37 protein-coding genes are annotated in these 50,692 nt (G+C 49.0%); 18 read left to right on the top strand and 19 right to left on the bottom strand.

Features of this window, described 5'->3' with window-relative positions:
• The first annotated feature begins 174 nt into the window (after positions 1-174).
• From modA to ACYQ2M_RS19880, 3 genes are read left to right on the top strand one after another with little or no spacing between them, the layout of a single operon-like run.
• Complete coding sequence (gene modA, locus ACYQ2M_RS19890; protein ID WP_459918127.1) at positions 175-945, top strand: molybdate ABC transporter substrate-binding protein; 771 nt, start codon at positions 175-177, stop codon at positions 943-945.
• A gap of 43 nt (positions 946-988) precedes the next feature.
• The gene (locus ACYQ2M_RS19885; RefSeq protein WP_459918126.1) at positions 989-1,783 is read left to right on the top strand and encodes an ABC transporter permease; all 795 of its coding nucleotides are present in this window, start codon (positions 989-991) and stop codon (positions 1,781-1,783) included.
• Positions 1,784-1,808: 25 nt separating this feature from the next.
• Positions 1,809-2,474, top strand: a complete 666-nt coding sequence (locus ACYQ2M_RS19880) for an ABC transporter ATP-binding protein (protein WP_459918128.1) — start codon at positions 1,809-1,811, stop codon at positions 2,472-2,474.
• Between the two features lie 234 nt (positions 2,475-2,708).
• On the opposite strand, the gene acnA is transcribed toward ACYQ2M_RS19880, so the two are convergent.
• Positions 2,709-5,447, bottom strand: a complete 2,739-nt coding sequence (gene acnA, locus ACYQ2M_RS19875; RefSeq protein ID WP_459918125.1) for an aconitate hydratase AcnA — start codon at positions 5,445-5,447, stop codon at positions 2,709-2,711.
• A gap of 373 nt (positions 5,448-5,820) precedes the next feature.
• Here acnA and ACYQ2M_RS19870 point away from each other — a divergent pair, with 373 nt between their 5' ends.
• Both ACYQ2M_RS19870 and ACYQ2M_RS19865 read left to right on the top strand, forming a co-directional pair.
• Complete coding sequence (locus ACYQ2M_RS19870; protein WP_459918124.1) at positions 5,821-7,461, top strand: ABC transporter substrate-binding protein; 1,641 nt, start codon at positions 5,821-5,823, stop codon at positions 7,459-7,461.
• 348 nt (positions 7,462-7,809) lie between these two features.
• Entirely contained in the window at positions 7,810-8,136 is a 327-nt protein-coding gene (locus ACYQ2M_RS19865; protein WP_459918123.1) for a phage holin family protein, read from the top strand.
• 50 nt (positions 8,137-8,186) lie between these two features.
• On the opposite strand, the gene ACYQ2M_RS19860 is transcribed toward ACYQ2M_RS19865, so the two are convergent.
• The 10 genes from ACYQ2M_RS19860 to ACYQ2M_RS19815 all read right to left on the bottom strand — a co-directional run bounded on the left by ACYQ2M_RS19860 (position 8,187) and on the right by ACYQ2M_RS19815 (position 24,432).
• Positions 8,187-8,918 carry a hypothetical protein gene (locus tag ACYQ2M_RS19860; RefSeq protein WP_459918122.1) on the bottom strand — a complete coding sequence of 244 codons (732 nt, stop codon included), beginning with the start codon at positions 8,916-8,918 and terminating at the stop codon, positions 8,187-8,189.
• A gap of 214 nt (positions 8,919-9,132) precedes the next feature.
• A complete protein-coding gene (locus tag ACYQ2M_RS19855) occupies positions 9,133-10,554 on the bottom strand; it encodes a trimethylamine methyltransferase family protein (protein ID WP_459918121.1) in 1,422 nt (473 codons plus the stop codon).
• A 152-nt stretch (positions 10,555-10,706) separates the two neighbouring features.
• A complete protein-coding gene (locus ACYQ2M_RS19850; RefSeq protein ID WP_459918120.1) occupies positions 10,707-12,209 on the bottom strand; it encodes a BCCT family transporter in 1,503 nt (500 codons plus the stop codon).
• A gap of 406 nt (positions 12,210-12,615) precedes the next feature.
• A complete protein-coding gene (locus ACYQ2M_RS19845; protein WP_459918119.1) occupies positions 12,616-14,217 on the bottom strand; it encodes a sigma-54 interaction domain-containing protein in 1,602 nt (533 codons plus the stop codon).
• Between the two features lie 391 nt (positions 14,218-14,608).
• A complete protein-coding gene (locus tag ACYQ2M_RS19840) occupies positions 14,609-15,811 on the bottom strand; it encodes an NAD(P)-binding protein (RefSeq protein WP_459918118.1) in 1,203 nt (400 codons plus the stop codon).
• A gap of 232 nt (positions 15,812-16,043) precedes the next feature.
• On the bottom strand, positions 16,044-17,714 hold the full coding sequence (locus ACYQ2M_RS19835) for a response regulator (RefSeq protein ID WP_459918117.1): 1,671 nt from the start codon (positions 17,712-17,714) through the stop codon (positions 16,044-16,046).
• 301 nt (positions 17,715-18,015) lie between these two features.
• On the bottom strand, positions 18,016-18,585 hold the full coding sequence (locus ACYQ2M_RS19830; protein WP_459918116.1) for a chemotaxis protein CheB: 570 nt from the start codon (positions 18,583-18,585) through the stop codon (positions 18,016-18,018).
• An 11-nt stretch (positions 18,586-18,596) separates the two neighbouring features.
• Positions 18,597-19,424, bottom strand: coding sequence for a CheR family methyltransferase (locus ACYQ2M_RS19825; protein WP_459918115.1), 828 nt, complete (start codon positions 19,422-19,424; stop codon positions 18,597-18,599).
• A 26-nt stretch (positions 19,425-19,450) separates the two neighbouring features.
• Positions 19,451-23,365: a response regulator gene (locus tag ACYQ2M_RS19820; protein ID WP_459918114.1), complete on the bottom strand. Its 3,915-nt coding sequence runs from the start codon at positions 23,363-23,365 to the stop codon at positions 19,451-19,453.
• A gap of 17 nt (positions 23,366-23,382) precedes the next feature.
• A complete protein-coding gene (locus ACYQ2M_RS19815; protein WP_459918113.1) occupies positions 23,383-24,432 on the bottom strand; it encodes an ABC transporter substrate-binding protein in 1,050 nt (349 codons plus the stop codon).
• Positions 24,433-24,679: 247 nt separating this feature from the next.
• Between ACYQ2M_RS19815 and ACYQ2M_RS19810 the strand changes: the two genes are divergently transcribed.
• From ACYQ2M_RS19810 to ACYQ2M_RS19795, 4 genes are all read left to right on the top strand, one after another.
• Positions 24,680-25,747: an oxidoreductase gene (locus ACYQ2M_RS19810; protein ID WP_459918112.1), complete on the top strand. Its 1,068-nt coding sequence runs from the start codon at positions 24,680-24,682 to the stop codon at positions 25,745-25,747.
• A 61-nt stretch (positions 25,748-25,808) separates the two neighbouring features.
• Positions 25,809-26,972 (top strand): amidohydrolase family protein, encoded by a 1,164-nt coding sequence (locus ACYQ2M_RS19805; protein WP_459918111.1) that lies wholly within the window; start codon positions 25,809-25,811, stop codon positions 26,970-26,972.
• Positions 26,973-27,159: 187 nt separating this feature from the next.
• Positions 27,160-27,663 carry a ferritin-like domain-containing protein gene (locus tag ACYQ2M_RS19800; RefSeq protein WP_459918110.1) on the top strand — a complete coding sequence of 168 codons (504 nt, stop codon included), beginning with the start codon at positions 27,160-27,162 and terminating at the stop codon, positions 27,661-27,663.
• A gap of 100 nt (positions 27,664-27,763) precedes the next feature.
• Positions 27,764-28,621, top strand: coding sequence for a DUF2156 domain-containing protein (locus ACYQ2M_RS19795; protein ID WP_459918109.1), 858 nt, complete (start codon positions 27,764-27,766; stop codon positions 28,619-28,621).
• A gap of 91 nt (positions 28,622-28,712) precedes the next feature.
• Here the strand turns inward: ACYQ2M_RS19795 and ACYQ2M_RS19790 are convergent, their stop codons facing one another.
• From ACYQ2M_RS19790 to ACYQ2M_RS19780, 3 genes are all read right to left on the bottom strand, one after another.
• Complete coding sequence (locus ACYQ2M_RS19790; RefSeq protein WP_459918108.1) at positions 28,713-30,005, bottom strand: competence/damage-inducible protein A; 1,293 nt, start codon at positions 30,003-30,005, stop codon at positions 28,713-28,715.
• A gap of 297 nt (positions 30,006-30,302) precedes the next feature.
• A complete protein-coding gene (locus ACYQ2M_RS19785) occupies positions 30,303-30,944 on the bottom strand; it encodes a DUF4126 domain-containing protein (protein WP_459918107.1) in 642 nt (213 codons plus the stop codon).
• Between the two features lie 7 nt (positions 30,945-30,951).
• Complete coding sequence (locus ACYQ2M_RS19780) at positions 30,952-33,012, bottom strand: AsmA family protein (RefSeq protein ID WP_459918106.1); 2,061 nt, start codon at positions 33,010-33,012, stop codon at positions 30,952-30,954.
• A gap of 280 nt (positions 33,013-33,292) precedes the next feature.
• On the opposite strand from ACYQ2M_RS19780, the gene argC reads away from it, so the two are divergent.
• From argC to aat, 6 genes are all read left to right on the top strand, one after another.
• Positions 33,293-34,330: an N-acetyl-gamma-glutamyl-phosphate reductase gene (gene argC / locus ACYQ2M_RS19775; RefSeq protein ID WP_459918105.1), complete on the top strand. Its 1,038-nt coding sequence runs from the start codon at positions 33,293-33,295 to the stop codon at positions 34,328-34,330.
• A gap of 284 nt (positions 34,331-34,614) precedes the next feature.
• Positions 34,615-35,718 (top strand): peptidoglycan DD-metalloendopeptidase family protein, encoded by a 1,104-nt coding sequence (locus tag ACYQ2M_RS19770; RefSeq protein WP_459918104.1) that lies wholly within the window; start codon positions 34,615-34,617, stop codon positions 35,716-35,718.
• A gap of 106 nt (positions 35,719-35,824) precedes the next feature.
• Positions 35,825-38,347, top strand: coding sequence for a preprotein translocase subunit SecA (gene secA / locus ACYQ2M_RS19765; RefSeq protein ID WP_459918103.1), 2,523 nt, complete (start codon positions 35,825-35,827; stop codon positions 38,345-38,347).
• Positions 38,348-38,354: 7 nt separating this feature from the next.
• Positions 38,355-38,669: an ATP-dependent Clp protease adapter ClpS gene (gene clpS / locus ACYQ2M_RS19760; protein ID WP_459918102.1), complete on the top strand. Its 315-nt coding sequence runs from the start codon at positions 38,355-38,357 to the stop codon at positions 38,667-38,669.
• Positions 38,670-38,671: 2 nt separating this feature from the next.
• On the top strand, positions 38,672-40,921 hold the full coding sequence (gene clpA / locus ACYQ2M_RS19755) for an ATP-dependent Clp protease ATP-binding subunit ClpA (protein WP_459918101.1): 2,250 nt from the start codon (positions 38,672-38,674) through the stop codon (positions 40,919-40,921).
• Complete coding sequence (aat, locus tag ACYQ2M_RS19750) at positions 40,922-41,614, top strand: leucyl/phenylalanyl-tRNA--protein transferase (RefSeq protein WP_459918100.1); 693 nt, start codon at positions 40,922-40,924, stop codon at positions 41,612-41,614.
• 31 nt (positions 41,615-41,645) lie between these two features.
• On the opposite strand, the gene ACYQ2M_RS19745 is transcribed toward aat, so the two are convergent.
• The 3 genes from ACYQ2M_RS19745 to ACYQ2M_RS19735 form a co-directional block, all read right to left on the bottom strand.
• The gene (locus ACYQ2M_RS19745; protein WP_459918099.1) at positions 41,646-42,173 is read right to left on the bottom strand and encodes a universal stress protein; all 528 of its coding nucleotides are present in this window, start codon (positions 42,171-42,173) and stop codon (positions 41,646-41,648) included.
• A 143-nt stretch (positions 42,174-42,316) separates the two neighbouring features.
• Positions 42,317-44,047, bottom strand: a complete 1,731-nt coding sequence (locus ACYQ2M_RS19740; RefSeq protein ID WP_459918098.1) for a TRAP transporter permease — start codon at positions 44,045-44,047, stop codon at positions 42,317-42,319.
• A gap of 124 nt (positions 44,048-44,171) precedes the next feature.
• Positions 44,172-45,146, bottom strand: a complete 975-nt coding sequence (locus ACYQ2M_RS19735) for a TAXI family TRAP transporter solute-binding subunit (RefSeq protein WP_459918097.1) — start codon at positions 45,144-45,146, stop codon at positions 44,172-44,174.
• Positions 45,147-45,468: 322 nt separating this feature from the next.
• Between ACYQ2M_RS19735 and ACYQ2M_RS19730 the strand changes: the two genes are divergently transcribed.
• Positions 45,469-46,476: a DctP family TRAP transporter solute-binding subunit gene (locus ACYQ2M_RS19730; RefSeq protein ID WP_459918096.1), complete on the top strand. Its 1,008-nt coding sequence runs from the start codon at positions 45,469-45,471 to the stop codon at positions 46,474-46,476.
• A 106-nt stretch (positions 46,477-46,582) separates the two neighbouring features.
• Here ACYQ2M_RS19730 and ACYQ2M_RS19725 read toward each other — a convergent pair whose 3' ends face one another.
• Both ACYQ2M_RS19725 and ACYQ2M_RS19720 read right to left on the bottom strand, forming a co-directional pair.
• Complete coding sequence (locus ACYQ2M_RS19725) at positions 46,583-47,197, bottom strand: hypothetical protein (protein ID WP_459918095.1); 615 nt, start codon at positions 47,195-47,197, stop codon at positions 46,583-46,585.
• Positions 47,146-47,568, bottom strand: a complete 423-nt coding sequence (locus tag ACYQ2M_RS19720; protein ID WP_459918094.1) for a hypothetical protein — start codon at positions 47,566-47,568, stop codon at positions 47,146-47,148. The genes ACYQ2M_RS19725 and ACYQ2M_RS19720 overlap by 52 nt, the downstream gene beginning before the upstream one ends.
• Before the next feature lie 403 nt (positions 47,569-47,971).
• Here ACYQ2M_RS19720 and pstC point away from each other — a divergent pair, with 403 nt between their 5' ends.
• Together pstC and pstA are read left to right on the top strand one after the other, a co-directional pair.
• A complete protein-coding gene (gene pstC / locus ACYQ2M_RS19715; protein WP_459918093.1) occupies positions 47,972-49,360 on the top strand; it encodes a phosphate ABC transporter permease subunit PstC in 1,389 nt (462 codons plus the stop codon).
• Positions 49,353-50,692 (top strand): phosphate ABC transporter permease PstA (gene pstA / locus ACYQ2M_RS19710; RefSeq protein ID WP_459918092.1); only part of this gene is annotated, 1,340 nt, incomplete at its 3' end. The genes pstC and pstA, both read left to right, overlap by 8 nt.

The following is a 50,692-nucleotide window of genomic DNA, read 5'->3' as shown; positions in this document are numbered from 1 at the left end:
CTGTATAAAAACGCAGACGTTGAAGTGAAGTCCGAAAGTTGAGATATTAATGATAAAATTGTTTGCAACATGCAAAAAGGTATGCAATATATAACATGTACCTTTAAAATAACATTTGACGCTTTCAAACGCGTTATGTAATATGCTCGGGCTTGCCTAAAAAAGGATGAATCTATGAAGCGCATGACTGGAAAATTGTTGGGGTGTCTGTTTTTTTGTATTTACGCTTTCTGTTTCTGCCCCGCAGCTTTATCAACTGAACTGTATCTTCTTGCAGGAGCAGGACTGAGGGGCCCCACAGATGTTGTTATCAGCCGCTTTGAAAAAAAGACCGGTATTACTGTACTGGTCGAATATGGCGGTTCAGGAAAACTTCTGGCTCGTTATAATGTTTCAGGCAAAGGGGATATGTTTATGCCGGGTGATTATTATGAGATTAACCGGCTGAAAAAAAAGAATAAAATATCAGCTGACAGGCCATTTCTTTTTCATACACCGGTAATCGCCGTGAACAGAGCAAAAAATATCAGGATTACCTCTGTTCAGGATCTGGCAAGACCGGGATTACGCCTGGCTCTGGGAGATCCCAAGGCCATGGCCATGGGCCGCACAGCTGATGAAATTTTAAAAAACTCAGCCCTTGAAAAAAAAATATTGAAAAACCTTGCGGTTTACGGCGCAACCGTGAAACAGCTGGCCATGTACGTGGCCCAAGGAAGTGTGGACGTCGCCATTATTGCCCGGGCAGATGCGTTTCAGATGAAAGAAAAGATTATTCAAGTGGGCATAGATGAATCCCTTTACACACCGTCAACCATCGGTATTGCTGTGCTTTCCACAGCACTGAACATTAAAGAGAGTATCTTGTTCTTAAACTATATCACTCAACCTGAAAGCGTAAAAGTCTTTAAGGATATGGGTTTTCTGCCTTTTAAAGAAAAATGATTCACGGCATTTGATGAAAATCTAAAATCATACAGGGGGGATATTGCGTCTCTTTTATATTCCATTCATATGTTTCTTTCTGCTGGTGGCAGGTGTGCTGTTTGCCCTTGCCACCCAGACCACTCCTGGCGACATGGTAACTGCCCTTCTATCCCCGGAAACCCTTTTTGCCCTCCGGCTGAGCCTTGTGGTTTCCCTGACGGCCGTAGCCCTGTCACTTATCATTGGGTTACCCACTGCCTACCTTTTGGCCCAATCCCGGTTTCCCGGCAAATTTTTCATTGAGATCTTTCTGGACCTACCCCTGGTGATGACACCCCTTGTGGCAGGTATGGGGCTGCTTTTTTTGTTTGGACCTGAACTTTTAGGGGATGCTGCGGTTTCGGCAGGACTTGATATCCTCTTTTCTCCATCAGGGGCGGTGGCAGCCCAGACCTTTATTGCCACCCCTATTATTATCCGAAATTGCAAAACCGCCTTTGAGGAACAGGATTACCATTATGCCTGGGCCGGGCAAAACATCGGCCTTAGCCCTTTCCAGATATTTGTATATATCACCCTTCCCATGATTGGGCATGAAATCACATCTTCTGCCATCCTTGCGTGGACAAGAGCAATGGGTGAATTTGGTGCCACGCTCATGGTGGCCGGTGCCACCCGGTTTAAAACGGAAACCCTTCCCGTGGCCGTTTATCTCAACATTACCAGTGGAGAGACAGGCATTGCCGTTGCCTGCGCCTGGCTGTTGATCCTCATGGGATTCTTTCTGCTGCTCCTGTTAAAGGCGCTTCAAAAAGCCTCACCCCGAAAAAACAACCTTAATTTACAGGAGTTTTGATTTGTGCCGGATCGGTTTACATCATGTGTCAAACAGGGTGCTAAAGGCCATCAACCTTGAGATTAAGAACAGGGAGTTAATGGTGATGATCGGTCCTTCAGGTGCCGGAAAATCAACACTTCTCAACGTTATCGCAGGATTTATTCCCTGCACCGGAAAGATTTTCATGGGAAAGCGGTGCGTGAATATGCTGCCTCCCCATCAACGAAGGGTGGGCTATGTACTGCAGGATCTTTATCTTTTCCCCCATCTGACTGTGGAAAAAAACATTTTACTGGCCATGAAAAACCTGCCCTGCTCTGAAACAGAAAAAAAGGAGAAACGCGCCACCGTGCTTCAGTGTTTCCAACTTGAGAAACTGGCGGCAAGAAAACCGGCTAAACTCAGTGGCGGAGAAAAACAGAGGGCAGCCATGGCCAGAAGCATTGCCGCTGAGCCTTCGGTGCTTCTGCTTGATGAACCTTTTTCCCACCTTGATTGCACCACCGCCGATCACATGAGAGCAGCATTTCGCCGGATACAGCAGAACCTTGGCATCACCACCCTTTTTGTCACCCATAATCTGAGCGAGGCAAAGGCGCTGGCAGATCGCATTGTCCTCATGAAAAACGGAAAAATCTGCCTGTTGCCCCTGGAGAGCCGGGGATCAACTATCAAGGATTTTGCAATTCCCGAGGGCCTTACCGCATAACACTACAGCGACACTATCATGATCCACTATGTCTTTTGGGGGGTCTAAGGTGTATTTCACTGCTCTTGGTGCTTAATTTTTAACGAAATAAACAAAGTGTCGCTATAATGTTAAAAACAAATTGATCATCAAATGAAAAAATCCCAGGTATTTGCAAATATTCGGCTTGGGAATATAATTATTTGGCCAGGAGGGACTGGGGACAGACCACAGGTTATGGTCTGTCCCCATCCTTTACTTAATCAACTTTCTTAACACATATGGCAGAATACCGCCATTTTCAAGGTATCTGACATCAATGTCGGTGTTCAGCCGGGCCAGCACCTCAAAGGTGGTGGTCTTGTCCCCCTTTACGGCAGTCACGCTGAGCATCTTCTGGGGCTCCAGGTGTGAAATCCCCGTTATGGAAAAGGTTTCAGACCCGTCAAGGCCAAGACTTTCCCAGGAATCACCCTCTTTAAATTGCAGGGGAAGCACTCCCATACCCACCAGGTTACTTCTGTGGATGCGTTCATAGGATCTTGCAATGACGGCCTTGACTCCCAAAAGATTGCTGCCCTTGGCTGCCCAGTCCCGGGAGGAACCGGTGCCGTATTCTTTACCCCCCAGCACCACAAGTGGTGTCTTTTCCTGGGCATACCGGGATGCGGCATCAAACACGTACAGCTTTTCGTTTTCAGGAAACTTAAGGGTAAAACTGCCCTCCTCCGGTGCCACCAGATGATTTTTGATGCGGATATTGCCGAAGGTCCCCCGCATCATCACCTCGTGGTTTCCCCGGCGGGAACCATAGGAGTTGAAATCTGCCTTGGCCACCTTGCGATCCACCAGATATTGACCGGCGGGATACTTTTCCGGGATGGCCCCGGCCGGTGAAATATGATCTGTGGTCACCGAATCCCCCATGACCAGAAGTGCCCTTGCATTGTCAATATTTTCCGGAATGGACAAATCAACGGAGAAATCATCAAAATAAGGCGGATTTTTGATATAGGTGGAATTTGGATTCCAATCAAAGGTAAGGCTTTCCCCCACCTCAAGTTCCTTCCAGAAGATATCGCCATCAAAGATGGTGGCGTACTGGGTGGCGTACTGCTGGGCATTCACATGTTTCTTAACAAGGGCATCAATTTCCTCCTGTTTGGGCCAGATGTCTTCAAGAAACACGGGATTACCATTGGGATCCATGGCAATGGGACGTTTGAGCAGATCCACATCAATGCGGCCAGCCATGGCAAAGGCCACCACCAGCATGGGGGAAGCCAGGAAATTGCCCTTGATACTCTGATGAATGCGGGCCTCAAAATTGCGATTACCGGACAGCACCGATGCAACGGTGAGATCATTGTCCTGGATGGCATGCTCAATGGCCGGTGCCAGGGGACCGCTATTGCCGATGCAGGTGGTACACCCGAACCCGGCCACATGGAAACCCAGGGCCTCAAAATATGGCATCAACCCGGCGGACTCAAGGTAATCCAGCACCACCTTGGACCCCGGTGCAAGAGATGTTTTCACATGAAAAGGGGTTTTCAATCCCCTTTTTACGGCATTGCGGGCCAGAAGCCCCGCCCCGATAAGGCCATAGGGGTTGGAGGTGTTGGTGCACGACGTAATAGCAGCAATGACAATACTGCCATCCCCCAGTTTTACTTCCCGGCCGTTCATATTCAGCGTTACCAGGCGTTTCCCTGAAGGTTCGCAGGTATTTTCCCGTTTAGTGATAGATCCGGACTCGTCCAGAAACTGGGACATATGAGTCATGTGGATGTCTCTTTCATGGGTGCATCCCAAAAGCGCATTAAAGGCATCGTCCAGCTCATTGATGACAATGCGGTCCTGGGGACGGGAGGGGCCGGCCAGGCAGGGAACCACCCTTGCCAGATCCACCTCCACCACATCCGAGTACGCAATGGTTTCTTCCCCGGTGTAAAACAATGCGTTGGCCCGGGCACAGGCCTCGGTGACAACAGCCTGTTCTTTTCTGTTGGTCATGTTCAGGTATTCAATGGTTTTTTCATCCACCGGGAAAAACCCCATGGTGGCCCCATATTCCGGCCCCATATTGGCAATGGTGGCACGATCCGTGGCCCCCAGTGCCTTCATGCCCGGACCAAAAAACTCCACAAACTTTTCCACCACATTGAGTTCCCGCAGTTTCTGGGTAATGGTTAACACCAGATCCGTGGCCGTAATGCCCGGCCTTAAGGCATTGACAAGTTTTACACCAATGACTTCGGGAATGGACATAACATAGGGCTGACCCAGCATCACGGCTTCAGCCTCAATGCCCCCCACCCCCCATCCCATGACGCCGATACCGTTGATCATGGTGGTGTGGGAGTCCGTACCCACCAGGGAATCAGGATATAAAAGGGTGCCCTCTTCTCCCTCCTCCTGGATCATCACCCGGGCAAGGTATTCCAGATTCACCTGGTGACAGATACCCGAATTGGGAGGTACCACCTTGAAATTATCAAAACTCTTCTGGGCCCATTTTAATAACTGATACCGCTCAATGTTTCTCTCATACTCTTTGGCCACATTCTGGGTCAAGGCATTGTCCGTTCCATAATAATCCAGCTGCACGGAATGATCCACCACCAGCTCCACGGGAATCAAAGGATTAATGGCAGAGGGATTCCCCCCTGCTTTTTTCACCGCATCCCGCATGGCGGCTAAATCCACCACCGCTGGAACCCCGGTGAAATCCTGCATGAGTACCCGGGCCGGATGATGGGGAATCTCCACGGGTTCGGCATAGCTGGGCTGCCAATTGCAGATGTTTAACAGATCTTTTTCCTTAACCACATCCCCATCCATCTTGCGCAATAAATTTTCCACCAGAATACGGATGGAAAAAGGAAGCTTTGACACGGCAGCAATACCCTGTGATTCCAGGCGGGTAATATCATAGTATTGAAAAGGTTTTCCCTGAATTTCAATTGTCTTTAAAAATTCCGATCGATTCATTCTGTACCTCCAGATGGTCAAGGCAGCAACTTCCGAAGCCACCGCCCCCCGCGTAACCGGGTTATCTTAAAATTATAAGCTTAATCTGTATTCATACTCTACCAGGTCTAAACAATCAATGGAAGAAGACAACAAAAGCCCTGATAGGGTGAATCATCACAGATAGAAATATCAAGAAAGCCAGTTAATACATCATTCGGCCTTGTTTTTTTCCCTGAAATGGTGTTAAAAAATGAGAAGTATTGTCTCGGATATGATCATAATTTACGGTTTACGCAAATTTAATTTTCAAACATAATGTCCAAAGAAGTTTTTGATCTGTACCCGTTCATTATTCACCCCATATCCCTTCACCCCTGAAAAAGGAGAAAAGATGAAAATCCATCCCGCAGTAGAAAACTTGAAAAAAGATTTTGAAAAAGGAAAAATGAACCGCCGTGAATTCATTCGATTCACCACCCTTCTGGGGTTGTCCGCCACCGCAGCCGGGCAAATGGCAGGCCTTGCTTTCCCCCAGAAAGCCGCGGCAAGTACCATTAAGAGAGGTGGATCACTTCGGGTTGCGGCACCGGTTCACAAGGTGACCCATCCGGCTCAGTTTTCATGGATATGCCCCACCAACCAGCTGCGCCAAGTGGCGGAATATCTCACCTACACCGACGGCGACAACGTCACCCACCCCTATCTGCTGGAAAACTGGGAGGCCAGTGCCGATCTGAAAACCTGGACCTTGAACCTTAGGAAAGGCATTAAATTCAACAACGGGGATGAGTTCACCGCCGATGATGTGGTCTTTACCATGAATCAATGGCTCAACAAGGATGTGGGCTCCTCCATGATGGGCATGATCGGCCCCTATCTGGACAATACCGGCATTGAAAAAACCTCCAAATACCAGGTAAAACTCCACCTGAAAACCGCTGAAATTGCCGTTCCTGAACATCTATTCCACTATCCGGCCATGATTCTTAACAGCCGGACCTTCCAGGGTGATTTCATCAAGGCCCCCCACGGCACCGGTCCCTACGTCATTGACCAATATGTTGAAGGGGAGCGCTGCCTTTTAAAACGCCGGAACGACTACTGGAAAAAGGCCGAAGACGGTGATCTGCTTCCCTACCTGGATCAGATTGAATTTGTGGACATGGGCACAGAAATGGCCCCCATGATTGCCGCCATTCAGTCCGGCGACATCGACATGATTGATTTCAGTGATTTAAGTGGTCCCGAAGCCTACCAGGCCCTTAAAAACGACGACCGGGTCAATATCTACCCCTCCACCACCAACCAGACCCGGGTCATGCGCATGCGCGTTGACATGAAACCCTGGTCCGATAACCGGGTACGTCAGGCCCTGAAGCTGTGCCAGAACCGCGAAAAAATCCTTGCCCTTGCCTATTTCGGCCAGGGAATGCTGGGTCAGGACATGCATGTCAGCCCCAAACATCCCGAATACTGTCCCATTGACACCCCTAAATATGATCCGGCCAGGGCAAAACAACTGCTGGCGGAAGCGGGTTATCCCAACGGTCTGGATGTGAACCTTGCCGTGGGCAGCGGCTGGAAAGAGATTGTGCGATACGCTGAAATTGTTAAACAGGATGCATTGCCCGCCGGATTCCGCATCAATATCCAGGTCATGCCCAACAGTCAGTACTGGGAGAAATGGACGGAGGTGGATCTTGGCATCACCACCTGGGCCCATCGCCCTGTGGGGACCATGGTGCTCAACCTTGGATATGTGGCAGACAAGGACGGCAAGCCTGCCCCCTGGAATGAGAGCCGCTGGGTGGACCAGGAATTTTCTGACCTGCTCACCAAGGCCAACGGCACCCTGGACATTGAAGAACGACGCAAGATTTTCTGCAAGCTTGAAAAAATCCAGCAGGAAAGAGGCTCCATTGCCAATGCCTTTTGGATCAATGTGTGGACCATTGCAGGCAAACGGGTGGAAAATGTTAAAGCCCATCCCAGCCTCTACCTGAAGCTGGATGAAACCTGGGTCAATGCCTGATTACCCCGGGGGCTTTAGCACAAAATCCTTTGCGGTTGTATGAAAAATGCTCCTGGCCCACCCAGTGTGAGGATCGGGGGCATATCAATTTAAGGGCTTGGTCATACGGGCTACTCATCATCGTTGGCGGGCCGACGGGGTCAGGCTTATTGTATTATAGTCTGGCTTTTTTAACAGGCTCTTTGCTTTTGATAATTATCTGGGTTGCAAGGCTGATTTCAATAAAAACATCAATAACGCAAGCCTAACCCCATCCCCATGTTGTTACCAAGCCCCAATTTAATGCACACGTTTTTTTAAGACCTGTTTTTGTCAGTAGCAGGAACTAACACCCCAGGAGGCAATATCATGATCTGGAATCTTCTTATACTCAGTGCGGCAGTGTTTATTGTTGCAAGCATTCTTCCCGGTATTTATATTAAAAATTTTTTCACTGCCATTGTGGTGGCCATTGTTTATTCCATTGTCAGCTTTTTGATGGGGTGGCTTCTGGTTTTTCTGACACTTCCTTTCATCATCATCACCTTCGGGCTTTTCAAGTTTGTGATCAACGCCTTTTTATTGTACATCACGGACAAGTTCATTGATGACTTCAAACTGAAGGACTTCATGACCACTCTGGTGGCGGCCCTGCTGATTACCCTGGTGGATGCAGGGCTTCATCTTATTTTTTAAGTGTTTTTTCAGCATAGCCTTTAACGGTCACAATTGGCGACCCCAATGGGTCAGAACGCGGCCTTGCCAGTGGAACGCACCTGTTTTTCTGCGCCTTCTCCTTTTTCTTTCTGCTCCTCCCTTTCAAGAAGCGTATGCAACCGTCTGGTGAAGTAAATGGACACCTGATACTCGGGAACCCCAAACTGATTGGGAACAAAGGAGTAAAATAAAACATCTCCGTTTTTTTCCCAGCAAAGCGACTTCCCGTTCTGCGCTTTCCAGGCGAATTCTTTGGGAGCGCCATATTTTTCTTTCAAGGAAGAAAGTACATTGAGTTGATCCTGATCAAAGAAAACTCGTATCACCATGGGCATACCGGAAAACTTTGAAAAGAGGAGTTCCACGTAGTCAAAGGGAAGTCCTTTTTTCATGGAATAACGATAGGTAAGCTTTGTGGTATCATGCTCCACCCGTTCTCCTAAAGGCGTATTAAAAGCAATGCTAAGCTCATTAAGAGCGGGAAAATGATCTGCCAGAAAACCATCGGTGTTGATCTGCAAGTCAATGGTGTTGCGGGAAGAGATGGCGTCATCGCCTAAAACCTCCTGGAGTGAATTTCTCAGGTTCCGGGAATAAGACGTGTTCACTCCCACATCAAAAAAGCTGAAGCTTGGGGGAAGTTGGGCATCAACAAAGCCGCCGGTTTTTTCATCTCCACTGCCGCAGGCACAAAACAGAACAACAATTGCGACAAACAAGGACCCATAAAGGAAAACAAAGCTGTGTGATAAAGGTTTCATACTTTTTTTTACACCAGTGTTTTCTTTTATGCAAGCGGGGGATAATCTTTTTTCGATCCGATTCCGGGGGGTGGGCATGGAATGATAAGAGAAGGGGAAACTAAAAGAGGCACCCGGAACCCGGATACCTCTTTGTGAAGATTGTTGATCACAACCTCGCCCTCACAGAAATGTGCCAGCAGAATTGGATCAACCTTTTTTTCTTCTTAAAAAATTATGCTTTTTTTCGATTTTCCACGTACTGAGTCAGCTTCTTTTCAATCTCAGGATCAATTTCGGGTTTCTCATAGGATGCCAGTCGCTGGGTCACTTTATCTTCTGCCACTTGGTCAATGCGTTTTTTCCCTTGTTTGAGCCATGCATCTGCATTCATGCGGCTCATTAGACCCGGCATATAAAATTCAGAACGACACAGCTTAAAGGTTTTGGGATGGGTGAGATATTGTCCGCCGATGCCCACCTGTTTAATGATGTCAAGATCAATGGACTCATCGGTCAATGCCAGGGGTTTGATCATGTTCTGCACCATACCGCAGATCTCTTCATCCACCATGAATTTTTCAAAACTCATGGCAATGTAAGATCCCAAAATACCACAGGAATGCAGCATGAAATTAATGCCGCTTCGCACAGAGGTGTAAAGGGCCAGGGCCGATTCCGCACCGGCCTGGGCATCGGTGAACAGGGCATCGGTCAAACCGCCGCCGGACCGGCTGGGAAGCCCGTAATACCGTGCAATTTGGGCCACACAATGAATGTTTTTAGAAAGCTCAGGGGCACCGATGGAAAGCGCACCTGTTTTCATATCCATGGCGGATGAGGTGGATCCGTACACCACAGGCGCTCCGGGACGTACCAGCTGGGCCAGGGTGATCCCGGCCAGAATTTCAGCATTCTGAAGGGCAAGCACACCGTCAAGGGTAACAGGTCCTGATCCACCGGCCATGATCAGAGACGCCACCACGCAGGCCTGGCCATGCCGTGCAAGTTCAATGAGTGCGCCTGCCATTTCATCGGAAAACTGCAGGGGAGAAAGGGAATTGATAAGGGAAACAGACACGGTTTTATCCATGATATTTTCCTTGCCTCCCCAGAGGATACCGGCCATTTCAATGCCGTCCAGGGCACCCTGGCGGGACACGGGGCTTCCCATGAAGGGCTTGTCGCAAAGGAGCATGTTGGACAGGTTCAGATCCAGGTGCACGGTTTCATGGGGCATGTCCGCCGGTTCAACCATCATCCATCCATTCATGTTAATAACCTTTGATGTCTGGACCAGCTTACAAAAATTATCATAATCCTCCATACTGGCCTGGCGTTGATCCCCCTTGGCGTCAATGACGAAAGGTGCGCCATATCCCGGCAGAAAGACAAAATCATCCTCGCCAATTTCAACATTTTTTTCAGGATTCCGGGCATGCACGGTGAAACGTTTCGGGGCAGTTTCAAGGGCCTTTTTAATGTCGGATTCCTCAAAAAATACGGTGGTTCCCTCCACCTTGTGCCCATTTTTTTTAAAGATGTCCAGCGCTTCGTCATCGTTAAATGCAACACCGGTATTTTTTAAAATATCCATGGATGCGGCGTGGATTTTCTCACAATTTTTAACATCAAGTTCCTGCATTCTATCGTACATTTTTCATTTCTCCTCGGGGTTTTTTCATACACACCCCCATATTTAATTTCACAAATTTAAGTCTTTATCTCAAGACCCATTAGCTCTCATAAAATGCTTAAAATTCCAGGCATGGATCCCCTCAGTTACGGCGAACACCCCTGCTGTACAGATTACATATTATTATCTTTTTTATACCTGGCAAGCCCTCTGAAGGTACCGAAAATCACCAGCAGAAGAAGAAACATCAAAGGAAAAGCCGTGGCAATGGAAGCGGTCTGAATGGCCTTTAAACTGCCGGTACCAGCCAGCACTGCGGCCACAGCACCAAGCGCAATACCCCAGAAGGCACGAAGATTTTTCCCGGGATTTTCATGCCCTGACACAAACATGGCAAGGGAAATGGCTGCGGAATTGGCACTGGTGAGAAAAAAAGTACCGATGAGAAAAATCAGGGCTATGGACAAAATGCCGGTCATGGGAAGATGCTGGGCAATGGCAAAGATGGCACTTTCAACCCCGTGTTCCTTCAGGGTGGCGGTGACATCAAAACTGATACCCGCACCGCCGATAACCCCATACCACAGAAAATTTCCCAGGGTGGGCAAAATCAAGGTGGCGGCAACGGTTTCCCGAATACTTCTTCCCCGGGAAATTCTGGCGATAAACACTGCCACAAAGGGTGCCCAACTCATCCACCAGGCCCAGTAAAACACGGTCCAGCTACCGATCCAGTTACCCTCGTAACCCGGGGCGGTGAACAGGCTCATGGGAATAAAGTGAAGCAGGTATTGTCCAATGGCGTTGGTGGTAAGATTAATCAGAAAAATCGTGGGGCCAAAGATAAGAACGAAAAACCACACGGACACAAACACCCACATGTTGACATCGCCAATAATTTTCACCCCTTTTTCAAGCCCTGTGTAAACCGAAAAGGTAAAAATAGCCGTGAGCACGCCGATGATAATGTAAGTACTGCCAGGTCCCAGGGTCAGGCCGTATTGATATTTAAGACCACTTGAAAGTTGAAGCGCCACAAGACCCGTGGTGGTGGCAAGACCACCCAATGTGGCAAACACAGCAAAAATATCAAGCACTTTACCCCAGGTACCGTGGATTTTATCCCCGATGACATAATAAAAGGCACTGGAAAATTTCAGCGGAAGATTTTTAGTGAAACAGGCATGACCAAGGGCAATGGTAAGCATGGCATAGATGGACCAAGCACTTAAGCCCCAGTGAAAAAACGAATAGGTCATGGCGTTGGCCCCGGTTGACGGAGTAAGTGCCTCACCACCAAAGTAGGGGGGCGGAGTCATGTAATGGTACGCCGGTTCTGCCGGTCCCCAGAAAACAATGCCTGCGGCAATGGCAGATCCGAACAGCATGGCAAACCAGGAAAAATTTGAAAATTCGGGTTTATCGTGTTCAAGACCCAGCTTGAGATGGCCATAACCTGGCCCCATCAGTACAAAGCAGCCAATGACCAGCAAAAATGCCGTTAACAGATAAAGCCATGCCCAGTTGCTGGTGGTCCAGCTGAACACGGCGTTGATGGTTGTGCCCATATTTTCCGGAAAAACGATGGCCCATAGAACAAAAAGTACAGTTAAAGATGCGGAGACCCAGAATACCATGGGGTCAAACGCTTTGGTGGGGGCTGTGGGTTGTGACACGAGAAACTCCTTTATGTTAGAATCATTAAGTGAAGTCACCCCCTGGGCACCTTCCTGAACATCGGGAAAATGGGTTTAGCCCGGCATCATGATCGCCTAGGGGATTTTTGACGGAACCTCTTCCAGGCCCCGTGCATTTGACTTTAAACAAATCAATTGATTCTTTTAATTATAGCAGATTCCGTGCCACTGTAATCCGGCACATAAAAAACAAGAATAATAATGGCCCTCCCCACAGGCTGGGAGGGCCATTATCTATGATCAATCACCTGTTTTTTTAAATACAAATCAAACAAAATCAGGCCATGGAGAAAGCCTAAAAAAAGAAAATTATTTTTCCTGTGAAAACAAATTTCTATGAAATTTTTTCTAATGAAAAATATTTTTCAGATTGATTAATAACACCTCAACGACGCATGAAATCAATGCGGCTTAAGGCATGCTTCTTGATTTTATAGTGCAGCAACTGTCGGGAAATGCCCAGGATGGAAGCTGCTCGGGTGACATTGCCTCCGGAGGCGGTGAGTGCATTTTCCAGGGCCTGTTTCTCCTGTTCCGCCTGATTTTTGGCCAGGGGAATCTTTACATCCGCCGCCGGTGAACCCGGCCATTGAACAAGGTCAGAAACGGTAGCCGATGGAGAAAAATCCCGCGAAACATCCCCCTTTCCCGGGGATAGTAACAATTCATCTCTTTTCTCAATCCCATTGGAAGACAAGGGGGCATGAGGGTCTGATTTTTTCATAAATCCGTCGTCGATGTCCATGCCAAGGGCGCCTGTTTCAACGCTGTCCCAATATCCGGTACCCGAAGAAAAATGCTGAATCTTCAGCACATCCTCATGGCCAACCATATTCATGGCACCTTCAATAAGATGCTCCAGTTCCCGGATATTACCCGGCCACCGATAGGCCATAAAAAGATCCATCACCCCCGGAGAAATGGACTTCACATGGGTACCAAGGAAGACATTGAGTTTTTCAATAAAATGAAAAACCAGCTCATTCATGCCCTCTCTTCGCTTCCTTAACGGGGGCAGTTTTATCAGGACAACCCCCAGGCGATAGAAAAGGTCCATTCTAAGCAGATCGTTGTTCACCGCCATGCGGGGGTCTTCACTGACTGAACTGATAATTTTAATATCCACGGGGGTCTCTGTTGATGCCCCCAGCCTGCGCACTGTTTTTTCCTGAATGACCCGAAGCAGTTTGGCCTGAAGTACAAGGGGCATGGCAAGCAGTTCATCCAGAAAAAGGGTTCCACCAGTGGCGCTTTCAAACAGACCCGGTTTATCCAGGGCACCGGTGAAGGCACCTTTGGTGGTACCAAACAGCAGTCCCTCCAGGAGATCATGGGGAATGGCAGCGCAATTTACCCCCACAAATTTCTTCTGTTTCCGAAAACTATGATTATGGATGGATTGGGCAAATAATTCTTTACCGGTACCGGTCTCTCCCTGGATCATGATGGGGGAAGACGAGCTGGAGGCCTTCCTGGCAGCACTGACCACCCGCTGGAAATCAGAGCAGTTACCGATAAGATCGGCAAAAGTATAGCGAGTACCATTGCCCAGATCAGAACGACAATGGGCAATGGATGTTATGGGGGTTGATTTCTGAAGCAGTTCATAATCTTTAACAAAACAGATGGCACCATTGACTTCAGTACCGCATAAAAGCGGATACACACTGGTGATGGTGTTGGCCACCTTACCAGAACAGCTACGATAAAAAAACGTTTTGTTCTTAATGGGGGTACGACGGCGAATGCATTGCATGATCATGCTGGTCTGTTTGTTCAGGTCATAGATATCTGTGACCTTCAGGCCCACCACATCCCGGGCATTCAGATCATCAATTTTAGACTGGGTATAATTGTAAAACAAGATATTGCCCTGACAGTCAGCAATAATAACACCATCATCCAGGCCATCCAATATAGACAGGAAATCAATGCGGCCCATCTCCAGCGGAGAAGAAACAGCTTTATCATGGGGCGGACGGGCCATTTCTTAATCCTTTATCCGTATGCAAAATTACCAACACCCCAAAGCGTGATTACACCACCTGACACCATGGCTAGCTTACTAGCATGGGAAGGGAAGAAGGTGGATACATAGAATCAACGTGCCAGCCAACAGGACTTTCGTCGCTCAAGGAATGTTGAGTTAAAAAAAGGAATTATAAAAAAAACAGTCATAAAAGTCAATGATCAATCTAACTGGTATGTGGATTTTTTAATGAAAAATGCGACATCAGAGCACCCAACTGTCACCCGGTCCGGAAACGAATCGGGTGTAGGGTTGGCTCAGCAATTGTGACCGGTGGCCCATGGTGTGACCAAACCTTTTTGGGGGCTTGATCATACGATCGGCCATCTTGGGGAGAGTTCAGAGAGGGTTAGACATAGTCGGTGTTAAGATCATGCTTATTTTTTGCGTGGTGTTCATATCCACAGCCATAGCATCTTGCAGCCTCTGCAAGTGCCGAAGGAAGATCAAAGGTCTCTTCCACCATTTCCATGGCATTGTCAGATCCGGTACGCATTGATTGCGGGGCATCAATTCTGGCAGCAGGGTGAAACCCAGCGCAATCGATCTCTTTTTCAGTCACCACATGGCAACTGGCATGGCTGCGTTCTCCCAGTAGATAAATTTCCATGGAGTGGGCGGTACCATTTCCCACCCGGGAAATTTCCACGGCTTCCCGGATGGCACAGACACCTGTGTCAAAATAAGCATAAAGGGCAATGGCAGCTGTTTTTCCAGCACCCACCGCATGGGCAATGCTCTGGATTCCATTGTACCAGCCTCCCCCATATACCACAGGGATTTCACCAAGCCTGACAGTCACATTTCCAAGCTCAATGTGAATGACATCCTCCCGGGTCTGAAGGGCGCCATGCAGGGTGCCCATGTTACTGCCGACACATTGAGAAAAGGTCATAAACTGGGAAATCCCTGATCCCACAACCACGGCATGGCACCGGGACACCAGTCCTTTGACAAAATGTGGGTCCAGGGAACGGCCACATTGAATGCTCACACCCAGGTTACGAATTCTGTTAATCTCCATGTTCAGCACTTTTTCGGGCAGACGCGATTCCGGGATAGCCCATTGAAGGGACTGTCCCGGGGTGGGGGCAGATTCATAAACCTCACATGAGAACCCAAACATGCTTAAAAAATAGGCAGCGGACAAGCCGGAGGGACCCGCTCCCAGGACGGCGATACGTTTTCCATTCAAGGGAAGTTTTTTTATGGTGGGACAAAAATCCTGGTTCAAGGCACGGTCACCCACAAATCGCTCCATGCTGCGAATGGCAAGGGCCTCATCCTGGTTCATGCGATGGCAGGCGGTTTCGCACGAATTAAAACAGATACGACCGCAGGTGGAAGGAAATGGGTTTTCTATCAGAAGAGATTCAAACGCCTTTAAGAACTGCTCCTGACTCACATAAAACTGCATCTTCGGTATATCTATTCCAGCGGGACAGGCAGCACTGCAGGGTGATACACTATGTTGGACTGCAGATTTTACTGTATGGAAACGATAAAGGCCTCTGGTGATGACCGACGGCTCATCATAAACGGCATCAAGCATGGTGCACACTCCCCCAAAAACCAAAAAGATGATTCAATTAATATATAAGATATATTCCATGAATTTTATTCACTATAACTAAACATTGTTTGATAAAAATTAATATTGACAAATCAATGCCGTGTCAAGGAAAATATTGGGGATTACTTCCAGCGACTTCCACATGGTGGCACTCAGGTTCTCAATTATTGATTTTTTTTCAGAAATTTCCCTTGAATCATATTACCTTTCATCAATTATCCAGTACCTCTCGCACAGTTGTGAGAAGGGTCTTTTTATCGGATGGTTTGGCCATGAGTGTACGGGCACCGATCTCCACCGCACGGGATGCCGTCATTCTCCGACTGTAACCCGTTGATATAATAACAGGAATATCCGGGCGGATGACCAGAATTTTCCTTGTCAGCTCATCACCGCTCATCCGTGGCATGCTCATGTCCGTAATAACCAGATCAAAGGCATCCGGTTGGGCATTAAAAAGGGCAAAGGCCTCTTCACTGCAGCTCTTTGATGTCACCTGATAACCAAATTTTTCAAGAATACGGGAAGCGACCTTGCAGATCACCTGCTCATCATCAACAAAGAGTATCCGTTCCGTTCCTGTGGGCAATTGACGGACATCGACAGTGGGTTGAGCTACCTTATTTTGTTGGGCCGTGGGCAGCAGGATGGTGAAAACAGTCCCCTTCCCCACTTCACTGGCAACGAAAATCACACCGCCACACCCCTTTACGATTTCATTCACCATGGCAAGTCCCATCCCCGTGCCTTCGTGGATCCCCTTGGTGGTGAAAAACGGATCAAAAATGGAATCAATGATATCTGCAGATATGCCACAGCCGGTATCGGAAATCTCAAGTAGCTGATACATGCCCGGTGACAGTGTTTTGCCGGGTGGCATATCAGGCATATTATCCGGCGTTATACTCACATCCCCCAGGGAAATGGAAAGAAGGCCACTGTCGCTCATGGCATGGGCAGCATTGGTGCAAATATTCATGATCAACTGGTGAATCTTAATGGGGTTTGCCAGAATAAGGGACACACTAAGAATATTTTCCTTGATCTCTATGGATGTGGGAATGGTGGATCGAAGAAATTTCACCACCTCCTTTGCCACAAGATCCATCCGCACAAGCTTTGGGTCTTCATCCGTTTTCCGGGCAAAATTAAGAATCTGATTAACCAGATCCTTTGCCCGCAATCCGGCGGCATATACCTGTCCAAGATTTTCTTCCAGAGGAGAATCCCTGGGGGCACTGTCCATGGATAATTCAGTGTATCCCAGCACCGCAGCCAGAATATTGTTGAAATCATGGGCAATTCCTCCGGCCAGGGAGCCAATGGCCTCCATCTTGTGTGCCTGAATCAACTCTTTTTCAGCCAGCTCCCTTTTTTCTATCTCAACTTGAAGTTCATGGATGATGTTGTTCAACTTCCGGGTCCGCTCCTGAACCTGAAATTCCAGGATATCGTTGATTCCGGCAAGCCGATTCTGGGATGCCTCCAACATTTTCTTCTGGCGATCCAGGGTCAGAAACACATTGACCTTGCTTAACAACACCTTGGGATTGTAAGGCTTGACCAGAAAATCCACAGCACCGGCATCATAGCCTTTGAATACATGGTATTCACTGGCATACACAGCTGAGACAAAAATAATGGGAAGATCTTTTGTTTTTTCTTCACCGCGCAGAAATTCTGCCAGTTCATACCCATCCATCCCGGGCATCTGGACGTCCAGGAGGGCAATGGCGAACGAATGATTCAAAGAGGCTATCAAGGCATCGTTGCCATTGTCCGCCATAATGATTTTCGCATTGGTTTCCTTGAGAATCTGTTCAAGGCTGAACAGATTGGCAGCCTTGTCATCCACAATGAGAATTTTTTGCAACTCGTTCAATGCACTCCCTCCATTTTTGTATAACCCACAACGAATATTGGGTCGTAGACGCGGAGCCAAATGGCATTATGCCGCCCCCCCCCCGACGGGCAATGGGCCCGGACCGGAACTGTAGACAGCTCAATTGTCCGGTTCCTATTGCCCGTCGGAGGGCGGCTCTGTTGAGGTAAACTTAAAGGCTACCTTTTCATATAAAGAGTCCAACCAATAGACTGAAATCATTATTTTTTCAATTTTACTTGTGGCAGACGTCTGCAGGCTTGTTTTTTTTGGGGTGCTGCTTTATCACAACCCATCCAGTTCAGGCCATCGACTTCAAAAAAAGGCCCATATCTTCCACACTAAAAATTTTATCCACTTTTCCAGTATCAATGGCCGCCTTGGGCATCAAATAAGAATCGGCGGTATCGGGATCCTGGGCAATGGTAAGTCCCCCCCTGTCTTTGATGGAGCAAATACCCCGGGCCCCGTCACAGCTTGCACCGGAGAGTATAATCCCCGTCAGATCTCTGGTCCAGGCCTCCGATGCACTCTCAAAAAACACATCAATGGATGGGCGGGAATAATTGATCTTGGGATCAACGGACAGGGCAAAGCTTTTTTCCTGCTCCACCAGAAGATGATAATTGGCCGGAGGAAAATAGATCATTCCCGATTGTACCTGCTCTTTGTCTTCTGCCTCCTTGATGTGATGGGGAAACCGCCTGGAAAAAAAATCAACCAGCCCCCCATCATCCTGGGGATGCAGATGACACACGACAATCACCGGAAACAAAAAATTCCGCGGCAGATACGAAAACAGCCGGACCAGTACCTCCAATGATCCCGCTGACCCTCCAATGGCAATGACAGCTTGTTTCTGGGCTTCCATTATTCTCTTTTTCACCCGCTCAGTTTCTGAAAAATCTTATTTTTGGAGTCAATCTCCTTAAACTTGTCCTGGTACGATGAAAACAACAGGCTTTCCTTCATTCCGAGGCACAGGAATCCGCCGTGGGTCAGACTCTCATAGAAAAGACGAATCACCCTTTCCTGGAGCTCTTTATTAAAATAAATTAGCACGTTGCGACAAAGAATCAAATGGGTTTCAGTAAACACCTGGTCCATCACCAGATTATGATTGGCAAAGGTGATTTTTTCCTTTAAACGGCTCTTCATTGCCATGGCCTCGTACCGAGCGTAATAGTAATCGGAAAAGGAATGTCTGCCCCCGGCCAATTGATAATTCAGGGTATATTGCCGGGCATTATCAAGGTTGTAGATTCCCTGTCTGGCCTTTTCCAGGGCCGTGTCATTGAAATCCGTGGCAAAAAAAGTGGCGCGATCTCCCAGTCCCTCTTCGGCCATTAAAACCGCAAGGGAATAGGCTTCTTCACCGGTGGAGCACCCGGCATGCCAGATTTTAATGTACGGATAACTTTTCAAAAGCGGAAGAATATTTTCCCGGAGAGCCAGAAACAGGGACGGATCACGGAACATCTCCGTCACGGTGATGGAAAAGCCCCTGACCATTTCTTCAAAAAAGGACTCATCATGTATCAGCCGGGGAATCATCTCCGACACCCATGCAATCCTTTGATCTTTCATGAACTGTAAAATCCGACGACGAATGGATGCCCTTGCATAATTCCTGAAATCATATCCATATCGAAGGAATATGGTATCCAGCAGGAGCTGGATTTCCAGATTTTCAACCTCATTTGATGTCATAGGGAAACATCCTGTTTTTTTAAATGTTACCGGTAAAGCCACACCCGCATCATGGACAGCAATCGATCAATGTCCACGGGTTTGGTGAGATAATCATTGGCCCCGGCAGCAATGCATGCATCTTTGTCCCGGTGCATGGCTTTGGCAGTAAGGGCAATAATGGGCAGTTTGCTGAAACACGACTGCTCCCGAATTTTTTTCATGGTTTCGTAGCCATCCATCACCGGCATCATGATATCCATGAGCACCAGATCCACATCCTTTTTTTGCGCCAGGATTTCAAGGGCCTTGATACCGTTTTCCGCCTTGATGGTGTGGATGCCTTTATCGTTCAATACCTTTGAAAGGGCAAACACATTGCGCATATCATCATCCACAATCAAGATCCTTCGATCCCTGAGCATTTGATCGGTATCATGCAGGTCCGAAATTATTTTACGTTTTTCTTCCGGCATTTTTTCCACCATTCGATGGAGAAAAAGAGAAGTCTCATCCAGAAGCCGTTCCTGGGATCGCACCCCTTTTATTATGATAAATTCCGAATACCTTCTAAGGTTTTTCTCCTCTTCCACGGTGAGTTCCTTACCGGTGTACACCACCACCGGTGGAAAGGTGATGTCCGGGGTATTTTCCATTAATTTCAAAAGATCAAAACCGGACATGTCCGGCAGCCCCAGATCCAGAATCATGCAATCATATGACTTTTTCCGCAATGCTGCTATGGCCTCATTACCGGTGGCAGCCTGGGTGATGGCCACATCTCCATCATCGATGAGACGGGTAATGGCCTGACGCTGGTTGGAATCATCTTCCACCAGAAGCAGATCCTTCATTTTTTTATTGATCATGGTGGTCATACCGGCGAGGGCTTTTTCAATATCTTCCCGATTTACGGGTTTGGTGAGATAGCCGATGGCCCCCTTGGCAAATGCCTCGGGCACGGGATCATCAGCGGACATGAAGTGCACTGGAATATGCCGGGTGGCTGAATTTTCTTTCAAATATTCCAAAACCGACCATCCATCAATGCCCGGAAGGTGTATATCCAGAATAATGGCGTTCAACGGGTATAGTTCCACCAGTTTGAGCCCCTCTTCACCGGTAAGGGACACAAGGGCTTTAAAGCCCTTTTCCCTGCAGAAGGTGAGCAGGGTTGCGGCAAAAGAGACATCATCTTCAACAATGAGAATGGTCTTGTCCCCGTCATTGATATCATCCCTGTCATCTGCCAGGGGATTTTCCAAAGGTGCCTCTGCATCAAGTGCCGGCACAACAGATGGAGCTCTTGCAACAGACTCTTTTTCATTCTTGTTTGTGATAGATAAAACCGTTGTCCCTGCAGGGGAGGCCTGGATGCTTTCCAGGGGAAGAAAAAGCGTAAAGACGGCTCCTTTATTTTCTTCACTCTGAAGGTGAACCTCTCCGCCCAGCAGATGGGCAATCTCCCGGGATATGGACAGGCCAAGTCCTGTACCGCCGTATTTTCGAGCCGTACCGGCCTCCAGCTGTTGAAAAGCCTCAAATATTTGTGACTGTTTGTCTTTGGGGATGCCGATACCGGTATCCCGGACATCCATGGCAATGGTATTGTCACCGTTAAGTTCCGGGCGGATAAAGGTGATCCCCGCCTCAGGCTTGTAAATCTCCACGGTGACTCCCCCCGAATCTGTAAACTTGAAGGCATTGGAAAGGAAATTTTTCAACACCTGGTCCACGCGCTGGCGGTCATTTACAATGATGTCAGGTGTATTGTCCCTTACAACAACGTTCAGGAAAAGGTCTTTTTCCCAGGCAAGATGCTTAAAATTTCTCTCAAGGCTACTGGCAAATTCCCTAATCTCAATGTCACCCATACGCAGTTCCATCTTTCCGGCTTCAATTTTGGACAGATCCAGGATCTCATTGATGAGGTGGAGCAGATCATTACCACTGTTGTGGATAATCTGGGCAGAATCCACCTGATCCTCTAGAAGATTGCCCTCCTTATTGTCGGCCAGCATTCGGGAAAGCAGCAACAGACTGTTCAAGGGAGTCCTGAGTTCATGGGACATGTTGGCCAGAAATTCGGACTTGTATTTACTGGTGGTGGTGAGATCTGCGGCCTTTTTTTCAAGGTCCCTGCGCAATGTTTCAAGGGCATAGTTCTTCTCTTCAATGCTTTTTTTATTGCGCTCAAGATATTGTGTTTTTTCTTCCAGTTCTTCGTTGGCGGCCTGGAGTTCTTCCTGCTGTTCTTTAAGCTTGCTTTCCGAGGCCATAAGCATCTGAGTCTGCTCTTCCATCTCTTCGTTAAAGGCCTGCAGCTCTTTTTGCCGGCGCTGCAATTCTTCGGCCTGTTGCCGGGTGTGCACCAGGGCGCTGTTTAAATCCCGCCGCGAACGGGCCGAGGCAAATATGATGGCTATGGTGTCAGCCGTTTCAATGAAAAATTGTTTTTTCAGCTCGGTGAATTCTTTGATGCCCCCAAGCTCCATGACAGCCTCCACCCCATCGTTGTATACAAAGGGCACAAAATTTAAGTGCCAGGGTGAGATGGAACCAAGCCCCGAGGTGACCGAAATATAGTCGGCAGGGATATCCCTGATATCCAGAATCTGCCTTTCCAGGACAGCCTGTCCGGCAAGCCCCTGGCCGGGCTGGAAATGATCACAAAACCCCGGACCGGGTTGAAAGGCATAGCCGGTAACATATTGATAAGCGCCCCTGCCGTCATGGACGTAAAGAACTCCCACCTGCTCTTCCAGATACCGGGCCATGAATGTGATCACCTTTGAACACAACTCTTCCAGGGACTGATCCCCCCGGAGCAGATTATCCAGCTGGGTGACCCCCTGTTTTAACCAGTTCTGGTCATCTGCAAGGGTACGGGCCATTTCCAGTTCCTGGGCCATGCCGTTAAAGGAGCGCGCCACGCTGCCCAGTTCGTCCAAGGAGGTCACCGGTATCCGGTGCGAAAGAATCCCTTCGCCGATGCGCCTGGCCCCGGATTCCAGACGGCGCAGGGGGATAATTGTTTTCATGGTAAAATAGAGGGACAACAGGATGGCCACCCCCAGTACCGCCGCCAGGAGTATGGTTTGACGATGGGTGATAAGCGTCACCGCGGCAAGGGCTTCTGTCACGGACTGGACCACCACCACCAGAAGTTTTGGCTCAGACGTGGCACGCACATTGGTCAACACCTCCCCCTGCTGTCCATTGGTGTAAATCTGATTGGGAACAAAGGCCGACCGTCCGGCGACAAAGGCCTTCACCTGGGGGTTGGCAAGGTCATCTTCCCCGGCCAGCACCACACTGTGGTCAGGGTGCACAAGAATTTTTCCCTTGTCATTGACAACGTAAACATACCCCGTTTCGCCCAGGCGAAGATCAGCGGTGAAACTCAAAAGTTTTTCAACATCCACTTCGCCCACCAGCACCCCAGTGACATGGCGATCCATGGGGCTGAGCATGGGAATAAACACATTCAAAACCAAAAAATTACTCCGGGAGGAATGGATTCCACCAATGATGGCGTTGTGATCAGCGTTTGTTTCAAAAACCGGATAATCATCACGTATTTCCAGATCTGCCGCAGTATATACCCTATCCCGGCCCACCTTAACCGTTTCTTTACCCCCAGCATCGGTGAGGGCCAGGGAATAAAGGTGGGGAATATTTCGTAACAGCTGCTGCAGAAACCACTCCTGATCAAACAGATCTGCAGTTTCCAGTTCATTGGTTTCAATAATGAGCTGAACCGATTTAATCATATGGGCAAGGGAATCTTCAATAAGGTGGGCCGAATGGCTGGCGACCCCTTTGTGAATCTCCGCAAGGGAATGCAACCGAACACGCCGGATATCATTGATTGTGGTAATGCCAAACCCGGCCAGGGGAACAATTGCCAGAAGCAGAATAAAGACCGTCAGTCTGAAGCTCAGCCGATGCCACCATTTCATGGATGTTTCTCCCGAAATTAAAATTGAATATCAACGATCTCATCAGCCATGCGCCAGGTGCGGCCGGTAAATTTCAATCCCAGCCGTTCCACCAGTGATTTATTGATGATAAGCTCCAGTTTTTCAGGAAATTCCACCGGAATATTTGTGGGGTTAATCCCATTGACAATTTTATGAACCAGGCGGGCTGCCTGCTGGCCATTGGCGTATCGTGAACCGGCATAGGAGGCAAATGCACCCGATTGGATGCTGTTTTTGCCATGACCGAAAATGGGAATTTTTTCAGCCATGGCCCGGGGAAAAACAATGCTTTTAAGGGTGCGGTCAATCGGTGCCACGGGAAACTGGAGAATCACATCTGTGGTGTTACGGGATAAGGTCTCTGCGGCTTTGGTTATATCGGCATCGGATTCAACAGTTGAAACCTGCAGCGTAACGCCCAGCTCATTGGCTGCCCGCCGGGCCACGGCAAGGGACTCCACAGAGGCTACAATGGAAGGGACGTGGAAACAAAAAACTGTTTTTGTTTCGGGAAGCATCTTTTTAATAAACCAGAGACGCTTGGCGGTGAGATTGGTGTCGTTAGTATCAATACCAGTGAAGTTATTGCCGGAACTCACCATACTGGCAACTACACCCCGGTGCACCGAAGACGACACCGAAAGAAAAATGGCCGGTATCCCCGTACCGGCCGAAGCCACCAGCAGGGCATCGGCCTCTATTCCCCCTGCGGCAACGGCAATATCGGGTTTATCCGCAATGATCCCGGCGGCCAGTTCCGGCAGTCTTTTTCGATTCCCCTGGGCATTTTTAATACCATAGATAAAGGTATGATGGCTTTCTGTGGCATGTTCCACCAGCGCATCCTTTAATCCCTTCACCGTCTCCAGTCGAATATCACTGGCCATGAGAATACCGATGCGTATCTCCTTTGCCTGGGTCGCCGCCGGGGAGAACAGAAGCGTACCCAGCAGACACAACAGGCATAAAAGAGCCATCCGGGAACCTTGACGAAAAAAATCCACTGGCCGTTTTCCATGTTTTTGTCTCCCGAAGCGTTTTCCCATGGTCACCCCCCTCTTTTATATTTATTTGTATCGTTTTATAAAATCGAGTCTATTTTGTATATGGCCAGTTTAGATGATATAATGAACCAGGGCAATTCAAAAAAAATTTCCCTGGCCTGTATTTTTTCCAAAGATGCTTATATTCCATCTGATCATTTGGTTTCAATGAATGGTTTAACGTCATTTACCACTCAGGATTTAAGTCGCTCGGATATGATCCATCACTCACAAGAAAAGGAGAACGATCATGACAGATACCATTTTTTCCCCGTTTAAATTAAAAAATTTTACATTGAAAAACAGACTGGGGGTTGCCCCCATGACACGCATTTCCGCCGGTGAAGACAGCATTCCCCGGCAGGATGTGCTGGATTTTCTGGTCACCCGTGCCAAAAAAGATGTCGCCATTGTCTACACCGAAGCCATTGTCACCGATTATGAGAGCGCCCAGGGCTATCCCGGGCAAGCCCGCATGACCACCCAGCCCCAGATTGATGCCTGGAGAAAGGTCACCGATGGCATCAGAGAACAGGGGGCCGTATCCATATGCCAGATGTTCCATTGCGGGCGCATGGCATGGAAAGCCATCAACCCCGCCGGCAGGGTCATTGCCCCAAGCCCCGTAACCCCGGTCCAGAACAATCCATTCACCGGCACTCCCTACGAGATCCCCGATGAAATGAGTTCCTTTGACATGGCCCACGTAATAAACGGTTTTAAAGAAACGGCCAGGGGTGCCATGGCCGCAGGATTTGATGGGGTTGAAATCCATGCGGCCCACGGGTATCTCCTGAACCAGTTTCTCTCCACCTATTCCAATAAACGAACCGATGAATACGGCGGTTCCATGGAAAACCGATTCCGGTATGTCCGGGAAGTCATTGAGGCCGTAAGAGAAGTGATTCCCCAGGACCGTCTGCTCATTGTCAGGGTTTCCAACTGGGGCATTGCCGACATGGATGTATCGCTGTTTGAAAATAAAGCACAATGGCAGGAGATGATCCGCCTGTTTGATGCCCAACCCATAGATGCCATTTCTGTATCCACCTATAATTACGCCATGGATGCCTTTGGCTCAGGACACACCATGGCAGCCCTGACGCGTCAGGTGACAACCCTTCCCCTGATGATCTGCGGCAAAATCCATGACCGAAAAAGTGCAGAAGATGCCTTCAGGGATGCAGACATCGTCCTCAGTGGAAAATCAAGTCTGCTCAATCCCGACTGGGTGCAGGACCTTCGGGACGGAAAGGAAATGCCGGCCCACAAGTCCGAAGATGCCAACGTGGCTTATACCACCACCCCCCTGCCATAGCACAGCAGTATAAACAATGGATGGCGCACCACGGGGTTAGAAATTCAAAGGAGTTTTATTCTTGTCAAAAACCAATGGATCTCAAATAGAACTGATCCGAAGCAAACGTATGATCACAGGGGTACCAGGACAAAAAATTATTGATGACGCCTGTATGATCCATGACCATAAAAAACTGTTACGCATTGGCAGATACAAAGAGTTAAAAACGCTGTACACTGGTGAAATCCAGGATCTGGGTGAAATCACCATCACCCCCGGACTTTTAAATGCCCATTGTCACATGAAACTGTCCGGCCTTAAAGACAAAACAGTGCCTGGTCAGGGGTTTGTTCCCTGGCTGATCAGCATGATCAAAAACAACTATACCGAAACCGATTACACTGCTGCAAGAAAAGCTGTCACTGAATTCATGGATCATGGAGGATGTGCTGTGGGAGATATAACATCTGTGGCGGATATTAAAATAGCGGATATCTTCACGCAGCAGGGGCTTTCTTTTACCTGTTTCTGTGAAGCCTTTGGCTTTGTCCCCCCGGGATTACCCATGACGGATATCCCCTACAGTGCCAATGGCTGTGCCGCCATTGCCGGAGCGGGGCATGCTCTTCACACCACCAATGCCCAAACCCTTCAGCAGATTAAAGCCCAGGACAGTCAAAGGGGGCTGCCCTTTTCCATTCACCTGTCCGAACACGATGATGAAGTCGACATGCTCATGGGCAAACAGACAGCATTCCATGATCTGCTGCTTAAAGGCAACCTGATAGACGCGTCTTACATCCCCCCCATGGAACGTCCGGTGGCCCACGCCGCCGGGCTTGGTTTACTTGACAGATCCACCATTGCCGTGCATTGTGTAAAACTAAACGATGAAGACATTGACATATTGTCAGCCCATGGTAGCCATGTCTGCCTTTGCCCCCGCAGCAACGCATTTATCGGCGTGGGTCGGGCTCCCATGGAAAAGATATTGTCCGCCGGTATCAACGTAAGTCTTGGAACGGACAGTCTGGCATCCAACCATGATTTAAATCTCTGGAATGAATTGTCACATTTTATCCAGGAACTTAATCAGGAACTATCCATTGAAACGGCCGTGGGTCTCATCACCTGGAATCCGGCAAAGGCACTTTTAATGAACAGGTGGCTGGGCTCCCTGGAAGAAGGGAAACGGTTTATCTACGCCGTGATGCCCCCGGAAGTGGAGAGGCTTTTTTGCTGAAACCGGATCACACAGTTAGAGCAAACACTTGCCACAATGAAAATCGAAAGAGGTATGATACCGCCTCCGGGGACTGCCCCCGGAGGCTCTGATATCGGTGGTTTAGGTATCAAAATCAATCATGAAAAATCAATGGCTTTAAGCACCCAAAACCCAGTAGCTACTTTAAAAAACAACAGGAGGCAGCATGACCGAAAATAACACCTTGAATATTTTAAAAAAAGCAATCATTCTGGAGCAACGGGGGCATGCATTTTATAAAAAAGTTGCCCAACAGACTGAAAATAAAGCGGTGAAATCTTTTTTTGAGTCCATGGCCAGGGAAGAGACCCTTCATTTGAAGGTGCTGGCGGAACAGTTCAAATCCTTCACCGCCAGCGGTAAGTTTGAACCAGGCTCCTTTAAAGATGCCCAAAAAAGTGAATTGCCCGATGCCATTCTAACCCCGGATGTGATCAAAGGGATTGCCGCAGCAGGGTTTGAAGCCTCGGCCATCTCCGCGGCCATGGTTATGGAGCAGCGGGCCGTGAACATCTATGCCGATCAGGCCGATGCCGCCCAGGATCCCGAGGAAAAAAAGCTTTACCTCTGGCTGTCCACCTGGGAGCGGGATCACTTAACCATGCTGATGGAAATGGATCAGTTATTGCTGGATCAGGTGTGGGGAGATAACAGCTTTTGGCCCTTTTAATCCCGCAAACCCTAAACCTGGAAGGGGGAATGATTCGGGCGGATATCGCCCAGACGATCCCCCCCATTCCCCATTCATATGCCACGGGAGACATTTTTACATGATACCTGATTATCCCGATGCAGTTGAGATCACCATGGATCTGAGAGACACGCTGCATCCTCTGTTCCAGAAACTGCCGGAAGGCATTTCAGAATTCACCTTTTCCAATATCTATCTGTTTCGACAGGCGCACAACTACCGTGTTTCCCGAATGGGAAAAAAGCACATTATCATCCTGGGAAAAGACAAGGGCATTCCCTTTTTCATGTGCCCCTTTGGCCTGCCTCCCCGGGAAGGCCTTGCCACCTTGTTTGCCGACCATGGCATCCTGAAATGTGCCACCCAGACCCAGGCGGGCATCCTTAAAGAAAAGGGCTGCATCGTCACCGAAGACCGGGATAATTTTGACTATCTCTATTTCCGGGACAATCTTGCCGAGCTTACCGGCAGAAAGTATCACAAAAAAAGGAACCTCATAAAAGCATTTATCAACAACCACAACTATGAGGCTCGACCCCTTCTGGAGTCTTACATGCCCCAGGCTCTGGAAGTGCTGGAGCAATGGCGGGAAGGGCGAAGCGAAGACGGCGATTACCATGCGGCCCGGGAGGCACTGGAAAAATGTGAGCCCCTTCAGCTGTGCGGTGGTATCTACTACGTGGAAGACCGGCCCGTGGCCTACACTTTGGGAGAAGAGCTTGCCCTTGGAACCAGTTTTGTCATTCATTTTGAAAAGGCACTGGATGAATACAAGGGCATCTATCAATTCGTAAACCAGGCATTTGCCAGCATTATCACCGCTCACTACCAGACCATAAATCGGGAGCAGGACCTTGGACATCCTGGGCTCAGGCAGGCCAAGATGAGTTACCAGCCCGATGGTTTTGTGGAAAAATTTAAAATAACCAAAACCTGAATGGACAATGTGATTATCAAACCCGGCCTGTCAGATGGACCCCGATGTCGGCATCCACAGGCAACATATGACACCGGTTCCAATTTCCATATCAGGCCACCACTGCATCATCATGAATATTAACTGCCTCGGGCTGTAATACAAGTTCCCGCCTCAGCCGCTCCAGGGCCATGGCGGCAAACATTTTTTTATTCATCCCTCTGTCATCATGGGAAAAGGTGTGGGTAAAGGTCCGGGCACCGTCAGGTCCTGCCACGCCAATACACACCATACCCACGGGCCGAGTATCGCTGCCCCCCCCGGGTCCGGCAATGCCCGAGGTGGATATGCCCCAGTCCGCCCCGGCTTTTTTCCGCACTCCCAGGGCCATCTCCAGGGCCGTTTGTTCATGCACGGCACCATGAATATTCAGGGTCTCTTTTTTCACCCCCAGCACCGAGATTTTTGCCTCATTGGCATAGGTGACGGCAGAAAGGACAAAATAATCAGAACTGCCGGAAACATCGGTGATCTGGTTTGCAATAAGTCCGCCTGTACAGCTTTCAGCCACGGCAAGGGTCTGCCCCCGCTGGGTTAACAGCTGTCCCACCGTGGCTTCCATGGACAATCCCTGTGTGGAAATCACAAAGCGGCCAAGTCTTTCAAGAACCCAGGCCTTTGCCTCTGCCATTTTTTCCGAGGTCACCCACCCCGCCTCTCCGGCAAAGGGATCACTGCCGAATTTCACCTGGATAAAAGGGAAACTGGCCCGGAATCCCAATCGCATGCCGGGAAAGTTCTCATAAAAGTCTTTCAGCTTATGACCGGTTTTGGACTCGGGCAGGCCGAACACAGTTAACCTGCACAGCACCGCAGACTTGCGAGCCGGATGCCGGGCATCCATCTCGGGTAGAATATGACGCTCAAACATTGCCTTCATTTCCCGGGGCACCCCGGGCATGAAATAAAATCTGGCCCGGCCATAGTCCAGGAAAAATCCCGGGGCCGTGCCGCAGATATTGTCCATCACGGTTGCCCCAGCGGGCAGCATGGCCTGTTTTTCGTTCCCCGTTGTCATATCCCAGCCCTTGCGGGCAAAGTAGGATGCCATGGAATCAAAGGCCATCTGATTAAGCACCAGATCGTCTCCGGTGGCCACGGCCGCGGCCTGGGCCGACAGATCATCACTGGTGGGTCCAAGTCCCCCGGTGACCACCACCACATCACACCGGGTGGAAATTTCCGTCATGACATCACTTATGGTATCTATATCATCGCCAACACAGTTCACCCGGGTGACGTCCACCCCGCTTTCCCGCAACCGACGGGAAAGCCAGCTGGCGTTGGAATCATCAATGTCACCCCAGAGGACTTCATCCCCTGTGGACAATATTTCTGCTTTCATAGAAACGACCTTTCTCTCAATTTTTTTATATATAAAAATACGGCAGCAGAGCCCCCAACGGTCACCCAGATCGGCCCATTCGGAACCAAAGGCGATCAGCCCTTTTACCCTGCCGGGCGTTAAGAAGCGCAGGCTGTTTGAGGACAAACCTGCCCGCAGTTCCTGCGCTTTAGACCGGCAGGGCAAAAGGGCCGCCGACGGTCCGCGGCCGGATCGGGTGACCGTTGGGGGCGGCATCTTGCCATTTTCATCCTTCGTTGTGTCGGCTAACCGACATGACCGTTATAAAAAATTCGCCTAAGCATCGGTATCCGATGTCGGCGGTGAAGACCCGGAAATACCAAGCCACCGCCCCAGAACCGAAAAGATCTTTTTAATTCCCCGCCACAGCTTTGGCATGAGCCAGATCAAAAGTACAATAAAAAAGGCCAGCAGCGCTATAAAAATCCAAGGATGGGTCAAGGATGCCCATATGCCCCCCACCACCACCACATCTTCCAGGATGGAGGCAATCCAGTTGGAAAAGGGTTCCGGAGAAGTGTTGATCAACACCCGGGAACCGGCCTTGGCCGCATGGGAGCTGGCGGCAAGACCGCCCCCTAGAATGGCTGCGGCAACGGCCACAGACGTGTTCACCTCCCCCACGGCACCGGCGGCCAGCATCACCCCTGCCGGAATGCGCACAAAGGTATGAATGGCATCCCAGCCGGTATCCACCCCCGGGGTTTTATCCGCAACAAACTCAACAAAATACATGACACCTGCGGCCCCCATCACCAGGGGATCCATGAGGATGTGAAGATTTTCAGGCAACACGATGTTGCCCGTTGTTCCCATGATTCCCAGAACCAGCAAAGTGGCATAAAGATTAATACCACTGGCCCAGGCCGCCCCCATGGTCATGGACAGGGTGGATATGATCTGATCAAGATTTTCCATAGTTACCTCATTGCCCAAGAGAAAAATTTTTCAGCAAATTCTTGGCCTTTTCTTTAATCTCTTCTACCTGCTCACTGGAATCTCCTGGGTTCTTTATAAGGGCCTTTACATCTTCTTTGATCTGTTTCACCTCGGGAACGGAGGTCTTTAATAAAGATTCCATGTCAGGTCTGAATTTTGGTTTGTCAAAGGTCCCGCTTACAAGCACAGGTACAGTGATGCCACTGCGTTCCTGGGTATCGCCCTGTCCCTTCAGTGTGGCCACAAATTTGGGCTGCACCTTGAAATCAAGGATTTCTTTGGCCAGATCTGCATTGCCAAGCACCAGAAGCCGGATTAAAGGAGAACTCATGGTGATCCCCGGGGTATTAAAAAGCCCCCGGGTGAGGGTGAAGGGTGCCTTAAGTTCCGCAAAATCGGTCCGGGGTTTTTCCGTTGTTTGTTGAGCAAGACCAAATTTAGCAGTCACATTTCTAACCATACCAGCCAGATCCACCCCCACAAGGGCACCATCGGTGAAAATCAGCTCTCCGGTGCCATTGAGGTTCTGTTTGATAACTTCCGGAGTATCTCCAAGAAAGTTAAGATTCACATCGGCCTTCAATGCCCCTTCAAGGAACTCTTTCTGAGCAGCATCTTTAAGCAGCGGTCCCACCTGGACACCATCTGTCTTGAGATCAAAGGTACCTTTGGGCGTATCAGTCTGGACATTCAGACCAAGCGCGGATGTCATCCGACCCTGGTATAAATCCATTTTAAAGGGATCCAGATGAAATTGCCCTTTGGAGCCGGTAACTGCCATATCCAAATTTTCAATCACCATGCCCCCGGCTTTGAGTTTTCCCACCCTGGCATGTCCATCCAGCACCAGTTTACGTAAAGGTGCATAGTCTATTTTTGTGGTGGCAGAAGCAACGGGCGTTTTTCCTTTATCACCGGCACGTGATGCCACCGGGGGTGTTTGGGTATGTGAAGGTGGAAGATATCTGTCCAGATCAAGGGTATCAAGGTCCATATTAAATTTTATATCAGGCTTGGAAAACGCCTTGACTGCCCCTGAAAAAGAGATCCTGGATTCATCCAGCACCATTAGACCATCGGCAATGGACACGGCGGAGGGCGTTCCTGACAGGTTCCCTTTAAAAGAAAATTGTTTAAATGTATCCGTGGCGGGCAGAAGTCCTTCTTTTCCCAATGTTTTTAAAAGGCTCCGGGGAGAAAAGGCTGCCAGGTCCAGGGCCAGTTGAAACCGGGGTGCCGGGGTGGTGGCATCAACGACTTTTCCCTTAATTACCAGGGAAATTTCCTTTAAAAGTTTAACCGTTACATTCAAGGGAAGTTCCCCCTGTGCCGGGGGATTGCCCACCGGTCCCACCTGGCCTTTAACAGCAACAGGCTTTCCGTCCACCAGGGCCGAAAAATCAAGGACCACGGGCCCGTCAAGGGAAATATCTGTTAACAGTAAATTAACATCGGAGAAGGTTGTGGATGTTTTTTGTAACCTGTCATGCCACTCTACAATCCCGTGGGTGATGGAAAATTGATCCACTTTCAAAGCGCTCATCGGCAAACCCGTGGATGGGGCATTTCCCCCTGTAAGCGCTGTTTCCGGGGAAGACGGTTCTGCCGTCTTATCGGCACCCAGGCTGCCCGGTGCAGCAGGCCCAGGCCCCAAATTTTCCCAGTTACCGACACCGTTTACCCCTTTTATAAGCACCAGGCGTGGACCATCCATTATAAATTCCTTTACCTGTATATCCCGGGAGAACAGGGGTAAAAGCTTTACCTTGACCTTAAAGGAATGTACCGAAACAAAGGAAGATTCTTTAAAACCCGGCGGATTTCCCAATTGAATATCAGACAGAGAAACTCCCACCCAAGGAAAAAGGGACAATTTAAGGTCTTCGCTCAGGGAAAAGGGACGTCCTGTGGCCTCAGAAATCATCTTTTCCATGCGGGGCTTGTATTGCTGCACATCCACAAATCTGGGGATCAGCAACACAGCTGCCACCATGATAACAACAAGGGCAGCCATGCCCAGTAAAAACCATTTGAATATTTTTTTCATGGAAACCTCCGGATTAAAATAGTTAGGCGTGAGCAAGCCGACTATTTACAGAACAGGATCAGCAAGCTCTATCATTATTAGATTTGTACAAAGCCCTGTCAAGGAAAAGCAGTGGTTTACTCATAGAATCGGCCATTCCAGGCAGGGGGCAGGCGTACCTTGTAATCAAAGCCCGAATCTTGCCTTGAAAAGACATGCATTGTCTGATAAGGTTTATTGATTCTATCAAACCCTTTATAATAACTGGGTATTATTCTACTTTTTGCACGATGGGAATAAAATGATTAAAACATGTATAGCAGGGGCAACAGGGTACACCGGCGCAGAGCTTGTAAAATTAATCTCAGGGCACCCCGACGCAGAGGTGACAGCGGTCACCTCCCGTTCCTATGCCGGTAAAAAACTGGTGGATATTTTTCCAGCCCTGAGAAAAATGGTGAACATAACCTGTGAACCAATGGATCCGGCATCCTTAAAAGGCCGTGTTGACTGTGTGTTTCTGGCCCTACCCCACAAGGTGTCCATGTCCTATGCACCTTTTTTTATTGAAAACGGCATCAAGGTAATTGACCTGTCCGCGGATTTCAGATTCAAAGACGCAGGACTCTATGCGTCTGCATATCAGCCCCACAGTGCCCCGGAACTTCTGGAACGGGCCGTTTACGGCTTAAGTGAAATCTATGGAGACGACATCGGGCAAACCGAACTGGTGGGTAACCCGGGATGCTATCCCACAAGCCTTTTGCTGCCCCTGATCCCCCTGATCAAAGAGGGTCTAATAAGCCCCCGGGGAATTGTGTCAGACTCCAAATCCGGAGTCAGCGGTGCCGGGCGTGCCCTTTCTCTATCCTCCCATTTCTGTGAGGTCAACGAATCCTTTAAGCCTTATAAGGTAGGTGCCCACCGCCACGTGCCGGAGATGGAAGCTATTTTATCTTCCCATGCCGGAGAACCGGTGAAAATAACCTTTGTCCCACACCTGATTCCCCTGACCCGGGGCATGCTCACAACAATTTATGCCGAAGTGACACAACCCACCTCCCATGGAGCTGTGATGGACATTTTGAACCAATACTATGGCCCGGATTCCTTTGTACGCCTGCTGCCCCGGGGAGAGTTTCCCAACACTGCCCATGTCCGGGGAACCAATTTCTGTGATATAGGAGTCCATGTGGACTCTGACAGTAATCGGATCATTCTGGTCTCCGCCATTGACAACATCCTGAAAGGGGCGGCAGGCCAGGCTGTGCAGAACATGAATCTGATGTTTGGGCTAAACCAGAGACGGGGCCTTGAGCTGATTCCGGGAGCCATATAACGATCATGTCGGTCTGCCGACACAACGAATAATGAAAAAGGCATTATGCCGCCCCCAACGGCCACCCGCTCCGACCGGACCGTCGGCGACCCTTTTGCCCTGCCGGTCTAAAGCGCCATTACCGCAGGCACTGTCCTCAAACAGCCTGCGATTTGGTACAATCGGCAGGCAAAAGGCCTGATTTCCTTTGGCTCCGAATGGGCCGGAACGGGTGACCGTTGGGAGAACTCTGCTGTCGACCTCAGCAGTATCCCCCAATATTGAAAAAACCCCTGGAATCCAATATGAGCCTCCATAGACAATTCAAGATATGCACACAATACCGCATTGTTTGCCACCACGGAGAGGCCCTGCTTAAAAAATTAAAACCCCTGTTTTCCATGCACTTACCCCGTCCGCAACTTCCGGTTATCCTCAGCTTGCTTGTGGTAATACTAGTTGTATGTTGTGTGCATCAGCACAGACAATTGAATCAAATGACGGCCATCACCACTCGTCTGCAACACTCCATTCACAGACAACATGACACCCTCCAGGAACAGGAAAACAAAATCATGCTCCAGCAGATAAAAGCCCGGGATCAGTCACAAGAATTCATGGAACTGACCCGACGCAACCAAACCATGTCAGCTCAGGTAAAACAAATGAGCCTGGAAACCGCCCGACTTAGAGCCCTTGGAAAAGAACTTAGGCATCTTGCCCATCTGAACACACCTTTTACCTCCCCGGAGCCTTCCCAAACCGTCATGACAGGAATGGGGGGCACCTCCCGGGAGCCTACGCCCTTGCTTTGCCTGTCCGTTGATTTGCCCTCCCATGGACTGGACCAGGAAATGGATTCCCTGCAAAAGGCAATAGCACTTAACCGGCAGCAACTGAGCCTTGGCATTGATAATTTCAACGTCCTTAAAAATGATCTAAAGATCAATAATGATATCCGGGCACGGACCCCTGCCATCCAGCCGGCTCCGGGGATTGTCAGCTGCAAATTTGGGAAACGGATATCACCTTTCTCAAACAAACCCGAGTTTCACACAGGCATAGATATCGCCAACAGGAAAGGTACCCCGGTGGTGGCCTCGGCCCGGGGCACCGTGATATTTGCCCGAAAAAAATGGCTCATAGGCAACCTTGTCGTTATTGATCACGGCAACGGTATCGTCACCAAATACGGGCATCTTGATAAAATTCTGGTAAAGAAAGAAGATCAGGTAAACCGCGGAGACACAATTGGTCTCATGGGCAATACCGGAAAAAGTACAGGCCCCCATGTCCACTATGAAGTCCTTGTGAAAGGTGAATCCCAGGACCCGTCCCGGTACTTTTCCACTGAAATGGCCACGACCGATGCATCAAATAGCCTTAAACAAAAAGACAAAACTCAATAAGGCATTACGTTGAACCCTCTAAAAAAAATATTTCATTTTTTTCAATTCGTGCTTATATATTGTTAATACATAAATTTTTTTCAACTTTTTAAGGTAATTTATCGACATGGTTTTCAGTTTACTCACCAGAATATTCGGCTCCAGCAACGATCGGGCAATAAAAAAACTTCTACCCTTGGTGGAAAAAATAAATGCACTGGAATCGGATTTCCAGCAGCTTGAAGATGTGGAACTAACCGGAAAGACCGTTGAATTTCAGAACCGGTATCAGGGAGGGGAAACTCTTGATGAGCTGCTGCCCGAAGCCTTTGCCCTGGTGCGGGAAGCCTCCTGGCGCAAGCTCAACATGCGTCACTTTGATGTCCAGCTCATCGGCGGCATTGCCCTGCACCAGGGAATTATCGCAGAAATGAAAACCGGAGAGGGAAAGACCCTCATGTCCACCCTGCCCGCTTATCTCAATGCCCTGTCCGGAAAAGGCGTTCATGTGGTAACGGTAAATGATTATCTTGCCAAGCGTGATGCCGAGTGGATGGGTGAAATATACAGTTTTCTTGGCATGAAAGTTGGCGTTATCATCCATGACATGAATGACAAAGAAAGAAAAAAGGCCTATAACGCGGACATCACCTATGGTACCAACAACGAGTTCGGATTTGATTATCTCCGGGACAACATGAAGTTTGACCGGGAATCTCTGGCCCAGCGGGAACTTAATTTTGCCATTGTGGATGAGGTGGACAGTATTCTCATTGATGAGGCCAGAACACCTCTGATCATCTCCGGGCCTGCGGAAAAATCCACCCACCTGTACCAGCAGGCGGATACCATCATGCCGGCCTTTAAAAGGGAAGAAGATTATACCATTGATGAAGAGGCCAAAAGTGTCATGCTCACCGAAGCCGGTGTGGCCAAGGGCGAAAAACTTTTGGGGGTGGAAAACCTCTATGACCCCGGCAACATTGAGACCCTTCACCATCTGACACAGGCCTTAAAGGCCCACACTCTGTTCAAGCGGGATGTGGACTATATCGTAAAAAACGACGAGGTGGTCATTGTGGACGAGTTCACCGGCAGACTCATGGCCGGAAGACGTTATAGTGAAGGGCTTCACCAGGCCCTGGAAGCCAAGGAAAAGGTAAAAATAGCCAATGAAAACCAGACCCTTGCCGCCATCACCTTTCAGAATTTTTTCCGCATGTACGATAAGCTGAGCGGCATGACCGGCACAGCCGAAACCGAAGCCGTTGAATTTAAGAAAATTTACAATCTGGATGTTCTGGTGATTCCCACCCATCGTCCCATGATACGAAAGGATTTTCCCGACGTCATTTATAAAACCCAGACGGAAAAATACAATGCCGCCATACAGGAAATCATCCGGCTGAATCGAAAGGGTCAGCCGGTGCTGGTGGGAACCATATCCATAGATGTATCCGAAGATCTTAGTAAAAAACTTAAAAAAATGGGAGTGAAGCACACTGTCTTAAATGCCAAGCACCACCAGGCTGAGGCCGAAATTGTGGCCAATGCTGGTCAGAGGGGGGCTGTCACCATCTCCACCAACATGGCAGGCCGTGGAACGGATATTGTCCTTGGCGAGGGTGTTAAAGAGCTGGGGGGACTTCATATTCTGGGCACCTCACGCCACGAATCCCGGCGAATAGACAACCAGCTCCGGGGCCGGTCCGGCCGCCAGGGGGATGAAGGTTCTTCCCGGTTTTATCTCTCCCTTGAAGATGATCTGCTACGAATCTTCGGCGGAGAACGGATCACCGCCATCATGGATCGCATGGGCATTGACGAAGGCGAACCCATTGAGCACAAACTTATCAGCCGGGCCATTGAAAACGCCCAGTCCAAGGTGGAAGGTCACAACTTTGAAATCAGAAAGCAGCTCATTGAATATGATGACGTGATGAATCAGCAGCGGGAGGTGATCTACCGCCAGCGGCGCCAGGCATTACAGGAAGGAGATCTCAAATCTGAAATCATTGAAATGATCGAAGAAAAAGTCTTTGACATCATGGATCGCTTTAAGGAAGACAAGTTGCCCATGGAAGAATGGGACTGGAAGGGTATCGCCGATGCCGTAAAGCGCCAGTTTGATTTTAAAATCAACCCGGAGACCATCACGGCCCAGGCAGCAGATGCCAATGAAGGTGCCCGGCTTATTTCTGACCAGGCCCTGGCACTGTATGCCACCAAAGAGGCCATGATCGGGGAAGAAGACGCCCGGCAGCTGGAGCGCTACATCATGCTTCAGACCGTGGACACCCTGTGGAAAGAGCACCTCCTAAACATGGATCATCTCAAGGAAGGCATCGGGCTTAGAAGTTATGCCCAGCAGAATCCCTTGATTATCTATAAAAAAGAAGGCTATGAAATGTTCCAGGGCCTCATTGAGCGGATTCGGGAAGAAACCCTGGGCATTTTGTTCAGAATTCAGATAGCCCCTTCCGCAGAGGTACCTGTCATGAAGAAACCCGAAAACGATAATCTGATCCTGTCCGGCTCGGACAAATCTCTGCCTCGACAACCGGTGAAACGATCCCAGGCAAAGATAGGCAGAAATGATCTCTGCAATTGCGGCAGCGGTAAAAAATACAAAAAATGCTGTGGAGCGTGATGTACAAATGAGTATTACCAATCCGGAAATCCGGGAAGAAATCACATCAGATGCCTCGCACAGGGAAAAAGAACCCCCCATGTACAAGGTGTTTCTGCACAACGATGACTATACCACCATGGATTTTGTTGTGGAAATTTTAATGACAATTTTTGGAAAATCCCTTGATAAAGCAACCCGGATAATGCTTAATATTCATGAACAAGGGATGGGACTTTGCGGCGTATATACCCATGGGGTTGCAGAAACAAAAGTCACCACGGTACACAACCTTGCAAGGGAGCAGGGATTTCCCTTAAAAAGCACAATGGAGAAGGAGTAGCCATGATAAGCAAAGAATTGAGCGCAACATTGGGTGCGGCAGTCAAAGAGGCCAAAAAGAGACGGCACGAATATGTCTGTGTGGAGCACGTCCTCTATGCCATCCTGACACATGGCAAAGGTGCTGAAACAGTAAAAGAATGCGGGGGAAACCCAGAAAATATAAAAAGGAATCTGGATATCTTTTTTAAGGAAAAAATGGCTGCCATGGACGATGAAAAAGAGTATGTCCTCCAGCAGACCATTGGATTCCAGCGCATGATCCAGCGAGCCATCAACCATGCCCGATCCGCTGAAAAAGCAGAAGTAAATTTAGGAGATATCCTGGCATCCATTTTCCAGGAAAAAGACTCCCATGCCGCCTTTTACCTGGAAGCAGAAGGCATTAGCCGCCTGGATGTCCTCAACTATATATCCCACAGTGCAGGCCCCACCACCCCTCCCCCGGGCCCAGGCCTTGATCCCATCCGACCGACACCCAGGCCCGGTCAGAAAACCAAAAAAGAAGGTCCCCTGGAACTTTTCACCATTGATCTTCTAAAAAAAGCGGCGAAGGGAAAAATTGACCCCCTCATCGGTCGTGAGAATGAAACGGACAGAGCCCTTCAGGTGCTGTGTCGAAGACGGAAAAACAACCCGGTATTCGTGGGGGACCCCGGTGTGGGAAAAACCGCTCTGGCAGAAGGTCTTGCCCTGAAGGCATTTCAGGATGAAGTTCCACCGTTTCTCAAGGATGCTGAAATGTTTGCCCTGGACATGGGGGCACTGCTGGCAGGCACCAAGTACCGAGGCGATTTTGAACAGCGGTTAAAGGATGTCATCACAGCCCTGGAAAACAAGGAAAACGCCCTGTTATTCATTGATGAAATCCACACAGTGGTGGGGGCCGGTGCAACCAGCAGCGGTTCCATGGATGCATCCAATATTTTAAAACCGGCCCTGACCACCGGCAGCATCCGATGCGTGGGGTCCACCACCTATGAAGAGTACAAAAATTATTTCGAAAAGGACCGGGCACTTTCCCGGCGGTTTGAAAAAATTGAAGTTCCGGAACCCAGTGTGGATGAAACCATTGAGATCTTAAAGGGTCTCAAGGGATGCTACGAGGAACACCATGGGCTTACCTACACCGATGAGGCCCTGGAAGCTGCGGCTCGCCTTTCAGCCAAACACATCAACGACCGGTTTCTTCCGGACAAGGCCATTGACGTCATTGACGAGACCGGGTCCCTGATTCGCCTGTCCGACAATGCCCGGCGCAAAAACATTCTGGTGGGAGACATTGAAAAAACCGTTGCCAAAATGGCCCGGATCCCTGCCACCAGCGTCACCGCAACGGACAAATTAAACCTTGAAAATCTGGATAAAAAACTATCCCATGTGATTTTCGGCCAGGACACTGCCATTGCAACCCTTGCCACTGCCATCAAACGCTCCAGGGCCGGACTTTCAGCCCCGGACCGCCCCATTGGCTCCTTTCTTTTCACCGGACCCACTGGGGTGGGCAAAACGGAAGTGGCACGACAGCTGGCCTTTCACATGGGGGTGAAGTTTCTACGGTTTGACATGAGCGAATACATGGAAAAACATGCGGTGTCACGACTAATTGGTGCCCCTCCAGGTTATGTTGGATTTGAGCAGGGTGGTATCCTCACAGACAATATCCGCAAAAACCCCCATTCGGTGCTGTTACTGGATGAAATTGAAAAGGCCCACCAGGATCTATTTAATATTTTGCTCCAGGTCATGGACTATGCCACCTTGACGGACAACAACGGCAAATCAGCTGATTTCAGAAACGTGGTGATCATCATGACTTCCAATGCCGGGGCAAGGGACATGACTGCCAACACCATTGGATTCGGAGATCAGGTACAAGATGTAAAAGCCAAGGGCTCCCGGGCCATTGAACGCACCTTCAGCCCCGAATTCAGAAATCGTCTGGATTCCATGATCCAGTTCAACGCCTTGTCCCATGAGGTCATGGAACTAATTGTGGACAAGGGAATGAAGGCACTAAGAGAGCTGTTAAAGCCCAAAAACGTTACCTTAAAGTACAACGCCAAAGTCAGATCCTGGCTGGCCCGGGAAGGTTATGATCCCAAGTTTGGTGCCCGTCCCCTGGATCGGGTAATCCAGACCCGTATTAAAGACAATCTCACAGATGAGATCCTGTTTGGTCAGCTGGAAAAGGGTGGCACCGTCTCCCTGGGCATTCGCAACAACGAAATTTCCTTTAATTATAAAAAATAAATGCCGGTTTTCAGATTATCGGAGGCCCTTGTTTTCCCCCCGCCCCACCTGGCACGGGAAGACGGACTGCTGTGTGTGGGGGGGGATCTGTCCCCCCAGCGCCTGATCCTGGCCTATCAGAATGGTATTTTTCCCTGGTTTTCCCATGGAGAGCCCCTTTTGTGGTGGTCCCCGGACCCCAGAATGGTGCTGTTTCCCCGCAACATCAATATCTCCCGAAGCCTTAAAAAATGCATAAGGAAAGGCCAGTTCACCATCACCATGGACACCTGTTTCAGGGAAGTCATCACGGCATGTGCAGATTCGCGCACACGGAAAGGTGAAGAGACCTGGCTGGTGGACGGCATGATCCCGGCTTACATCCATCTCCACGAAATGGGCCTGGCCCATTCCGTGGAAACCTGGCAGAACAAAGTTCTTGTGGGGGGGCTTTACGGGATTTCATTGGGACGCACCTTTTTTGGGGAATCCATGTTTTCCTTTGTGAGCAATAGCTCCAAAGTGGCCCTGGCCGCCCTATGTCATCATCTGACGGCCCTGAAATTTGATCTCATTGACTGCCAGGTGGCCACCACACATCTTGCATCCATGGGGGCTGTGGATATTCCAAGAAGCCTGTTCATACAAAAACTTACCAGATCTTTAAACAAGAAACCCATCAAGGGCCAATGGACCTTTGACGGGTTTTTTTGAACAGTATCGCTGTAGTGGTAAATATCAAGGTTTAATCTTCATCGGGAAGACGCACCACCAGCACAGGCACATGGGAGCGTCGAAGCACACGCTTGGTGATACTGCCCATCATCACATCGGCAAGGGTGGAGTGTCCCCGGCTTCCCATGACAATAAGATCACAGTTTCGCTCTTTACTCTGCTTTAAAATCTCTTTCACCGGGTTGCCCCGCTCAATGATGATCTCATCGGCAAGGCTGGTTTCATTATCCTTGCGAACATCCTGGGAAAATTGATCCAGCACGTCCCGGATGAGCACATGATCCCGCTTTTTTGCAATCAGGGACTCCCGGGTCTCATTATAATGGGTACTTTTAATCTCATCCCATTTTTCCTGCTTGATATATCCGGAAACATTGGCTTCCATAATGTTCTGTTCTTCGGGCATGACATGCAGGATGGTAATCTTTGCCTGGTAAAGATCCGCAAGGCTCACGGCATAGGCAAAGGCATACCGGGCATTGTCCGACAGATCTGTGGGATACAAAATATTGGATACATTTACTTGGGGTAACTTCATTTTAACCTCTTATGATGGAGATGGGTAGTGGGCAGCCCACTGCTTTTAAATTAAAAAAGTACTTTACACCTTCTTGAAATAATTTCCACAAAATAAGGAAATCTGTTCGGGAAGCGTAAAGTACTTTTGAAGTGTTATGATGATCAGGCAGCTTTCTTCCGAAACATTCCTTTGACGTAATCGATCCAGATAAAGCTGAAAAACCAGGAATAGGCCCAGGTACCCAAGACGATGAAGATAAAGGCCTTGGTGATATCCATGGTGGAACCGTCCAGGGAAAATCCAGGGACATAACCGAAAAGAAGCGGCCCCAGATACAGGAACTTGGCAAATTTAAAGGCGGTGAAGGCTGTCTTCCACATGTTTGCCTTGGCAATGGTAGCCCCGGCAAAGGCGGCAATGCACACCGGCGGCGTGATATTGGAATCCTGGGAAAGCCAGTACACGATCATGTGGGCGGCAAGTTCGTTGACCCCGAGATGGGTCAGAGCCGGTACGGCCACAACGGCGGTGATAAGGTAGGCGGCTGTAACCGGAACCCCCATTCCCAATACCAGGGAGGCCATGGCCACCATGATGATGGTCATTAAAAGAGATCCGCCAGCAAGTTCAATCATGATATCGGCAAAGGTCAGCACCAGGCCGGAGAAGGTCAACACACCAATGATGATACCGATAATTCCCACGGTGGCACCCACCTTGAGGCTGTTTTCAGTTCCCTCACGGGAAGCTTCAACAAACTCCTTGAACCCCATGCGGGTATCCTTTCTCACCCAGCTGATGGCAATGCAGGAAATAAGACCGATGATGGCGGAATATCCCGGGGAAAAACCCGTTAGCATAAAGACGGTAATCAGCACCAGGGGAAGAATATAGAACCATTCCTGTTTAAAAATTTCCATGGCGCTGTGTTCGGATTTTTCGCCCACAATGTTGAAACGCTTGGCTTCGTAGTGCACCATGACAAAAACGGAAAAAAAATACATGAAAGCGGGAAAAATGGCCACTAGCATGATTCTGGAATAGGGAAGACCGGTGAGTTCTGCCATGATAAATCCCCCGGCACCCATAATGGGGGGCATGAACATGCCGCCAATGGAGGCAGCCGGCTCAATGGCACCGGCCACATGGGGTTTAAATCCGGCTTTTTTCATCATGGGGATGGTGAATGCCCCGGTGGAAACGGTATTGGCAATGGCACTGCCGGAAATGGACCCGAAAAGACCACTGGCAATAACAGATACCTTGGCGGGACCTCCCAGCTTATGACCCACAGCCGCCAGGGGCCAGTCAATAAAGAATCGCTGGGCACCGCATTTTTCCAGAAAGGCACCAAAAAGCACAAATAAAATCACATAGGTGGCAAGCACATTGGCCATGATGCCAAACACGCCGTCACTCTTATAAAAAATACTGGTACAAAGTTCTGTGAAAGGTGCACCCGCATGGGAAATCAAATCCGGGGCCTTATATCCATACACCCCGTAAAACAGCATAATAACACCGATGAAAACAAACACGTTTCCCACCACCCGACGGGCCAGTTCAATACCGATCAAAACACCCACAATGGCCACCATCATGTCAAACTGGGTCTCGGCACCGGTGCGGTAATTGATGGCTTCAAAATTCAAAATCCAATAGCCCACGCAGAAAATGGATAACAGTATTAACAAATAATCCACAATTCGCATAATGGTGGATTTGGATTTATAAAGCAAAAAAATGAGGATATAGGTGATGATAACATAGATGCCCCTGTGATACTGAGTGGATGCCGGCTGTATGACCGCGGCATAGGAATAAAACAGCACAAGAATCACCGAACAGACATCAAATACTATTTTTTCAAATCGATTTAATTTTTCGTACACTGTTGGCCGCCTGTTGTTATGGTTCTTTTTTAAGTTTAAAGAAACCGGCTGGTAGGATTGAGTGGGGCGGTGCAGACGATACCGTCATCATAACCATCTCATCTGCACCATGGAGAATTATGAATTATAAGAGACCTTTTTCTTTCCAAAATTTTTCAGCACCGGGGTGAAGGGGAGTAACGATTCCCTTAATACCGGTTTTAACGGCCATTTCTTTAAATGTTTTTTTCTGGCTGATCATATGTTTAAGACCTTCGTCGCTGTAAATGATGGAAAGCATTTCATACACGACATCGGGGGAAACATCGGCGTTGGCAACCCACAGAGCAGAGTCCTGGAAGGAAGGAGAATCATAGTCAGCACCCTTGTAAGTACCGGCGGGGATAACAAGTTTTGAAAAATAAGGATATTCCTTGAAAAATCCAGCAGCTTCGGCATCGGCTCCCAGATTGACCAAATCAATGTCATTGGTCTGGGCCGCCATGATAACAGCACCACTTGGGAATGCGGTAAACAGCCAGAAAGCGTCCAGCTGATTGTTTCCAAAGGCCTGGGCCGCATCATTGTAACCCATGGCATTTCTTTCAATTTTATCCCAGACGCCCATGTAGGAAAAGAAAAGTTCACAATTGGCAAAGGCACCGGAACCGGCATTACCCACGCCCACTTTTTTACCCACAAGGTCTTTTACGCTTTTAATGCCGGAACCGGCACGGACAACCAGCTGACCTGGCGCACCATAAAGATAGGATACGGCCTTGACATTCTCATATACCGTGGTGTCATTTTTCATCTTACCTTTGCTGCCCAGCCATACATGACCAGAATAGACAACGCTCATGTGCTGCCGCCCGGCATTGGTTTTTCTTAAATTTTCCACGGATCCGGCTGAGGACTGGGCCTGTACTTTGAAGTTTTCGGCAGCTTTAATGGGCTTAAAAACCTGAATGGCATTGGCCACCACCTGGAAAGTACCACCGGCAGGACCACCACCAAAAATTATTCTTTCTTTTTTTGCAAAGGCGGATGCTGAAAAAATCAGTGACATGGCAAAAAAAAGACAGATTCCCGTGATAAGAGCAAGGTGTTTACTTTTCATGAAATTCTCCTTGAGTTAATATGTAATGGGTTGTGTAAATGGATCTTGTTGGAAAATGCTGCATGTTATTTTTTTAACAGCGCCATGGTGAAAGATCAATGCGTGTATTTCTGATTATCATGTAGGTATTTTTCTTACATAGACATATAGCACACTGAAATAAAACAATATTATTGTATTTGTAGGTTTTTTACCTACATCACAATCCGAAATTCTCTTATTGCCTCAAAAATGCCTTGATTGTAAAATCCGAATCACCATTTTATTTCATGGTGGGGTTCAAAGCCTCGTCGCAGGAATCAATGATAAAAGGGAGGCAGGAGTGAAGATAAAATATGGGTTTTTCTTATTAGCGCTGATGATGGCGGGTATACTGGGCAGATCCATGGCATCAGATGCCCCCATTGTCATCCGTTTTTCCCATGTGGTGAGCGAAAACACTCCCAAAGGCTGGGGAGCAAAGGAATTTGCCCGGCGCGTCAACCAGGAACTCCATGGAAAAGTGCGAGTGGATGTATTTCCCAATGGAACACTTTACCAGGACAATCAGGCCATTGAAGCACTGGCTGCCGGTGATCTTGAAATGGCAGCACCCTCTTCTGCCAAATTCATGGGAATGGTTCCCGCCCTGCAGCTGTTTGACATGCCCTTTCTCTTTTCCGACATCCATTCGGTGCATGCCACCATTGACGGTGTCATCGGACAGGAAATGAAGGATATTTTTCTGCACCGCCGCCTTGGTATCCGCCTTTTGACCTTCTGGGACAATGCCTTTAAACAGTTCACCTGTAATGTCACCCCCCTTTTGTCCCCCGATGATTTCAAGGGACTTAAATTCAGAATCATGAGTTCCGACGTTCTGGAATCCCAGATGACATCCCTGGGAGCTTCGGGAATCCGCCTGCCTTTCCAGGAGGTGTATGATGCCCTTGAGCGGGGAATTGTGGATGGGCAGGAAAATACGGCATCAAACATCTACACAGGTAACTTTCATAAGGTACAGCGGTACATGACCTTTTCAGATCATGGATATCTGGGATATGTGGTGATCATTAATGATGCTTTCTGGAACACGCTGCCCAGAATGATCCAGAAAAAACTGAACACCATTCTGGATGAAGTGACACAGGATGTGAGACAAAAAGCCCGGGAACTTGATATCAAGCAGTCGGCAATGATCAGATCCTATGCCGCGACCCATGGTCAGCCGGTAATAACAGTGCTCAACGCAGCCCAGAAAAAAGGAATCCAAAAGGCCATGGGACCTGTTTACCAAAAATTTTCCAGCATTGTACCGGAGCGCTGGATATCCACCATCACAAAGATGTAACTCCTCAGTAGCCTTTTTTCAATATCGCAGAGAAGGGTGGTTGATAAAACAGGATAATACACGGGTATTCCCTCAAAAGGACTTGACACTTGTCAAGCCTCAAAAGTCATCCGGCTTTCAGGAATTTCACCTTTTTGTCACGGGCTGGGTTATCCATGGGATAAAATGAAGAGTCATATACCAGTGCTGGTGATTTAAACAGGGATTTTTGATTCACCACGGATCCATTCCGAGTTACCGGTGCCGGAATGGTCATGGATTCCAAGGAGGAATCTGCTGCCCCATTGATCGTGGACTCAAGCAGACGTTTTTCAGCCCCCCTTCCCCCCACAAGCACAGCCATGCTGCCAAGCATCTGCTGCATCTTAAATGCCTGCTGCCGCAACAGTTCCGATGCATATGCCGATTCTTCAGCAGCCGATGCATTATGGTGAACCACCCGGCTCATCTGCTCCACCTCCAGGTTTACCCGTTCAACATCATTTGCCTGGGTCAGGGATGTTTCTGAAATGCCTCTCAATAACAGTCCCACCTGGGTGGCAGACGCAATCACCTCCTTAAATGTCTCCTGGGCCTGGGTCACCACTGTGGCCCCATCCTGAATATCCTGGGCAACGGCCATAAACTCCCCTTTCTCCTGGGTGACAGCGACACTCCACTGCTTAATTTTTACCGGGGCAAATCCGGCAACCTTGTCATTTGACTTAAAGATATAATCCAATTATCCAGGGCCTCAATGTTTTTCAACAAACTCTCATTGACCCGTTTTGCGGTGAGTTCATCTATTCCCATACCGCCATAAAACCGAATATCCATACCGCCAAAACTGCTGTAACTGGTGGCCATGGCCTGGGAAATGAGCCTTTGTTCTTTTAAAAAACGTTCCACGGACTGGGCCAGCCCATCTGCAATGCGCAGGGACTGAGTGACGGCCACCTGTTCCATGGCTCCGGTGGATTTGATACAGGAAATATACCCCATCACCACAAGCGGAATCATGACCAGAAAAGATGCCCCGATAACCATTTTTGCTTTCAATCCCAGCCTTGCATTCAATTTGGAAATTACGGACCTCTGCGTGAAAGAAATCATGTTTTGCTCCTGAATAATTCATTGAGATATAGGCAAACTTCAAAAAGATATCATTGGGCGAACAATACATTCAAAATATTAGAAACTGATTAAAATGGAATTAAAAGTGAATGGATCATTTATCCATATTAAATTTCAATTAAAACAGTAAAGATACTCGGTTTATAATCAAAGTCGTAAGGGGAAAGCGCCCAACGAGTATCGTCGGTTTTTTTGGCTGCTTACCCATGACGTTCAAGGCAGCCCTGCCGGAAAAACTGAGAACAGAAAAATTCCTCCCCCTAACAAAATTATAACATTCCCCTAAACGTTAACTAATGCTAAACAGGTATATACCCAACTGACGTGAATTGATGGTCCTCTAAAAAATGAGTGACCATGAAACCATAAAGTGGGGACTGTTTTGACACCATTTAATCTGATCATTGTACTGCTGCTGCTCTCCGCGGCAGGATTCTATTTTGGAAAGCGCCAGGCGTTTTCCGTTTCCCAAACCCAGGGCGGACCGGCATCCCTGCACTCCCGTCCAGCATATTATGGCACCCTGGCCGCCCTGTGGTGTGCCATACCTGCTTTAATTATATTTTCACTCTGGATGATAATTGAGCCGGGCATCATCATTAAACTTGTGGTATCCCAGCTGCCCCAGGAGATACAGACCCTTCCTGCAGATCGACTGAACCTGATCATCAACGACATCGGCAACCTGGTCAATGGCAACATCGTCTCCGGAGAAGTAAATGGCGTGATGCAGGTGGCAGCAGATCACTATCATCACCTTAGAGGAATAAGCCGTGCAGCCCTGTGGGTCATTGTACTGGTGATGGCCATGGGGGGAACCCTTGGCGTATGGAAACTGATTTCTCCTGATTTACGGGCCAGAAATCATGTGGAAAAAGTGGTGCAGGTGCTGCTCATAGGCTGTTCCGCCGTTGCCATCCTCACCACCATCGGCATCGTGCTTTCAGTGCTGTATGAAGCCCTTCGATTTTTCAAAACCATCCCCCTGACGGAATTTCTTTTCGGCCTGGAATGGAGTCCCCAGATGGCCATCCGGGCCGACCAGGTGGGGTCATCCGGTGCCTTTGGGGCCATACCGGTTTTTACAGGCACCCTCATGGTCTCAGCCATTGCCATGTTTGTGGCCGTTCCCATCGGACTTATGTCAGCCATTTACCTCTCTGAGTATGCCAATCGTCGCGCACGGGCAGTGGTGAAGCCGCTGCTGGAAATCCTGGCTGGTATCCCCACAGTGGTGTACGGGTTCTTTGCCGCCCTGGTGGTGGCTCCCCTGATTCGCAATGCCGGTGCCAGCATGGGTGTCACCGTCTCTTCGGAAAGTGCCCTGGCCGCGGGGCTTGTCATGGGAATCATGATTATTCCTTTTGTCTCTTCCCTTTCCGATGACGTCATCAATGCCGTTCCCCAGTCCCTGCGGGACGGTGCCTACGGCCTTGGCTCCACCCACTCGGAAACCATCCGCCAGGTGGTAATTCCGGCGGCCCTTCCCGGTATTGTGGGGGGAGTGTTGCTGGCAGTTTCCCGGGCCATCGGAGAGACCATGATCGTGGTCATGGCCGCCGGACTTTCGGCAAACCTCACCGCCAACCCATTAAAAACCGTCACCACAGTTACCGTACAGATAGTAACCCTGCTGGTGGGTGATCAGGAATTTGACAGTCCCAAAACCCTGGCTGCCTTTGCTCTGGGGCTGTTGCTGTTTGTGGTGACCTTGATACTGAATGTCATTGCCTTATACGTTGTGCGAAAATACAGGGAGCAATATGAGTAATCAAATCACATCAACGGTGAGAGACCAGGGGGTTATTCCTGGTCAAGAATCAAAAGAAACTCGCCCCACCAAAACAGCGGACAACACTACGAAAAAACCATCAGGGGCAACAGGCCATGGGGATGCGCTGCATCGTTCACCTGCCCAGACCGCTGAAATCGTTCAAAAGGGGCTGGCCCGAAGATACCATTCGGAAAAACGGTTTCGATTGTTGGGTATTTCAGCCATACTGCTGAGCCTGACGTTTCTGTCCATTTTATTTATTTCCATTTTCAGCAACGGGTACACGGCATTCAAGCAGACGGTGGTACAGATAGATGCATTTCTGAACCCGGAAGAGCTGGATATGGATCACCTGGAGCAGGCCGATTACCAGGGCATGATTAAGGCATCATTGAGGACCATGTTCCCGACGGTGCAAAAGCGACGGGACAAGAAACAATTGTATGGCATGATCAGCTCAGGGGCAGCCTTTCAATTGATGGATTATGTCCAGGAACACCCGGAGGATATCGGCAAAACCATTCAATTGTGGGTACCGGCAGACGATGACGTGGACATGCTGATGAAGGGGCATATAAAAAGAGATGGGCTCGAGGTGAACCGACGGCTCAATGACATGCAACTCTCCTGGGTGGACCGGCTCATGGAGCAGGAACGGATCAGAAAACGGTTTAATGTGGATTTTTTCACCTCGGGTGATTCCCGCGAACCCGAACTTGCCGGTATCTGGGGTGCCACCTGCGGTTCCTTTTACACGCTGATGATCACGCTGTTACTCTCTTTTCCCATGGGGGTGGGGGCGGCCATTTACCTTGAAGAGTTTGCCCCTAAAAATCGCTGGACCGATGTGATTGAGGTCAATATCAACAATCTGGCGGCAGTACCCTCCATTGTATTCGGGTTGCTGGGGCTGGCCATGTTCCTTAATTTATTCGGACTGCCCCGATCTGCTCCCCTGGTGGGGGGGCTGGTGCTGACCCTCATGACGCTGCCCACCATCATCATTGCCGGACGGGCTGCCCTCAAATCGGTGCCCCCCTCCATCCGGGAAGCGGCCCTTGGCATCGGGGCATCCAAAACCCAGATGGTCACCCACCACGTACTGCCCCTGGCCATGCCCGGCATGCTCACTGGTACCATCATCGGCATGGCCCAGGCACTGGGAGAAACAGCGCCATTGCTGATGATCGGCATGGTGGCATTTATCGTGGACATCCCCGGCGGGTTCACCGATCCCTCAACGGTACTGCCGGTACAGATTTTTTTGTGGGCCGACAGCCCCGAGCGGGCGTTTCTTGAAAAAACATCAGCAGCAATAATGGTTTTGTT

Source organism: Desulfocicer niacini, assembly GCF_054657595.1.
This window is presented reverse-complemented; position numbering and strand designations above follow the sequence as displayed.

Coding starts and splice junctions, on each gene's coding strand:
- modA (WP_459918127.1), top strand. CDS start 175: ATGAAGCGCATGACTGGAAAATTGTTGGGGTGTCTGTTTTTTTGTATT.
- acnA (WP_459918125.1), bottom strand. CDS start 5,447: ATGAATCGATCGGAATTTTTAAAGACAATTGAAATTCAGGGAAAACCT.
- ACYQ2M_RS19870 (WP_459918124.1), top strand. CDS start 5,821: ATGAAAATCCATCCCGCAGTAGAAAACTTGAAAAAAGATTTTGAAAAA.
- ACYQ2M_RS19865 (WP_459918123.1), top strand. CDS start 7,810: ATGATCTGGAATCTTCTTATACTCAGTGCGGCAGTGTTTATTGTTGCA.
- ACYQ2M_RS19860 (WP_459918122.1), bottom strand. CDS start 8,918: ATGAAACCTTTATCACACAGCTTTGTTTTCCTTTATGGGTCCTTGTTT.
- ACYQ2M_RS19855 (WP_459918121.1), bottom strand. CDS start 10,554: ATGTACGATAGAATGCAGGAACTTGATGTTAAAAATTGTGAGAAAATC.
- ACYQ2M_RS19845 (WP_459918119.1), bottom strand. CDS start 14,217: ATGGCCCGTCCGCCCCATGATAAAGCTGTTTCTTCTCCGCTGGAGATG.
- ACYQ2M_RS19840 (WP_459918118.1), bottom strand. CDS start 15,811: ATGCTTGATGCCGTTTATGATGAGCCGTCGGTCATCACCAGAGGCCTT.
- ACYQ2M_RS19830 (WP_459918116.1), bottom strand. CDS start 18,585: ATGGAAGCCCAGAAACAAGCTGTCATTGCCATTGGAGGGTCAGCGGGA.
- ACYQ2M_RS19825 (WP_459918115.1), bottom strand. CDS start 19,424: ATGACATCAAATGAGGTTGAAAATCTGGAAATCCAGCTCCTGCTGGAT.
- ACYQ2M_RS19820 (WP_459918114.1), bottom strand. CDS start 23,365: ATGAAATGGTGGCATCGGCTGAGCTTCAGACTGACGGTCTTTATTCTG.
- ACYQ2M_RS19815 (WP_459918113.1), bottom strand. CDS start 24,432: ATGGGAAAACGCTTCGGGAGACAAAAACATGGAAAACGGCCAGTGGAT.
- ACYQ2M_RS19810 (WP_459918112.1), top strand. CDS start 24,680: ATGACAGATACCATTTTTTCCCCGTTTAAATTAAAAAATTTTACATTG.
- ACYQ2M_RS19800 (WP_459918110.1), top strand. CDS start 27,160: ATGACCGAAAATAACACCTTGAATATTTTAAAAAAAGCAATCATTCTG.
- ACYQ2M_RS19795 (WP_459918109.1), top strand. CDS start 27,764: ATGATACCTGATTATCCCGATGCAGTTGAGATCACCATGGATCTGAGA.
- ACYQ2M_RS19790 (WP_459918108.1), bottom strand. CDS start 30,005: ATGAAAGCAGAAATATTGTCCACAGGGGATGAAGTCCTCTGGGGTGAC.
- ACYQ2M_RS19785 (WP_459918107.1), bottom strand. CDS start 30,944: ATGGAAAATCTTGATCAGATCATATCCACCCTGTCCATGACCATGGGG.
- ACYQ2M_RS19780 (WP_459918106.1), bottom strand. CDS start 33,012: ATGAAAAAAATATTCAAATGGTTTTTACTGGGCATGGCTGCCCTTGTT.
- argC (WP_459918105.1), top strand. CDS start 33,293: ATGATTAAAACATGTATAGCAGGGGCAACAGGGTACACCGGCGCAGAG.
- ACYQ2M_RS19770 (WP_459918104.1), top strand. CDS start 34,615: ATGAGCCTCCATAGACAATTCAAGATATGCACACAATACCGCATTGTT.
- secA (WP_459918103.1), top strand. CDS start 35,825: ATGGTTTTCAGTTTACTCACCAGAATATTCGGCTCCAGCAACGATCGG.
- clpS (WP_459918102.1), top strand. CDS start 38,355: ATGAGTATTACCAATCCGGAAATCCGGGAAGAAATCACATCAGATGCC.
- clpA (WP_459918101.1), top strand. CDS start 38,672: ATGATAAGCAAAGAATTGAGCGCAACATTGGGTGCGGCAGTCAAAGAG.
- aat (WP_459918100.1), top strand. CDS start 40,922: ATGCCGGTTTTCAGATTATCGGAGGCCCTTGTTTTCCCCCCGCCCCAC.
- ACYQ2M_RS19745 (WP_459918099.1), bottom strand. CDS start 42,173: ATGAAGTTACCCCAAGTAAATGTATCCAATATTTTGTATCCCACAGAT.
- ACYQ2M_RS19735 (WP_459918097.1), bottom strand. CDS start 45,146: ATGAAAAGTAAACACCTTGCTCTTATCACGGGAATCTGTCTTTTTTTT.
- ACYQ2M_RS19720 (WP_459918094.1), bottom strand. CDS start 47,568: ATGATTTCTTTCACGCAGAGGTCCGTAATTTCCAAATTGAATGCAAGG.